The following is a 57671-nucleotide window of genomic DNA, read 5'->3' on the forward strand; positions in this document are numbered from 1 at the left end:
TAAATTTAATGAATTGTAAACTTAAGCCGTGTATAATTAATTGCTTTTTAGAGCTTACTTGCGAAAATTCCTGCGGAATTTTCACGGGTTCGTAAATGTTTGCTAACTTAGTTGCTTAACCACGCAACTAACCATACACAATCACGTTGTGCTTCATTATAACCAACCGCTAACCAATGATAAAATTCTTTAGAAAAATTAGACAAAAACTACTCTCTGAAAACAACTTCAGAAAATATCTGATTTATGCTGTGGGAGAAATTATTTTAGTTGTTATTGGAATTTTGATTGCTTTACAGATTAATAATTGGAATGAAAAGGAAAAATTAAAAGCGGAAGAAATCAAGTTTCTTAAAAACTTTAAAGAAAGTCTAAATACAGATATAGAGTTTAACAAATTCCGATTTGACAAATACGCTCTGACTAAAGAATCTGTTTCGATTTTGATAAATCATATGGAACAAGATTTACCATATCAAGATTCCTTGAAATACCATTTTGGAAGAATTACACAAAGTTGGAAACCTAAAATAAATACAGAAGTCTTTGAAGCCTTAAAATCAAAAGATGTAAACTTAATATCAAATGACAACTTGAGAGATAAACTAATCGGTTATTATTCTTGGTCTAGCAGCGTATTGGACGCACAAATTAATACATACGTTCAAAGGATAGAAGATGCAAGTTCAACTATTTTCAATTCACGATTTAACGCTTTGTGGAATGGTAACTACCAAAAATATCAAGTTACTGAAAACTTTGACGATTTGAAACTTGAAATGATACCGAACAACTATAATGAACTTAAAAAGGATAAAGTGTTTATGTATTTCCTTGGAAGTCTTAAGAACCAATTTTATTGGGATATAGAAGTAGTTCAAAAAGAAATTAATCCGAAGATTAATGATTTGATAAGTTCAATCGACTCTGAATTAAAGACTTTAGAAAAATAACGAAAGCACAACAATGGCTATAAGTACTTGCTTGTTCTCGCCTACTTCTGAAAATCCTTGCGGATTTTCTATTAGGTTTTTATTTGCTAAATTAGGTGCTAAAACACGCCACTAATCATACACAAACACGTTGTACTTCATTATGGCAAATCACTAACTAATGATAAAATTCTTTAGAAAAATTAGACAAAAATTACTCTCTGAAAATAAATTCAGTAAGTATATGATTTATGCATTTGGAGAAATAATCTTAGTTGTTATAGGAATTTTAATTGCATTACAGATAAATAATTGGAATGAAAATCGAAAAACTGATAGCATAAAACAAAGTTATTACTCTCAAATTATCTTTGATCTTGATAAAGAAACAAAAAATATTGAGGAAAGAGTTATGTATTTAGATAGTGGTATAACTTCGGTAGACCATTATTTTGAACTAATGAAGACACCCAATTTAGAAACAACTCAAATTTTAGATGAGCTACTCAAAGTTGAATTTACTTTTGATTATATAGCCTTTAATACTAATACCATTGAATCCTTAGAATCTACTGGAGATATAAAGTTATTACCCGAAAAAATACGAAACTCGCTAATAGAACTTAAGCGTAAACAGGACCTAATTAGTAGTAGGGCAAAAGGTAATTATGGCAATTATTTAAATGGATATGAAAAAGCTGATGAATTAGGTTTTCGCAGAATACAATATTCGAATCCATCAGTTAAAGATTTGGATATTGAAAAGAATATCCCAGAAATAATTTTAACTCTTGAAGCTGCTATTAGTCTTAAAAATTATACAGATAAAAGTATTCGAAATAATTTTAACGAAATGCTAAAAGACATTAGTGATATAAAAGAATTGATTTATATTGAACTGAATTAAAAATAACGAAATCACAATAATGATAAAATTCTTTCGAAAATTTCGTGAAAACTTGGTTATGGAAAATAAAACTGGAAAGTATTTAAAATATGCCATTGGCGAAATTGCACTTGTAGTGATTGGAATTTTAATTGCTCTTTCAATTAATAATTGGAATGACAATAGAAAAAACCGTATTAGTGAGCGTGAACTTTTAGACAATATCCATAGAGATTTTGTCCAAAATAAAATTCAGTTTGACACTGTTAAAGCCATAAACTATCAAAACCTTGCCACTTTAAACAGCAAAATTGCTTTGTTTCCTATAGAGAGAGACTCTGCAAAAATAGTGGCTTTCCAATCCTACCCACCAATACAAGGAATTAGCTACAACCCATATTCCAGTTCTATAAAGTCGGTAATCTATTCTAATTCGCTTGAATTAATTCAGGATGAAGAATTACGAAAGTACCTAGTCTCTTGGGAAGACGTTTTATTGGACTACCAAGAAGAAGAAATTGCTTTGTTTAAATTTAATAATGAACAACTAGAGCCTTATTGGTTAGAAAACGCTGATCTTTTGGATAGAGACCAAGAAATGATTAAAGACTTATTGTCTTCAATAAAAACTCAAAATATGGTGGTGGCCCGAAGAAATAGAATAAATAGTATTATCAAAGCCATAGAGGAAGAGCCCATAGAAGATCACATCAATGAGATTATTCGATTAACGCAACCTAAAGACCAATGATAAAATTCTTTAGAAAAATCAGAAAAAAATTGCTAACTGAAAACAAATTCAGTAAATATCTTTTGTATGCAATTGGAGAAATTATTCTTGTGGTAATTGGGATTTTAATCGCTTTGCAGATTAATAATTGGAATGAAGTTCAAAAAGGCAAAATCAAAGCTACCACTATTTTGAAAGAAATTCGTTCAGATATGTTTAAAGACTTAGAGTTAATCGAAGAATTAAAACCTTATTGGGGAAGAGAGATTATGTATTTTAAAAAGGTTTTACCTTCATTTAATCCTCGAAAAGAAATAACTTCCTATGAAGGCTTTGATACTATTAGCAAATTATCTTATTCGGAGTTATTTGGATATGATATGCCCTTTCGGTCAAGTACAAGTGCCTACGATGCAATGATTGCTGATGGCAATTCTGACCTTATAATAAATGACACCTTATATTCAAATATTCAAAGGTTTTATACTTTTAATGCACCTACCAATGAAAATTTATTTGAAATCTTGAGGCAGGAATCATCTGATTTAAATTATAAATATGCTCATATAATAGCTTATAAGCCATATAAAAACATTAGTGATTTAACAGATGAGTATTTAATTGCGGATCTTAATATTTATTTTCAATCAAAGAATTTTTATTATTGGAGAACATTTGTCATAAACCAGGAAAGCCTTAAGGATATTATTTCTCAAATTGACAAAGAATTAGAACATTAGCTGAACAAAAAATTACGAAACCACAACACCGTAAATAACCCATTGCTTGTTCTCGCCTACTTACTACAAAAGCGCAAAAAACAGGCGAAGCAAAAACACACCCAACCCCCTCAAAACCGAACCTTTACACCAAAAAAAAAAAAAAAAAAAAAAAATCAACCTTTTTTATATAATAGCTACCTAATTTAATATAATAGCAACTTAACTTTATATTCTCGCAACTTAGTTTTATTTTCTTGTAACTTAAAATTTTAAAAAAAGACCTCTTCTCCTAGAACAATTCCGTCTTAACCATAAAACTTCACACTAATAAGCCACACATAAAAAAAACCTCTTAATAACAAACAATCAAACTATCTGCTTACTTCATAAAACCCATTAAAAACCTCATAAGTCTTTAACAAATATTTATTCCTTTAAAAAGTCAGTATTAGTTATCTTTGCACACTAATTTCCATTAATGAAACAGTATTTTATAATTCTTTGTGTTTTTGTTTCTTCCTTGACGTATTCGCAAAACGTGATTACAGATAGCAATACCTATTCTGCTCAAGAACTTATTGAAGATATCTTAATAGACAGCAATTGTATTACAGATGTGGTTGTAACCAATGTATTAGGTGGAAATTTTAATGGCACTGATGAAAGTTATGGCTATTTTGATGCCAATGGTTCTACTTTCCCTTTTCAAAATGGTGTGGTTTTAAGTACAGGAACATTAGCAAATGTTCAAGGCCCAAACACCTCTTTAAGTGATGATAATGCTCCTGGTTGGGTTGGAGATACAGATTTAGAAAATATTTTAAATGAATCAAACACCATAAACGCTACCATCTTAGAATTCAATTTTAAAGCAGTAGCAGACCAAATTAGTTTCAGATATATTTTTGCTTCAGAAGAATACCAAGAAAACAACAGCAATACCTGTCAATATTCAGATTTGTTCGGCTTCTTAATCAGAAAAGAAACAGATAATAATTATCAAAACATTGCTTTAGTTCCTGGCACTCAAACACCAGTTAAAGTTACAACGGTTCACTCTGGAATTCCTGGAGCATGTCAACCTATAAACGAAGCCTATTTCGGAAGTTGGAACAATGCAACTGCTCCAATAAATTTCAATGGACAAACAGCTATATTAACTGCTACAGCAAACGTCATTCCTAACGAAACCTATCATGTAAAACTAGTCATTGCAGACGAGCAAAATTACAGATACGATTCGGCAGTTTTTCTTGAAGCAGGTAGTTTTCAATTAAGCACCAACTTAGGTCCCAATTTACTAATTGCAAATGGAAATGCCTTATGCACAAACCAAACCATCTTGTTAGATGCCACCCAACCCGGAACCAACACCTATAGATGGTTCGAAAATGGTGTCGAAATTCCAATGGCAAACAACCCAACATATCTCGTAACAAATGCAGGCACATATAGTGTAGAAGTTACAATAGATGGAACCTGTTTATCTTATGGTGAAGTTATAATTGAAGTTGCGCCAGACCCTATAGTCTTTAACACAACCCTTATCAGTTGTGATTACAATTTAGATGGATTTACAACCTATAATTTGTTTGATGCCGAAGAAGCAGTTACAAATACAGATAATTCTATTTTCATAACAGATTTTTATTTCTCTCAAGCCGAAGCTATTTCAGGTACAAACCCAATTCCTTCACCAACAAGTTTTGATAACACGTCATTAAATCAAATAGTTTATGCTAGAGTTACTAATTATAATGGTTGTATATCTGTAGCAGAGGTAACTTTAAATTTTGCAAACAACCCAGTAGTATTCCCATCATATCCAGCTTGCGATGAAGACATAAATGATGGTGTAACAACTTATAACTTGAACAACATGACAGCTTTTGTCCTTTCTCATAACAACGTACCAAATACAGCTAATGTTTCATTCTATAGTTCTCAAGCAGATTTAGAAAACCAAGTAAATGAACTTACAGGAACATATGAAAATACAAACAGTCCGTATTTTGACAACTTATATGTTCAAATCACAGATAATGGCATTTGCTTTGCGTATGCCTCAATCTATTTAACTGTCAATCCTTCTCCCGAATTACTTCCAGACGAAGAAACTCTTTATTGTTTAAATCTCTTCCCTCAAACAATCCATTTAGAAACTGGAATATTAAACGGAAACCCATCAGACTATACGTATCAATGGCAATTAGATGGTGTTGACTTAATGCAAAATTCTGAACAAATTCTTATAAACCAAGCTGGCATTTATACTGTAACTGTTACTAATAATGATGGCTGTTTTAAAACAAGAACTATAACTGTTAATGCTTCTAATACAGCTACTATCGAAGATATCTATGTAACTGAAGCTTCTAACAATAACTCGATAACTATTACTGTTTCTGGTGAAGGAGATTATGAATACGCTTTAGACAACGGTTATTTTCAAGACAGTAATACCTTTACCAATGTATCTGCTGGATACCATACTGTTTATATACAAGATAAAAACGGATGTGGCATAATTCCAGTTGATGTTTCTGTATTAGGTTTTCCAAAGTTTTTTACACCAAATGGAGATGGTTATAATGACCATTGGAATCCAGTAGGTTTAGACGCTATGGAAACTTCTGTAAAAGTAAATATCTTTAACAGGTACGGAAAACTCATTAAAGAATTAAGTGCTTTCGGCTCAGGTTGGGATGGTACTTTTAAAGGAGAATTACTCCCAACAGACGATTATTGGTTTGTAATTACCTTCAGCAATGGCATGGAATATAGAGGCCATTTTACTTTAAAACGATAGATGAAAGTTTCATGCAAAATTTCAACATCTTTAAGTAATTTAGCTTCGATATCATGCTGAGCTTGTCGAAGCGTCTTAAATAAGTTTTATAACATAAAAAATACGCATTATGCGTTTCAAAATAAAATCAGAATTCAGTCCAACAGGAGATCAACCTCAAGCCATTAAACAATTGGCAGAAGGACTTGATGCTCAAGAAAAATACCAAACCTTGCTTGGTGTTACTGGTTCTGGTAAAACATTTACAGTTGCAAATGTTATAGAACAAGTACAGAAACCAACTTTAGTTTTAGCGCATAACAAAACCTTAGCAGCTCAATTATATTCCGAATTCAAACAGTTTTTTCCAGAAAATGCCGTTGAGTATTTTGTATCTTATTACGATTATTATCAACCTGAAGCCTACATTCCTGTTTCTGGAGTTTATATTGAAAAAGATTTATCCATAAACGAAGAAATCGAAAAGATGCGATTAAGTACAACCTCTTCCCTACTTTCCGGAAGACGAGATGTCTTAGTAGTCGCTTCAGTATCTTGTTTATATGGTATTGGTAATCCTGTAGAATTTCAAAAAAACGTGATCTCTCTTGAAAAAGATCAGGTAATTTCAAGAACCAAATTACTTCATAGGTTAGTTCAAAGTTTATATTCCAGAACAGAAGCCGAATTTAATCATGGAAATTTCAGAATAAAAGGAGATACAGTGGATGTCTTTCCAAGTTATGATGATCATGCCTTTAGAATTCATTTTTTTGGAGATGAAATTGAAGAGATTGAAGCCTTCAACATACAAACCAATGAAGTCATTGAAAAATACGACAGACTTAATATTTATCCTGCAAATATGTTTGTCACATCTCCTGATGTATTACAAGGAGCCATAAAAAACATTCAAGACGATTTAGTAAAACAATACGATTACTTTAAAGAAATAGGCAAACATCTGGAAGCAAAAAGACTTAAAGAACGAACCGAATTCGATTTAGAAATGATTCGCGAATTGGGTTATTGCTCAGGAATTGAAAACTATTCTAGGTATTTAGATGGCAGACAACCTGGAACCAGACCTTTCTGTTTACTGGATTATTTCCCAGACGATTATCTAATGGTTGTAGATGAAAGTCATGTAACCATTTCGCAGGTACATGCCATGTATGGAGGAGATAGAAGCAGAAAAGAAAATCTGGTAGAATATGGTTTTAGACTTCCAGCAGCTATGGATAACAGACCTTTAAAATTCGAAGAGTTTGAAGCCTTACAAAATCAGGTAATTTATGTAAGTGCCACACCTGCAGATTACGAACTTCAAAAAACAGATGGCGTTTATGTAGAGCAAGTAATTAGACCAACTGGTCTTTTAGATCCTGTTATTGAAGTACGACCTAGTTTAAATCAAATAGACGATTTAATTGAAGAAATTCAACAACGTGTAGAAAAAGACGAACGTACTCTGGTAACAACTTTAACCAAAAGAATGGCAGAAGAGTTGACCAAGTATTTAAGTCGTATTCAAATTCGTGTGCGTTACATACATAGTGATGTGGATACTCTAGAGCGAGTTGAAATCATGCAAGATTTGCGTAAAGGCTTATTTGATGTTTTGGTTGGTGTAAACTTGCTTCGTGAAGGTTTAGATTTACCAGAAGTTTCTTTAGTAGCCATTCTAGATGCAGATAAAGAAGGCTTTTTACGTTCGGCCAGATCGTTAACACAAACCGTTGGTAGAGCAGCCAGAAACCTCAACGGAAAAGCTATCATGTATGCAGATAAAATAACCAACAGCATGCAAAAAACAATAGATGAAACCAATTACAGACGCGAAAAACAAATAGCTTATAATACTGAAAACAACATAACACCTAAAGCCTTAAATAAAAGCCTTGACAATGCTTTATCTAAAAATTCTGTAAGTACCTATAGTTATGAATTGGAAGCTTTAAAAGCAGCCGAACCAGAAAGCAAATATCTTACAAAAGGTGAATTGGAAAAGAAAATACGTGAGAAACGAAAATTCATGGAAGAGGCTGCAAAAGCTCTAGATTTTTTACAAGCAGCAAAGTTTAGAGATGAAATTAAAGCTTATCAGGATAAATTAGAAAAGCTAAAAATATAGTATTAGTTATATTGAACTTTAAAAATATCTATTAAAACGTCTGGTGGAACAATTTTATTTGGGAAGCTTTCCATTAAATACAATACCTTATTAATAGATTCATGGCTTAAACCCATTCTAATTCCATAATTAAATAGTTTTATTTTATCTTTTGGTGAATTCTCTTCATCAATATTCATTAATAATACTAATCTATGAAACTGAACTATGCGTTCGCTGTGAGATTCTAAATGAATATAATTAATTGGATGTTCAATTAAATAATCAAAATCTTCTCTTGAAATTTCTAGCTGTTTTGCTATAGCCAATAAAAAATTATATTCAATTGGCTTTAAATTATTTTCGCTTTTTGCAAATGAAATCATTTCAGACAAAAGGCTTAATTTTTCAACCTTGTTTATCATGGGAGGAATGGATTAATGTTTACATTATAAAGATACTTATAAACAATAATTAATAATCCCTTATAATTTGTAACTTGTCGAAAATTTTAATGCACTTCATCGTTATTTTCCTACATTTTATAAAAAAATATTTGCAAATAACTGTTTTTCAACATTTTAATTAAGACGTGCATTTCGTCGATTTTTTTAATTTTGAGTTTAAATTCAAACAAATGACAAATAACGATATTTTTAAAAAACTTAGAGTAGCATTAAAATTACGTGATGATGAAATTGTAAAAATTTTAGAGCTAGTAGATTTTAGAATTACAAAAAGTGAGCTTGGTTCTTTTTTTAGAAAGGAAGACCATCCTAAATATATGGAATGTGGAGATCAGATTCTAAGGAACTTCTTAAATGGATTAGTAATTCATCTTCGTGGACCAATGCCAAAAATAGTATCTAATACAAAGCCTACAAATAAACCATTAAAAAAATAGCAAACTCAAATACTAGATTAGTAATTATTCTTAAATTGCACAATTAAGATAATTTAGTCCTAAATAACATGCTCAATAATCCTACCCTTTTTTGTACTTCTGAAATTTCAGAAGACAACATAAAATTTCTAAATAATAAATATAAGCCGTTATCAGCAACCAATCGAATTAAAGAATTATATAATGACTTTAGTGTTCAAGATATTATGTTAACTAGTTCTTTTGCTGCAACGTCTGCTTTTTTATTAAAACTATTTTCTGACATTAATAAAGAACAAGAAGTTTTTTTTATTGATACAGGTTATCATTTTGATGACACCATTAAATATAAAGAAAAACTACAACAGTTGTATGGTTTAAATGTAACTTCTATAAGTGCCACAAAAGAAGAACATGAATTTACAACCAAAGATGAAACCTGGAAAAAAAATCCAGATTTCTGTTGTTCAATTAATAAGGTAAGTCCATTAGAAACTTTAAAAAAACAATATAAGGTTTGGGTTTCTGGATTAATGGAATGGCAAAGTGACCATAGAGCTACTTTAGACATTTTCGAAATGAGAGGAGATATTTTAAAATTTTATCCTTTATTAGATATTACTAAAGAACAACGAGATGCTTATATAGAAACACATCAATTACCTTTTCATCCGCTAGTCGCAAAAGGTTATCATTCTATTGGTTGTAGCCATTGTACAGTACCTGGAGAAGACAGAAATGGACGATGGAACAACAATCCCAAAACAGAATGTGGATTGCATCTATAAAATTAGATTTCCAAATAAAAAAAGAGCAACTATAAATTATAGTTGCTCTTTTTTTATTTGGACTCTTCGATTACCAAAGAGTGACTTTGAAAATAATTAAGCTAATACTTTATGTACTTTATCTGCAGCTTCTTGGAATTCTGTAGCACTTAATACATCTAAGCCAGAATTATCTATTAAATCTTTAGCAATGTCTGCATTGGTACCTTGTAAACGTACAATAATTGGCACGTTAATATTACCCATATTCTTATAAGCATCGATAACTCCTTGCGCAACTCTGTCGCATCGAACAATTCCACCAAAAATATTAATTAAAATAGCTTTTACATTTGGGTCTTTTAAAATAATTTTAAAAGCAGCCTCTACTCTAGCAGCATCAGCAGTTCCACCAACATCTAAAAAGTTTGCTGGCTCTCCACCTGCTTGTTTAATTAAGTCCATAGTAGCCATTGCAAGTCCAGCTCCATTTACCATACAACCAACGTTTCCATCTAAGTCCACATAGTTAAGTCCTAAAGCTCCAGCTTCTACTTCTATTGGATTTTCTTCACGTAAATCACGTAAATCTTTATAATCTTTATGTCTGTAAAGTGCATTGTCATCAATGGTTACTTTAGCATCGACAGCCATTATCTTATTATCGCTAGTTTTTAATACTGGATTAATTTCAAATAAAGAAGCATCAGATTGCACATATGCAGTATATAATGCAGATACAAATTTTGTCATTTCTTTAAAAGCTAATCCTTCTAATCCTAAATTAAATGAAACACGTCTCGCTTGAAATGGCATTAAACCAACTGAAGGATCTACTTCTTCTGTAAAGATTAAGTGTGGTGTTTGTTCAGCAACAGTTTCGATATCCATTCCACCTTCAGTAGAATACATAATCATGTTACGTCCAGTAGCACGATTCAATAGAACTGACATATAAAATTCACTCGTTTCACTTTCGCCAGGATAATAAACATCTTCAGCAATTAATACTTGATGTACTTTTTTACCTTCAGCAGAAGTTTGTGGTGTAATTAAATTCATACCAATAATCTGTCCAGAAATTTGTTCAACTTCCTGTAGATTTTTAGCCAATTTAACACCTCCACCTTTACCACGTCCACCAGCGTGAACCTGAGCTTTAATAACGTGCCAGCTTGTACCAGTTTCAGCAGTTAATTGTTTTGCTGCAGCAACAGCTTCTTGAGCATTTTTTGCCACAATCCCACGTTGAATACGTACGCCAAAACTTGCTAATATGTCTTTTCCTTGATATTCGTGTAAATTCATCTTTATATTCTTATTCTTCATTTCCTTATTTAAAGGAAATATCTAAAATTTATAGTGGCACAAAAGTAAACAACCTGTTGCTTTTAACCAATAATTTTTAAAGGAAGTATTACTATCCTTTTAAAATGACTGAAATATGCAATAATTATTCCTTAATTAAGAAAGCTTATAAAAAAATACTTTATAGTTTTACACTTCAAAAAATTTAAATATTAAAAATGAACACAAAAACCTTATTACAGATAGCCGAGGACTTTGGAAGTCCTGTTTATGTTTACGAATCAGATAAAATAATATCTCAATATAAACGCTTAACAGCTGCATTTAATAAGGTCAAACAGGTTAAAATTAATTATGCAGTAAAAGCCTTATCTAATATTTCAGTATTAAAATTAATGCATACACTTGGTGCTGGTTTAGATACTGTGTCTATTCAAGAAGTAAAATTAGGATTATCTGCTGGTTTTTCGGCAGATAAAATTATTTACACTCCAAATGGCGTTTCTTTAGAAGAAATAGAAATTGCAGCAAAACTTGGTGTGCAAATAAACATAGATAATTTATCTATCCTTGAACAGTTTGGCACTAAATATCCAAAAATTCCTGTTTGTATTCGAATAAATCCTCATGTTATGGCTGGTGGAAACACTAATATCTCTGTTGGGCATATTGATAGTAAATTTGGGATATCTATTCATCAAATACCTCATATTCTTCGTATTGTAGAAAATACGAACATGAATATTAATGGAATACATATGCATACTGGAAGTGACATTTTAGATATTGATGTCTTTTTGTATGCAAGCGAAATTCTTTTTGAAACAGCTAAACATTTCAAGAATTTAGAATTTATAGACTTTGGTTCCGGATTTAAAGTACCTTATAAAAAAGGAGATATTGAAACCAATATTGAGGAGTTTGGCGAAAAACTAACCAATAGATTTAATGAATTCTGTAAAGAATATGGTAAAGAATTAACATTAGCCTTCGAACCTGGAAAATTTTTAGTAAGCGAAGCAGGTTACTTTTTAACCAAAGTAAATGTTGTTAAGCAAACAACTTCTACCGTTTTTGCTCAAGTAGATTCTGGGTTTAATCATTTAATTAGACCTATGCTCTATGGATCTCAACATGAAATTGAAAATATATCAAATCCTAAAGGAAGAGAGCGTTTTTATTCTGTTGTTGGTTATATATGCGAAACAGATACTTTTGCAAACAACAGACGCATTTCTGAAATTACTGAAGGAGATATTCTGGCCTTTAAAAATGCTGGAGCTTATTGTTTTACTATGGCTAGTAATTATAATTCACGTTATAGACCTGCTGAAGTATTATGGCACAATAACAAAGCACATTTAATAAGAAAAAGAGAAACTTTTGATGATATAATGCGAAATCAAATAGAAATTGATATGTCTACAAAAGAAAAATCTAATTCCAAATAACATGAAGCGCTTCAAAACTGAAGCGCTTTTTTTTGTATTTTTATTAAACTAAAACATTTGTTATGAAAAAACTCTCCTGGGAAGCATTTACAAAACGCATTCATATTAAAACATCTGTTGAAAAACTCTATTGGTGTTGGGCAACCAAAGAAGGTATAACATCTTGGTTTTTAAAAGACGCTGAGTTTTTAAGAAATGGAGCTCCAATAAATAAATCAGAATTTATTCAACCAGAAGACACGTATACTTGGTTTTGGCACAATTGGGATGGCCAAGAAGAAGGCGTCATTCTTGAAGCAAATGGAAAAGATTTTATTAAGTTCTCCTTTGCTGGTAGTTGTGATGTTACAATTACAATAGAACAAAAAGAACAAGCTGTTTTACTATCCTTAACACAAGCTAAAATACCTCAAGACGAAAAAAGTAAACTAGAAATTTTTTATGGCTGTAGTAATGGTTGGACTTTTTGGTTAGCTAATTTAAAATCATATATAGAACATGGTATTTTACTAAACGAAACCGAAATAGACCTAAGACCCTTTGGTCTAGCTGGTTATGAATTTGTTAATATGTAGATTTTTTTAGTATCTTTAAACTCTCCTCAAGTCTTTTTTAATAGCGTTTAAAAGACTTATGAAAACTAACAAACTAAAGCCATTTGAGCTTTTTTGTGCAACACTAATTTGTTGTGCCAAGAATGCAACACCATATTTTGAAAGACATTTAAATTCAAAAATAATAAGATATCTTTTTTTAGTTCTTCTTCTATCAAGCTATCAGTTTTCTTTTACGCAAAACCAAAATATAGACAGTCTTTTTAACCTACTTCAAAATGAAAAAGACAATAATGTTAAGCTCCAATTACTTAACGAGTTAGTCACTTTACAATCTCAAACAGATTTTAAAAAAGCACTTGCTTATTCAAGTCAAGGAATTTTTCTTTCAAAAAAAACGAATAACAAAAAATGGTTGCCTCAATTTCATGAAATGCAAGGAAGAATGTATGCTAACTTACTAGAGTTAGATTCTGCCTCAAATTATTTCAATAAAGCCCTAGAAGGATATAAATCTATAAATAACAAAAAAGGTCAAGCTACTACTTTGTTTAAAATTGGTTGGGTTCATAAAAGAAAAGGGGAAATAGAAGAGGCTTTAAAAGTAGATCTTGATGCCTTAACACTCATGGAATCTATTAACGATAAAATAGGAATTGCTGGAGCTTATAGTCGAATTTCGGAAGATTTAAATAGACAAGAAAGACATCAAGAAGCACTTGATTATGCTTTAAAAACTATTGAATTATGCCAAAAAAATAAACTGGAAAACGAATTGGTATATGCCTATACATCTGCTGGAGATACTTATATTGCTATGGGTAAAAATCAAGAATCTTTTAATTATTATGATTTAGCCCTAAACCTAGCTAGAGCACTAAATTTTTCAACATTCGACTTGCTAAACTTTACAAACAATAGAGCAAATGCACTAAAACGTATGGAAAATTATCAAGAAGCTAAAACAGAATATGAAAGTGCACTAAAAAAAGCTAAAGAGGTAAATTATGAAAATGCTATATATGTTATCACTGCTAATTTAGGCGAAGTAAATCTGCTTTTAGGAAATTATGAAGAAGCATTAATATACCAACTTTTAACAGTTAATCTTCAAGAAGCTAATGGAGATGTTTCAAATCTCACTGAAAATTACGACCATGTTAGTTCTATTTATGAAAAATTAAACAACTATCCGAAAGCTTTAGAATATCAAAAAAAAGCTAGAAGTATGAGAGACAGCATAGTTTCTCTTGAAAGTGACAAAGCTATGTCTAATCTCTTAACACAATATGAAACAAGAAAAAAAGAAGAAACTATAAAAACCCAAGAAGCCAAAATATCACAACAAGAAAAAACGCAACTTTTATATATTGTTATAGCTGCTTTATTAACCCTTAGTTTAATAGGTATGTTTACTAGTATGAGAAATATTAGAAAAAAACGTAAAAAATTACAAACTTTAAATTTAGAATTAGAAACAAAAAACAAACAAAACGAATTATTACTCAAAGAAATACATCATCGTGTAAAAAATAATCTGGAACTAGTAAAAAGTTTAATTGCCTTACAATCTGCTCAATTAGAAGATTCTGCCACGAAAGATGCTATGATTGCTAGTCAAAATAGAGTTCAATCTATGGGAATAATACATCAAAAACTGTATCAAGGGGAGAATTTAGGAAGTATTGAAATGAAAGATTATTTCTTAAATTTAAGTGAAGGTATTTTAGACACATTCAATTCAGAAGATCAGATAAAAATTGAATGTGCAATGGATAATTTAGAATTAGATGTGGACACAGCAGTTCCAATAGGCTTAATAGTTAACGAGCTTTTAACCAATGCTTTAAAATATGCGTTTCCAGACAACAAAAAAGGGAATATTCAAATTAGTTTAATGCAAGATAAACCAGATGTTTTAACACTTAAAGTTGTGGATGATGGAATAGGAAAAATTGATGGTTTATCTCCAAAAGGGACTGGTTTTGGATCGCAACTCATCAAATTATTGACCCAACAATTAAATGGAGAAATGCAAGAAGAAAACAATAATGGCACTTCTGTTCTGTTCCATTTCAAATTACATCATGCAGCTTAGATGAAAAGACCTTTAAAAATATTAATTGTTGAAGATGAAATGATTATTGCTGCAAATATTTCATTACAACTTACCATGCTTGGATACGAAGTAACTGGTATAATACCTCGTGGCGAAGAAGCTCTTCTTCACATTAAAGAACAACAACCAGATATGGTGTTATTGGATATTAATTTAAAAGGGAAAATTGATGGTATTGAGACGGCATTAATGATGCAAGAAGACTTTAATATTCCTATTATCTATTTAACAGCCAATGCAGACGATAATAATTTTAATAGAGCTAAAGCCACAAACCCTTATGCTTTTATATCTAAACCTTTTAAAAAATTAGATTTACAACGTGCCATAGAGCTTACAGCAAATCATTTACAATTAGAAAATGAATCTGAAAAAGAAAGTTCTAATAACACTGACAAACCTTTGGTTTTAAACGATTGTATTTTTGTTCGTCATCATGAAAAAATGGTGAAAATTCACATTAAAGACATCTTTTATATTGAAGCCGAAAGAAATTATTGTCGCATTTATACAAAAGATAAAGAATATTTAATTGTAACTACCCTAAAAGACATAGACGAAAAATTACCACAAAATCATTTTTTAAGAATACATAGATCTTTTATCGTCAACATTTCACAAATAGATGAGATAGCAAAAAGTCATGTTGTTGTTTCAAGAAAAGCCATCCCTATTAGTAAACAACTTAAATCTGAACTTTTAAAACGCTTACATACAATTTAATAGCACTAAAATTAAAATAAGTTATCGATTGAAAATAATACAAAAACACGCGTTTCCTTCGATAAATAAAAAAGTGTTTTCGGACATAAAAAACTCTATTTCGTCCTAAGTCACTTTTTAATAATTTTAATAATAACTTACTTAGAGTACTTAAGAATAAATACGATGAGTAGTATGAAACAATTAAATATAATATTACTTTTTTGGTTTTTGATTATGCCTAAAATGGTACTTTCTCAAAATAAAGAGAATACTATAATTTCTATTGAAGAAATTTATACTAGTTTAATATCTCAAGGTATAACATGCATAAATACAAATCAAATTTCAATTAAATCATTAACAAATTCAGACAATGATAATTCATTTTCTGTACTTAATTCATCTGTTATAGAAGATGTTATTAATGATTTTAAAAGCAATTGGGAATATATCATTTTCAACGAAGTTCGTATAACTGAAGTAGAAGAAGACAATATTTTAGTTACAGGCACACTTTCAGGAAAAAGTTATGAGCAAGGCATTATTAATTATAAATCGTTTCAACATACATGGTTAATTCAAAATGGCATTGTCATTAAATTTTTGAATTAAAATAAATAATAAAATACAAGTAGATATGTCTTAAAAACAATAGCTATATATTTCATAGGGGAAATTTTTAGTGCTTTTAATGCTAATTCATATAGCTATTCTACTTGTTAAAGAATCTTACATTTTAAATAAGATACTTGAACTATGAAAAAGGCAGGTATTATTGGTGGATCTGGTTTTATAGGAAGCTATATTACCAAACAGTTTTTAGATAATAATTTCGAAGTAAGAGTATCTGCTACAGATATTTCTAAAGAAGAAAAATATCAACATTTAATGGATTTTAATAATTCAGATTTATTACACATATGCGAACTTGATGTTACAGATAAATTATCTCTTAAAGAATTTGTTAAAGATTGTGATATAGTAGTTCATGGTGGAACACCTTTCCAACTTGATGTTACAGACCCTCAAAAAGAATTATTTGATCCAACTATTAAAGGAACTGAAAATTTTCTTGAAGTTATTAATGAAACTCCATCCATTAAAAAAGTGGTTCTAATAGCCTCTGTTGGTGCATGGAATACAGATTTTCCACTACCAGCTGCTGGTAAATCTACCAGTGATATTTTTAGTGAAAATGATACACCTTTTATGAGTAAAGAAAGTCATCCTTATGCTCAAGCAAAATTTATAGCCAATCAAACGGTTGAAAAATTTATTAAAGACAATCCTAATCTGCATTTCGAAATTACAAGTGTATCACCAACAATGGTAATGGGAAAATCTTTGTCAAATCGAGAGGATTCCACTTCAACTGGTATACAGTTTTTGTTTAAAAATAAGATAGCTCCAAATTCTTTTATCCAAATGTTTTATGACACAGATTTACCTTTAGCACTTGTAGATGTTAAAGATGTAGCTTTAGGAATATACAAGGCAGCAACTATTTCTAACTTGCATGGCAAAAACTATTTACTTTCAAGTGAGACTTATCCTGTTTCAGACGTAACTTTAATGCTAAACAATCTTGAACCTAAAAACACTCCAAAAATAATTTATCAAAATCAAATGGCAGAACAAGAATTAGGATTTCCTTTTCGCTCTGTAAAATCAACATTACAGGAATATAATTCTTAATTTAAAACATATGAAAACTGAGAACTCAAATACACAACCAAATCCCGCAACAATTCTACAGACTGGAACTGGTTTTTGGGCCTCAAAAGTATTATTAACAGCCGTAAATTTTGGACTATTTACACTTTTAGCAAAACATAGTACAATGCAGGCAACAGATATCAAAACTGCTTTAAAATTAAATTGCAGTGACCGAAATATTTATGATTTTTTAGACACTCTTACTGGTTTGGGGTTTTTAAATCGAGAAGGTCTCTTGGCTTCTGCACATTATTCTAACACTATAGACACTGATGTTTTTTTGGATAAAGCCAAACCATCTTATATTGGTGGAATCCTTGAAATGATGAACAATAGACTTTGGAATTTTTGGGGAAACCTTGAAGATGGTTTAAGAACAGGCATGATCCAAAATGAAGCAAAAAATGGTGGGCAAAATCTTTTCGAGGTTATTTATAGCAATCCGGAATTGTTAAAAACTTTTGTCAATGGCATGACAGGAGTTCAAAAAGGTAATTTTATAACCTTTTCTGAATCTTTCGATTTTTCAAAATATAAAACATTAGTTGATGCTGGTGGTTCAGCAGCTGTATTATCAGCAATGGTAGCAAAAAATCAACCACATATGACTTGTTGTTCTTTCGATTTACCAGAACTTGAAAACTTGGCTACTAACACTATTAAAAGTTATCAAGTATCAGATCGTGTTAAAGTAATCTCTGGCGATTTTTTCAAAGACAACTTACCACAAGCCGATGTCATAACAATGGGCAATATACTTCACGATTGGGACGAAGAAACCAAACTTAAATTAATGCAAATTGCTTATGATGCTTTACCAGCTGGAGGCGCTTTTGTAGCTATAGAAAACGTGATTGACAACGATAGACGAGAAAACGTTTTTGGAATGTTGATGAGCCTGAATATGCTTATTGAAACAGGTGATGGCTTTGACTACACCTTTAACGATTTTAATAGATGGGCTAAACAAATTGGCTTTAAATCCACTTCTCTTTTACCATTAGTAGGACCTTCAAGTGCTGCAATTGCTTATAAATAACATAATTAACCATCAAATATCTATCACAATGAAAAAAGTAAACATTTTAAAACTAGGAATCTTATCTCTACTAATGACAGTCTCTTTATTAAACTGTCAAGAAGAATCAAAAAAAGAAACTATTCAACAACCACAACCACAACCTATTGAGGTTGTTGTAGATGAAACACCAGACTATTTTCAATTACGTCCAGAAGTTGAAAAAGCTTATGGTTATTCGCATGCTGTAAAAATTGGAAACAGCATTAAAGTATCTGGAGCAGTAAGTATGGATGATGAAGGAAACCCAACTGCTGTTGGAGATTTAGAACAACAAATGAAAAATTGTTATTCAGATTTGGAAAAAGTGCTAAAACATTATGGATGCACATTTGACGATGTTGTTGTAGAAAATGTCTTTACTACAAACATGCCAAAATTTCTAGAAGTGGCTGGTTATAGAGCAGAAATCTATAAAAAACAATTCCCTACAGGTTCTTGGGTTGGAGTTAAAGAATTGGCTATCCCAGAATTCCTTATAGAAATAGAATTAGAAGTACATAAATCAAAATAAAAATCCAATCCAATTATTTAATTATTGAAATCCATTTTATGAAAATATTATTTAAAATTCTTTTTATAACATTACTATTTGTAGGACTTTCTGCAACAAGTCAATCAACATCTCAAGGACTTTCTAAAATTAATACGGAAGGTTTTCAAAAATCTCAAGTTATGAGTCTTATTTCTGACTTATCAGATGTCTATGCTCCGAGATTAACCGGAACAAATCAATATTATACTGCTGCAGAATGGGCAAAACTAACCATGGAAAATTGGGGTATTGATAAAGTCTATTTTGAAAACTATTGTGATGATTGTATGGGTTGGGAAGTTAAATCTTTTAATGTAGAAATGATAGAACCTGCTTATATGAAAATACAAGCTTATCCATATGCTTGGACAGAAAGTTCAAATGGCACACAAATAGGAGATTTAATTTGGATTCAAAATTGGTCTGATTTAGAACAAATAAAAAAACAATGGCGTGGAAAACTGCAAGGAAAGACTATTTTAATTGGAGCTGCTCCAGAAAAAAACATGCTTTTCGATCCACTTTCTACACGCTTTACAGAAGACCAAATAGAAGAAGCTGAAAAATCTATTGTGCCTACACCAAATAATCCTTTAAGCCATAATGCTGGAGATTTGGATTTAATAGGAAATTTAGATCTTATTTTCGAGAGTATGGTAAAAAAAGATGATACCTTTTTTGCTTTTTTAAAAACCGAAGGCGCTTTAAGCATCTTAGGCACAACTCCTTTTTTTCCAGGTGTTATTCATCCAAGTGGTACGTATAATTATAAAGAAAGTGATGAAAAACCAATCCCATATTTTGCAATTTCACCCGAAAATTTTGGAAAATTATCACGCTTAACACAAAGAAATAAAAACCCAAAAATTAAATTCCATTTAGATTCAGAATTGTATCTAAACCCTAAAAACAATGTGAATATTATAGCAGAAATCACAGGTTCGGACCCGAAATTAAAAGATGAAGTGGTTATGATTGGTGCCCATTTCGATACTTGGCATCCGGCTTCTGGAGCAACTGATAATGGTGCAGGTTCTGCAGTCATGATGGAAGTGATGCGCATTATTAAAGCTTCTGGCTTAAAACCAAAACGAACCATCAGAATAGCACTTTGGGGAGGAGAAGAACAAGCGTTTTTAGGATCTTTAGCTTATGCAGAAAAACATTATGGAAAAGTAAAAGAAACAACCAGAAAAAAAGAGGTTGAAAATATTTCGGCTTATATAAACATGGATAATGGTGCTGGACAGATGAGAGGCATTTATTTGCAAGGAAACGAAGCAGTAAGACCCATTTTTGAGAATATGTTAGAACCTTATGCCTATTTAGATGTAAATAATCTAACCATTCAAAATACGGATTTTACAGACCATGATGTGTTCGATTATTATAAAATTCCTGGATTTCAAATCATTCAAGACCCATTGAACTATAGTACTGTAACGCATCACACAAATTTAGATCATTTAGAGTATGTTCCTGAACGCGACATGATGATTAATGCTACAGTCATTGCTGCACTTGTCTATCAAATAGCTCAAAGAGATTCTAGATTACCTAGAGAAGATTAAACTAATTATCAAAATAAAACCATGAATACCTTTAAAATATTTTCCACGCTTGTTCTAGTGATTTCTATGACCCTAAATTGTTTAGGTCAAGAAAAAAATAACGAACAAAAAATAAATTATAAAACAGGAAATCCTGCAGATTGGCCAAAAGAACTTGATGCAGTTATAGCTGCTCCAAAAAATCATAAAATCTTATTAGAAAATGATGAAGTGAGAGTTTTAGAAGTCACTTTGGCTCCTGGTGAAGTTGAAGCATTACATCATCATCAATGGCCAAGCGTCCTTTATATTCAAGAAGCTGAAGATTTTATAGATTATGATGGAGATGGAAACGTTATTTTCGATTCTAGAAACTTACCTGATCCTTTAATGCTTCCACTAACTATGTACAAAAATCCCGAAGCACCACATAGTGTTGTTAATTTAAGTGAAACAGAATCCATTCGATTAATTCGGGTAGAAATGAAACAATAAAAAACACTATTATGAAACATTTAGTAAAACTATTAATTCTAAGCCTTATTTTTAACATAACTTCCTGTGATAACCCAAATTCAAATAATAAAAACATCATTATAGAAAAATCAATTGAACAACTACCCTATTTTACCTATCAAAAAGAAAGTTTATTTCCTGGTGATGGTAGTTTACTTCGTGCAGAAGATGGCGTTTACTTAGAAGACGGACGCATTATTGTTGTGGACCAAGCCAAAGGACTTCGACTAATAGAATCAGATGGTAGTAATAGACCTTTTGGCGATTTTGCTTCTGCAGGTTTTGTTCATAATCCTCCCAATCAAGTAGCAGGTCCAAATGGTGTGGTATTAGATCAAGATGGTAAACATGTACTAATGTCTGATGTCGCAGATGGAAAAATTTATCGTGTAAATGTAGCCACAGAAGATGTAGAAATGATTTATGATCATCCCTTTGGTGTGAATACTATTTATAGTGATAAAACGGGAGCGATTTGGTTTTCTCAATCTGCAGAGAGCCTTAATTTGAGTGAAATGTTTCAAGCTGCCAATTTACCTGTCCCAACAGGTGCTGTTTTTAGAATGGCTAATTTAGAAAGCCCTCCTGTTAAAATTATGGATAGCCTTTATTTTGCCAACGGAATCACTATGGATAAAGACGAAAAACACCTGTATGTTGCAGAAACCATGATGAATCGCGTACATGCTTTTGAAGTTGACACCAAAAGTGGATCAACAAATTATTTAGGCATAGCAACTAACGTTGGAAGTCCTGACAATATCTTAATAGATCAAAAAGGCAGGTTAATTGTAGCTTCCCCTCTTTATAATCAAGTAGTTGCAGTCGATTTTGAAAACCATTCGCAACATATCATTTTTGATGGTTCTTCATCTGAAAATCTAAAGATCTCCAACGAATGGAATAGAAGAAGTAATTTGGGTATGGAGCGACTTGAATTGCTTTCTCCAAATCTGTTTAGTCCCTTACCAGGATTACTCACAGGTATGTTCTTTTCAACCGACGGTCAAACCCTTTATATATCAAATTTAGGAAACGACCTTTTAAAATATAAATTCTAATCAAAGATTAAAACAATTAATTATGAAAACCATACTCATTACAGGAACAAGTAAAGGCATAGGCCTTGAAACAGCATTAGCTTTCGGTCGTGCAGGACATAAAGTATTTGCAACCATGAGAAATCCAGAAATGGCTTCCGAATTTAAACAAAAAATAGCTTCCGAATCTTTAGACATTACAATCCATAAAATGGATGTCGATTCTGATGCATCCGTTAATTCATGTATAGATTCTATTTACGACAACCATGAAACCATTGATGTTTTGGTAAACAATGCTGGTATTGAACGTCATGGCTCTATTGAAGAAATGTCTATGAACGATTTCCAGTCTGTTATGAACACGAATTATTTTGGAGTACTTAGGTGTACTAAAGCTGTGCTACCACAAATGCGAAAAAACAAAAAAGGTTCCATTATAAATGTCGCTTCAGTAGCAGGTAAAATTTCCAATAGTCCTTTGGGTGCTTATGCTGCAAGTAAATTTGCTCTGGAAGCTATTAGTGAAGCTTTAGCACAGGAAGTAAAAGCCTTTAATATTAAAGTAGCTATTGTAGAACCAGGGATAATTAATACTCAAATGGCTAAAGACATAGCAGTAGATGAGACCTCACTATATCCACATTCGAAACGTTTTGCAGGAATGTTTTCAGCATCACTTAAAACACCTACGCCACCTTCTCTCGTAGCTGACAAAATTTTGGAGATTTCTGAAAGCGAAACCTGGAAACTAAGACATCCTGTTGGTCCAGATGCAGAACCTTTTATTCAATGGCGAGCCTCTAAAACTGATGAAGAATGGGTAGATTGGAATGCTGTTAATGATGAAGATTGGTACAATTCAGTTGAAAATGATTTTGGATTAAATGCACGTTAATCATAAAGCAATTTTAAAAGATATTGATTTTGTAAATTGAAAGAACCTCAATATTCTTTGTTATTTCAGATGTATTTAATTTTTTCGTTTTAGATTTCTTCAAAAAAATAAAATAAATACGTGTAAGAAAATATTCGCTTAATTTTTGTATTTTTACTTGAGTGCTAACTTTTTAAATACACTAGCACTCAAGTATTTTTTAATAGCAATAAGCCCATCTTCTGCTATTACACAACGATGTAGTATTAATAACAAATTGTATCTCACAATTTTGAATTCATTATTAAATACATCAAAAAAAGAATTTTTCTTACATATAATTAATAATTTAAAACCATGTCTCATGAAAAAATTAATCTTATTAAGTTGTTTATTAGCCATATTTACTTCTTGTAATAACAACCCAAGATACACACAAGATTCAGAAGAAATTGAAATTGTTAAAACTGCTATTAACGATTACGACTACCAAGAATGGGAAAAATTAATATCTCATTATGCAGATACAGCGCAAATTTTTTACAATACTAGATCTAAAATTTTTTCACCACAAGAACTTATTGTCTTTCATAAAAATAATGACGCCAGTTTCTCTACACGTGCATTCGAAGACGAAAATAGAGAGTACGAAATGGTTGAAGATAACAATGGCAAAACATGGGTAAATTTTTGGGGTTTATGGAAAGGAAATTTAGCTGCTAATAACAAACAAATTATTATTCCTGTTCACATTACATATCAATTTATTGACAACAAAATTGTAAAGGAATATGGTTATTGGAATTCTGCAGAATTACAATTAGAACTTCAAAAAATTGAAGCTGAAAAAATAGAATCGGAACCTGAAGATGACACAGAAGATATTGTAGAAATTGAAGATATAGAAGACATTGAAGAAGTTGAATAGTCTTTAGTTTACATATTTCGATAAGAATATTGACACATTCGGACAATATAATCAATCATTCGTCCTTAGGTATTTTTATTTTAAATATAATAGTTTTTTCTTAGTGTTTATATGCTATTAATCTTTAATAATCAATTATAATAACACTCATTAATCATGAAATTAAACATACTTTTTTTCAGTTTTATGATATGTCTTTGTTTTAACTGCCAAGAAAAACAAGATACTAAAATAGAAACAGATTGCGAATCTACTTATATGGATTATTCAAACAGCAATGACCAGTTTACTGGTGGCATTAACATGATTCCAATTGAAACAAAAATTGGTACTTTTAATGTTTATACAAAACGAGTTGGAAACAATCCTAAAATGAAAGTATTATTACTTCATGGAGGTCCTGGAGGAACCCATGAATTTTTTGATTGTTTTGATGGTTACTTCCCAAAAGAAGAGATAGAATATATTTATTACGACCAACTAGATTCTTATTATAGTGATAAGCCAAACGACTCTACACTTTGGACAACTGAGCATTTTGTAGAAGAAGTAGAGCAAGTTAGAAAAGCTTTAAATATGGATAGCAGTAATTTCTATTTATATGGCCAATCTTGGGGAGGGATTTTAGCCATGGAATACGCTTTAAAATATCAAGATAATCTTAAAGGCTTGATAATTTCTAATATGATGTCTAGTGCACCAGAGTATGGTAAATATGCCGAAGAAGTTCTCGGACCTCAAATGCCTCCTGAAGTATTAAAAGAAATAAAAGAACTTGAGACAAATGAAGATTATGGCAATCCAAGATATACAGAACTCTTAATGAATCATTATTATATCGAACATGCCCTGCGTATGTCTTTAGAAGAATGGCCAAAATCTGTTCATTTAGCATTTGAACACTTAAATCCAAATATTTACCTGTATATGCAAGGACCAAGCGAATTTGGAATGGCAGGAAATGCCACCTTAAAAACATGGGATGTGTCTAACAGACTAAAAACCATTAACACACCTACTCTAGTTATTGGAGCTACCTATGACACGATGGACCCAAAACATATGGAATGGATGGCTAACGAATTTCCAAAAGGTCGGTTTTTATTATGTCCAAACGGAAGTCATTTAGCTCAATACGATGACCAAAAAATCTATTTCGAAGGCTTGATTTCGTTTATTAAAGACGTGAATTCTGGATCGTTTAATTAAACTTATTCATATGAAAAATGCATTCTTAACCTTTTCATTTTTTTTATTTGTAACACTTTGCTTTTCACAAACTTACATCACTAATGTAACAGTTGTAGATGTAGAAAATCAAAAATTAATATCTAATCAAACGGTTGAGATAAGCAACGATATTATTTCAAACATTCAACCAAGTAAGAAAACAAAAATTCCTGAAAATGCAACAGTAATCGATGGAAGCAACAAATATTTAGCTCCAGGATTAACAGATGCTCATATCCACTTTTTTCAGAATGGTGGGCTTTATTCACGTCCTGATGTAATTGATTTAAGAAAAATAAAATCATTTGAAGAAGTTATAGAATTTTCTCATGAGAACATGGAAGATCAATTACGCAGATATTTGCAAAACGGCATTACAAATGTTGTTGATGTTGGCGCAACTTATAATTTATTAAAACTTAGAGAGAATTTTAAAAATGATGAATTTGCTCCATCGGTTTATATGACTGGTCCATTGTTAACCACTTATGAGCCTGAAGCCTATAAAGGTTTAGAAAATAATTCTCCTTTCAGCTTAGTTAAAACTGCTGAGGAAGGCAGAAAAATGGTTCAAGAGCAATTAGCTTACAAGCCAGATTTTGTAAAAATATGGTACATAGTTCAAAGCAGAACATCAGAATTTGAAGCAACTGCTATAGAATATGCTCCAATAGTTAAGGCCATTATTGATGAAGCACATAAAAATAATTTAAAAGTAGCTGTCCATGCTACCGAAAGAATTACGGCTCAATTAGCAGTAGAAAATGGTGCAGACTTTTTGGTACATAGTGTTGATGATGAGATTATTCAAGATGAATTTGTTCAGCTTTTAAAGAAAAATAAGGTGGTTCTCTGTCCTACTCTAACCGTTCATAATAATTACTATAACACCTTTGGTCAAAAACATAGTTTTACCAAGATAGAATTTGAAACTGCCAATCCGTATCAACTTGGTAGTTTATTAGACTTAAAGCATATAAAAGATACTGTGTTAGTTGAAAATTATAAAAACATGTCCAATTCTGAAATTAGTATGGCTGGACTTAAAAAATCAGATTCCATCAGCATGGTTAATCTAAAAATTTTAGCTGATGCTGGGGTATTGATAGCTACAGGAACTGATGCTGGAAATATTGGAACCCTTCATGCATCTTCCTATTTAAAAGAATTACAAGTCATGCAAAAAAGTGGTTTAAGTAATTGGCAAATTATTCAGGCTTCAACCATTAATGGTGCAAAAATTTTAAATAAAGAAAATGAATTTGGCACAGTAAGTATTGGTAAGAAAGCCAATTTAATTCTTTTAGATAATAACCCTATAAATGATCTGGAGAACTTAACTAAAATAGACAAAGTAATAAATAATGGTGTTATTTTTAACCCAAACACTTTAGTGGAAGAAACTCCTGAAGCTTTAGTACAACGTCAATTAAACGCATATAATTATAGAAACATTGATGCCTTTTTAGAACCTTATGCAGAAGATGTTGAAATTTACAATTATCCAGATCAATTAATCACGAAAGGAAAAGACAATATGCGAATAGGCTATTCTCAAATGTTTCAATCAGTCCCTAATTTACATTGCGAACTTAAAGGCAGACTGATTCGTGGAAATATAGTTATGGATCAAGAATACGTGAAATATGGTGATAAAATTATAGATGCCATTGCAATATATCATATAGAAAACAATAAAATTAAAAAAGTGTATTTCATTAACTAAAAAACAAAACAACCCTAAGTCTTTTTATTAATAGCATTAAAATTAAGACAAATGAAAACCAACCAACCTTTACAACCAGTAACAAAAGCAGAAAGAATAGACTTTTTAGATATACTAAGAGGCATTGCTATCTTTTTTATATTCGCTGCTAATATTGTTTATTTTTCTGGATATTTCTTTTTTCCACCAGAATCCCATATTCCATCAACAAATTTAATTACAGATGAGTATGTTGACTTTATCTGTTTTACGCTTATAGATGGTAAGTTTTATTCCATTTTTTCTTTACTCTTTGGAATAGGCTGTGCCATGCAATTTAATAAACTCCAAGCACATGAAAAGCCATTTACTACCTTTTTTAGACAAAGAATGTTTTGGCTTTTAATAATTGGTATAATCCATTTAGCACTTATCTGGTTAGGAGATATTTTAACGCTATATGCATTACTTGGTTTTGTACTTATTTGGTTTGTTAATTGTACAAACAAACACCTTTTAAGTTGGGCAATTATTTTAATACTATTCCCACTTGTAAACTGGGCAATTATAAATGTTGCAAATTTAAATTACCCTGCATTCTTCTTTAATTTAAATACACAACTTGCCGAAACTTCAGGTTTTCCAATAACAGAATGGCAGGGCATAAAGAGATTCAACATGCAAGCATACTTATTAAATGAGGATATCTTAGAATTCTTTAAAATGAATATTGGGAACACCTTAATTAGATATGGAAACATTCTAGAAGAAGGTAGAATCTTTAAAGTATTAGGCATCTTTTTAATCGGTCTTTGGGCTGGAAGAAAAATTCTAAACGAAAATTTACTTAATAACACCAATTTTTTAAAGAGAGTAGCTATTTGGGGAATTTGTATCGGTCTACCAATTAGCACTTTTAGAACCTACATCGAATTCTTTTCAAATCACGAATCTTTATGGAGTTTCTTAAACACACTTTCTTATGCTTTTGGAACCGTTCCTCTTGCCATGGGTTATGCTGCTTTACTAGCTTTATTATATAGAATGGAATTTAAATTTTTATATTGGTTTGCTCCAGTTGGAAAAACAGCTTTATCAAATTATATCTTTCAAACATTCATTTCTATAACCATCTTTTATGGCATTGGTTTCGGACTTACAGGTAAATTAGGTATCACTATAATCATGGGAATCACTATTGTTATTTTTGTCTTTCAAATAGTTATGAGTACATGGTGGTTAAAGCATTTTAGATTTGGGCCACTTGAATGGATATGGAGACAATTAACCTATAATAAAAGAATCAATCTTAAAAAATAAATTATAAAATCTACAAAATCAATTCAAAAGCATAATACCATGAATTCAAAAAATACAACTTGGACTAAAAAAGAACTTCAAATTTATATTTTACTGCTTTGTGCCAATGCAGATTCTGAAGAAACAGAAGAAGAGCTTCAATTAATTAAATCTAAAACAGATGCTGAAACTTTCGAAAGAATGCATAAAGAATTTCATGAAGATTCCGAAGATGAAAGATTTGATAAAATTGATACTAACGTGCAGTTACATGACTATTCTAATATGGAACTATCAGAATTTAGAAAAGAAATGTATGAAATATTCTTAACCGACAAAAAATACTTGCTTATGGAACGAAACCTAGATCGTATTTTAGATAACATACTTTATTAAATCGTCTAACCTTTATTAATAACATATTTATAGATGATTAAGTTTTTTCGCAACATTCGTAAAAACATGATAAAAGAAAACAGAATAAGCAAATATTTGTTATATGCCATTGGCGAAATCGTTCTGGTAGTAATTGGAATTTTAATTGCACTCTCTATAAATAATAACAATGAGGACAAAAAAGCCAGAAAACAAGAAGTAAAATATCTTAAAAATCTCCAAACAGATATTCTGTTAGAACTAAAAAATAATGATAGTCTCATAAATTATAGAGCAATAACAGCTAAAGCAGCTGCTCAAATGCTTAGTTTTAAAACACTCCAAACTGCAACTGATGTTTTAGAATTAGAACAAATTATTCAACAAGTTTTTCAAAGAGGAAATTTTATTCCAACAAACAATACCTTTAAAGAGCTACTTAGCTCAGGAAATCTAAACGACATTACCAACGATTCTATTAAAGATTACTTGCTGGAACTAGATAAAATGTATGTAGCTATAGATAATATGGAACATCATATGTATAGAGAATATGAGGAATACCTTTATAATGTGTCTGTAGTAAATGGCGAGATGCTCAATTTATTAGATATTCAAAAAACAGCTGCAATCGGATTATTAACTTATAGCGATTCTACACAAATTCTAGTAGCTACGGTAGTTCCTGAATACAATAGATTGCTTGAGAAAAAAGAATTTATCAATGGACTTAAGCTTTCTGTAATGAACAATGTAGCACTTAAATATTCTCATTATGCCATGACAGATCATCTTCAAAAATTGAATCAATTAATTCAAGAAGATTTAAATAAAGAATTAACCAACGATTAAATTCTTTAGATTATCGAAACAAAATTTTGTGGCACATTGAGTAAAGTCGAAATGCAGCAAAATCAAATGTCCAGTGGACATTTGGTGAAGATAGCCGTTTACTAACTATATCTATACATAATTTTAAACTATGATAAAATTCTTCAGACATATTAGAAAAAACTTACTCATGGAAAATAAAACTTCTAAATACTTCAAATACGCCATTGGAGAAATCATTCTTGTGGTTATTGGTATTTTAATTGCCTTACAGATTAATAATTGGAACGAGAAACGTCTCAATGAAAACAAGATAGTGTCCATTTTAAAAGAAGTTCAAAACGACTTAAAAGAAGATATACTTAAATCTAAAGAGTTGTTTAGCTATTATGAAACTAGAGATTCCATCATACAATTAGCACTTAACAACAAGCTAACAAGAGAAAATTATTTAGGGGATAAAAAGTGGATGTATTTCAACGTAGCAACAAATGCCTTTCATCTTAAAATACATAGTAATGGCTATAAAAATTTCTCTGATAATTTGGATAATGTTCCAAAAAAATATCAAGAAATCATCGCTCCTCTCAACGAAATTTACACCTATAACAAATACGAAATAGACAAATTTGACACCAGAATAGATAAAATTACAGATCGTTTAATGGACCATCTAGGCGCTACAAAACCTTGGTATTATGCAATGCGACAAGAGGAAATAAGTGATGAGGCTGTCCATTATTTTTTAAATGATTCCCTTTATAAAAATGCCCTTTATTTATATAGTAATGCTGCTGGCAACTTAACAAGAAATGTAACTGATTTTGACCAAAATGCCATAAAAGCTTATCATAAAATTGCAAAACTTACAGAACATCCAAAAGAACTTCCAGATTTTATTCCACAGCATTTAATAGAGCCAACACCACAACAAGTTCAAGAACTTTTAGGAAATTATACACTAGTTAAAGTGACAATAGAAACTGGAGAAATTATAGAATTAAATGCGCCATTTGTTATGAAAGTAGAAGAACAAACTTTAAAACTTATTAGTTTAGATCGAAATAGAACTCATGATTTATATTTTAAAAATAATACATCACTTTATGGCGTGAATAAAGAAGCATCTATTTTAAAAGATGAAAACAATCGCATTATAGGTCTAAAATTGGTTGTCTTAAATGCTGAACTTGAATTGATAAAGAACAAAGATTAATACTCTATGATTAAACTTTTCCGAAATATTCGTCAGAACCTTCTCAACCAAGGAAAAACCACAAAGTACTTCAAATACGCTATTGGCGAAATCATTCTTGTGGTTATTGGTATTTTGATAGCGCTTCAAATTAACAATTGGAACGAAAACCAGAAATCTAAAAAAGACGAACGCTATATACTAACAGAAGTTTTAAAAAATCTCGAAGAAGATGCTGGCTTAGTAGATGATATTCTTCATCAGCGTCAAAAAACAAAAAAAGCAATTTTCCCGTTGCTAAAATATGTAAACTCCAAAACAATGGATCCCGATTCGTTGCAATTTCATCTGGTTAATTTGTTAACCTTTGAGCGCTATTACCCAATTAATAATGCTTACGAAATATTAAAATCCAAAGGATTACAGCTCTCTGATAATGAACTAACAACTAAAATTTCGAGATATTACGATTACGAACAACCAAAGATGAGTAGCAGTATTCTGGATATAGAAACCTCCATAATAAACATTTACAATGATCCAAATGGTATCATGCGGTTCTTTTCGCTTATGAAAAAAGATGAGCACATTGTAGTAAAAAACCCTAATGATCCTATTTTTAAGGATGAATTATCATTTTTCCTTATAGCGTTTCAGGATAATAATGGAGGTACACTTGAGAAGTTATTGCTCTTTAAGGACATTAATAAAAGTTTAAAAGAGCAGCTAACTACTGAGCTAAAAAAACTGAATTAAAAAGTATTTGAAATGATAAAATTCTTCAGAAAAATTAGATACGACCTAATGAACCAGAATAAGACGACCAAGTACTTTAAATACGCCATTGGAGAAATCATTCTCGTGGTTATTGGAATTTTAATGGCACTTCAAATTAACAATTGGAACATAAACCGTCAAAACCGAAATAACGAACAAGAGATTTTAAAAGATTTAAAAGTAGAATTTCAAGAGAATTTCTATGATGCTGAAAGGATTTTTGTTGGAAATGAAGATATATATAAAGCCATGTCCAAAATTCAGGAAATTACACAATCAGGTCAATACAATTCTCGCCAACTAGACAGCTTATTATATTTTGCCTTCGATTGGTTCGATTATACACCAAAACCTGGAGCATCAAACAACTTAATTAATTCTGGAAATCTTAATCTTATTCAAAATAGAGACCTTAGAAAACTTCTAACAATCTGGTCTGGAGTTGACGATGAACTTGATGACGACGAGAAATTAGCCATACAATTTTCTCAGGACATATTAATTCCATTCTTAGCTGAAAAATATCCTATAAGCAATCTAGAAATGTTTGATAACCAAGCAGCTTTTTATTCTTCTAAAAATGGTTTGAACCTAATAAAAAATGAAGTTCCAAGAATTCCATTTGATGAAAAGTCCTTGTTGAATAATCTAAATTTTCAAAGCTTAATTTCAGCAAAAAAAATGCATGCTAGGCATAATGCTATGGAATGTATAGATGTAATAAATACCTCCAGCTCCATATTAGAATTAATAGAAAAAGAACTAATCTATGATTAAATTTTTTAGACATGTCAGAAAAAACCTTCTTAATGAAGGTAAAACTTCAAAGTATTTTAAATACGCCATTGGCGAAATTATTCTTGTGGTTATTGGAATTTTAATTGCGCTTCAAATAAACACTCTTAATGAAGAACGAAAAGATAGAATTAAAGAACAAGATATTTTAAAACAACTGAAAGAAGAATTTCAGTCTAATCTGTTGCAATTAGAAAATAAAATTGAACAACGAAATTCAATTATAAATGCAGCATCAAATACCTTAGCAATTATGGATTTTCCTAACAATGCAAACAGAGATTCCATAATGGCAAACATAAGCACTCTAACAAACACACCAACTTTCGACCCAATAACAAACGACCTTATTAGCTCTGGAAATATTCGTTTAATAAAAAATAAAGACCTGAATAAGAGTTTGACACAATGGACAACTTATATCTTACAACTTGGCGAAATTGAACAAGAATATGTAGACAATTACAGAACTATTTATTTGCCCTTTCTCATGAAACTTGGCATTGGAAGAGATGTTGATAATGCCTATTGGGAAATTAAAGACAATTTCAAATTTCTAATGGACCACAAAGAAATTGAAGATAAGCCTGTTTTAAGTAAATCGCCAACTCCAATTCCATTAACAGACCTTTTAAACAACAAAGAGTTTGAAAGTTTACTATCTAATGCCATTTACATTAATTACATAGCAAATTTAGAAGCTAAAAGTCTTCATAAGCGAATTCTTGAAATTTTAGATTTATTAAATAAAGAAATAAAAGATTAAACCAATAATGATAAAATTCTTCCGAAATATCCGAAAAAACCTCTTGAGCAAGAACAAAACAACTAAATACTTCAAATACGCCATTGGCGAAATTATCCTCGTGGTTATTGGTATTTTGATTGCACTTCAATTAAATGCCTGGAAATCAGATGTAAATCAAAGAAGATTAGAACAATTACATCTTAAAAATATTAAAGAAGATTTGCAGTTTCAACTTGAAATAATAGAACAGCAAATGGAACACGATAGTATTTATTCTCAACGTACAGAAACGGCATTTTCATATTTTAGAGGCGATATAACATTTACCCAACTAGAAGAATTATTATATGGAGCTAATAATCTAGGATATCGTAAAACATTTGTAGAAAGTGAAGCTTCCTTCAACGAACTACTAAGCACAGGTGGAATGTCATTAATAAAAGACCACAATTTGCGTAAATTAATGATGCATTATTACCAACAATTAAAATATACTTCTAAAGTAATCAACGCGAACAACGGTTTAATTGATCAAATGTTTAATCTTCATTCAACAAACAGTTCTCCAATGTTTTCATTAGACAAAAACGGTCAACTAGATACCACCAAAACCTTTACTGGACAAGAGTTATATCGACTTAAACAAACTCTATTGGAACGTAGTGATTTATGTGAAATAGCACTTAAACATTGTGAAAAACAACGAATTGCCACTATTGCATTAATCTCAGAAGTGAATAAAAATATCAAACCATGATAAAACTCTTTCGAAACATTCGTCAAAACCTTTTGAATGAAGGCAAAACCACCAAGTATTTCAAATACGCCATTGGCGAAATCATCCTCGTCATGATAGGCATCCTTTTGGCATTACAAGTAAATAATTGGAATCAAGAACGCAACGAAAACAAATTAGGTAGAAGCTATCTAGAACGTATCCATAGAGATTTGATTTTAGACACTTTGAATTTTCGCAAAAAAATAGAATCCAACAATGCCATAAGAGTAGAAATTAAAGATGCGCTTGAAGACCTCAACAATCAAGTAGATTCTTTTGAAGAAGTCACACATATCTGTGCCGTTTTTGGACGTGCTTTAGACCAAGTATTCATTCCAAAAGACAACACCTATAAAGGCATGGTTAGTTCTGGGAATCTCACTTTAATTAAAAATACAGCCTTAATAGAAGCCATTACAAATCTGTATAGCGATTACGACACAAAAAGTAAACTATTTTATGCCAACAAAGAATGGATGGATGCCATATCAATTCATCTGGATTCTTATACAGATTTGGTAAAATTTTCAGAATACACCATGGACATTTACCCAGTTCCAGGCATGTTAAACAAATCTGATTACGAATTCTTAAACCATCCTGAAGACGAAAAATTTAAAATAGTTATCAGAGCCATGTCTGCTTGTGCTTGGAACCAAAAAGCAGCTAACGATTACTATTCAGAACTACTTATTCATTGTAAAGAAACTTTAAAACTTATAGATCAAGAACTAAAAAACCAATCTCATTAATGTATGCTAAAATTCTTCAGACATATTCGTCAAAACCTTTTAAATGAAGGTAAAATTACTAAGTATCTTAAATACGCCATTGGCGAAATCATCCTCGTGGTTATTGGGATTCTTATTGCATTAAGCATTAATAATTGGAATGAAACAAAAGCGGAACGGAAAATAGAAAAAGACTACATTATTTCATTAATTGAAGATTTAGAAGCAGATACTACAAAACTTTCATACGTAATTAAAAGATATGAAACCTCTGAATTAAAAATAGATACCGTTCTAAAAATGTATCACAAATTAGCGATGGGTTATAACGATACCTTGCGTAGAAATTTGCCTGCTGTTACAAGTTTTCCAGATTTTATTTATACAGATAGAACCATGCAACAATTAAAAAATTCTGGCGGCATGCGTTATATCGTGAATAAAAAGGCTTCTAATGGTATTATAGATTATGATTTATCAGTGAAACATTTACTTGAATCTTATATTCCAGATTTAAATTTTTATTATGAAAACACCAATCTCTTATGGTTTGAAATTGTAGATGTGGATGCTCTTGAAAGGGATAGCAAAACACTTTCAATCTCAGATATGGAGAAAGGCTCTAAAAATTATTTGTTGAAAAATGACCAAGCAACACTAGGCAAATTTAACAATGCTATTAGAAACTTTAAAGGCGACTTGACCCTAATTAAAAACACAGAAATAGACCTTGTGCAAAAGGCATCAAATTTAATAACGCTTTTAAAAATTGAATATCAATTAGAATAAATAACCCATTTAAAAAACAACTAAAAATTCACTAACTTTAGCAATAACGAACACTGATTAAACTACCAATGAAATCAAAATCAATAAAAGGGCACTCAACTTCTGAAATTAAAGCAGCTTTAACCCAAAGCATGTCAGATGGTTTTAAACCAACCTTGGCTATTGTGTTCAGTTCAATATGTCAAGATTTAAAAGCCATATCAAAACTGCTTGATGATTTTGACATTGCTATTTTTGGTTGTACAACTAATGGCGAATTTATCGACGAAGAAACAGAAAAAGGTTCTATAGCTATGCTTTTGCTTGATATGAAAAAAGAAAATTTTCATATCTATATAAATGAATATCCAAATAAAGACTACAAAGAGGTTGCCACAGAAATTGCAAAAAAAGCAAAAGAAAAATTTGAAAAACCCGCCTTTTTAATTGGCACTAGTGGTGCTTCTGCTGATGGAGAAGAAATTTTACGTGGTTTCGAAGATATTATTGGTAAAGACGTAAATGCCTTTGGTGGCGCTGCTGGAGATGATTATTCTTTTACTGAAACATTTGTTTTTACCAATCAAGAAATAAGCAATAATGGTTTGGTTTGCTTAGTGGTCAATGAAGAAAAAATAGACATAAAAGGTATCGCAACCTGTGGTTGGAAAGCCGTAGGCACTGAAAAAACAGTTACTAAAAGTAACGGAAATCATGTATATACTATAGATACCATTCCCGCATTAGACATTACTGTAAAATATGGTGGTCTGGAAAATATCACTCCAGACAATAAAGAAGTGCTTTTGGAATTGGCAGCTAATTTTCCGTTGCAATTACAAAGAGATAAAGGAGATCCTGTGATGCGTCCACCATTAGTGGTGGATTGGACAGACCATTCTTTTTACACAAGTGGCACAGTACCACAAGGCTCCAAAGTTCGCTTTTCTTTACCTCCAGATTGGGATGTGATGGAAAAAGTTATCAAAGAAGTTCAAAATTTAAAAGACACCAAAATGCCAGAAGCAGATGCTTTAATCATTTTTAGTTGTGCTGGAAGAATCCTTGCTTTTGGCCCAATGATGACAGATGAACTTGAAGGCATAAAAAACGTATGGAATGTTCCCATGGCTGGCATGTTTTCTAATGCTGAACTAGCAAGAGCCACAGGTGGAAACCTTGAAATGCATAATTTAACGACTTGCTGTGTAGCAATAAAAGAAAAATAAATTAAATAATATGTTAAAATTAACTGTTTTATATAAACATCCATTAGATGCAGAAGCATTTGAAACCTATTACAAAGAGAAACATATGCCAATTTTTGAATCCGTAGAAGGTATTTCTAAATTTGAGTTAACTAAATTTTTAGGAACACCAGATGGTCAAAAAGCCGATTATTATCGCATGGCAGAATTGTACTTTACAAGTGTAGAGCAAATGCAAGAAACCATGGGTTCTCCTGAAGGTCAAGCAACTGTTAACGATTTGTCCAACTTTGCTACAGGTGGTGTAAATGTTATTGTTGGAATGACTGAAACTGATTCATAACCTATAAATAAATGATTTCAAAAACAATAAAAGCAAATTCAACCGAAGCCATTATCAAAGAAATTGATAAGGTAACTTCTAACAAATTTGAACCAACATTGGCAATCGTTTTCCTTTCTATTAAACAAGATTGGAATGCAATAAGAAATGTATTGGACAAAAAAGGAATTGCTATTTTTGGCGCCACAACTTCTGGTGAATTTATTGATGGAGAGATAGAGGAAGGTAGTATTGTTATCATGCTACTCGACATGAATCTAGAGTACTTTAAATTAGTTTTTTTAGAAACTGGAGAACGTTCTACTTTCGAAAATGCCAAACAAATGGGTTTTGAAGGAAAAAACACGTTTAAAAACCCAGCATTCATTGTTGTTTCAGGTTGGCTATCTCAAGATGGTGAAAATATTATCAATGGTATAACCGAAGGCTTTGGTACCGATGCCACCATTTTTGGAGGCATGGCTGGGGACGACCTTAAACTAGAAGGTCCTATTGTGTTCTCTAATAACACAAAAAGCGACCAAGGTCTACTAGCACTTATAATAGATCAGGATAAAATTGAAGTTAATGGTATCGCTACCTGTGGCTGGAAGCCAATTGGTACTACAAAAACCATCACAAAAAGTGAAGGGAATGTCGTTTATACCATAGACGACAAACCTGCTCTGGATATGATTGTAAAATATCTTGGAGCAGAGCTTGATTTCGATTCAGGAAAGGAAATAGTAACCCAAATTGGTGCATATTATCCACTACAAATGGAACGTGAAAACATGCCTCCTGTGATGCGTACAGCCATGTTTACCAACACTGAAGATCGGTCCTTAATTTGTGCTGGCAATGTACCTCAAGGATCTAAGGTAAAGTTTTCTCTTCCTCCAGATTTTGACGTCATAGAAAAAGTAATTGAGGAATGCAATGAATTAAAAAATGAAAAACAACAAGAAGCTGATGCCTTGATTATGTTTTCTTGCATAAGTAGGCTTTTGTCTTTTGGCATCTTAATGAGCGAAGAATTAGAACAGGTACAACAAGTTTGGGGTGCGCCAATGATAGGTTTATTTACCTATGGCGAATATGGAAAATCAAAAACTGGAAAACATGAGTTTCATAACAATACCTGTTGTGTTGTAACATTAAAGGAAAAAATATGATTTCAAAAACAATAAAAGCAAATTCAACTGAAGTCATTTCCAAAGAAATTGATAAGGCAACTTCCGACGGATTCAAGCCAACTTTAGCTATTGTATTCCTATCGATTAAGCAAGACAGAGAAGCCATTTCTAGATTACTTGATGAAAAAGGCATTCAGATATTTGGCGCTACAACTGCAGGTGAATTTATCGATGGAAATATTGAAACAGGTAGTATGGTTATCATGTTGTTAGACATGAATCCAGCTTATTTTAAACTAGAATTTCTTGAAATAACTGAACAGACCACTTTAGAAGACGCAAAAAAACTAGGCCTTATTGGAAAGGAAACCTTTACCAATCCAGCATTCATAATAGCAACTGGTGGAATAAATATAGATGGCGATCAAATTATAGAAGGCATCATGCAAGGTTTTGAAAAATCTGATTCTTCGACTGAAAGAGAAGTAACCATATTTGGAGGTATGGCAGGAGATGATTTGATTGCTGAAAAACCACTTGTTTTTACCAACGGAAAAAGTAAAGACACCGCACTTATAGCACTCATCATTGATGAAGACAAAATAGATGTAAGAGGTATCGCTAGCTGTGGTTGGGAAGCTATTGGAACCGCAAAAACAGTAACTAAAAGCGAAGGCAATATTGTGTATACTATAGACGATAAACCAGCATTGGACATGTTTATGAAATACCTTGGCGTAGAACTAAAGTTAGATGACAGTAAGGACATCGTGCCATTTCTTAACTCTTGGTATTATCCATTGCAATTGGAACGGAAAAATGGAGATACTGTCATACGTACATCTAGGTTTGCCAATCAAGAAGACCGTTCACTTATTTGTACAGGATCTGTGCCTCAAGGTTCAAAAATAAAGTTTTCGTTGCCACCAGATTTTGATTCCATCGAAACAGTCGTTTCAGAATGTGAGAGCATTAAGGACAACGCACAGCAACAAACCGATGCCTTAATTATGTTTTCATGCGTGAGCAGACATATATCATTTGGAGCTTTAATGAGTGAAGAAATAGAACAAGTACAAAACGTTTGGAATGCACCCATGGTTGGCTTTTTTACTTATGGTGAATATGGAAAATCCAAAATTGGCACTAATGAATTTCATAATAATGCTTGTTGCATTGTAGCCTTAAAAGAAAAATAATGAATCAAAACCTACAACATATTTTAGATTTTATAGAGAATGCAAAGCATCTTTCTGAAGATGAAAAAGTAGCATTGCTTAAATCCTTAAAAAGTGCTGATAAAGATTTGCTCATTTCAGAATTTAAATTGGAGCGTACCGAAAAAGTAAAACGAACCACAGCGATTCTTTTAGAAGAAACAATTGAAGAACTAGAACAAAAAAGAAAAGCTATCGAAGACTCCAATGATGCTTTACAAAAATCGTTACAAGAGCTAAAGGAGACACAATCACAATTAATTCAATCAGAAAAAATGGCAAGTTTAGGTGAATTAACAGCTGGAATTGCTCATGAAATTCAAAACCCTTTAAACTTTGTCAATAATTTTTCTGAAGTCAGCAAGGAACTTTTAGAAGAGATGCTGGAGGAGATTAAAAATGGTGACATGGAAGAAGTTGATGCCATTGCTCAAGATGTCATTCAAAATTTAGAAAAAATAAACCATCATGGGAAACGCGCAGATGGTATTGTAAAGGGCATGCTCCAACATAGTAGAAGCAGTTCTGGAGCCAAAGAGTTAACAGACATAAATGTTTTAGTTGACGAGTATTTACGATTGGCATATCATGGATTACGTGCTAAGGACAAATCATTTAATGCAATCTTAGAATCCAATTTCGACGATTCAATAAAATCCATCAACATCACACCTCAAGATATTGGTCGTGTGGTTTTAAACCTTATAACCAATGCATTTTATGCAGTAAATGAAAAGAAAAAAATGCAAATCCAAGGTTACGACCCGAAAATAACTGTTGAAACAAAGAAAACTAAAGAACAAATTGAAATCTATGTTAAAGATAACGGAAATGGAATTCCAAAAACAGCTTTAGATAAAATATTTCAGCCCTTCTTCACCACAAAACCTACAGGGCAAGGGACAGGGTTAGGCTTATCATTAAGTTACGACATCATTAAAGCGCATGGTGGAACCATTAATGTAAACACTAAAGAAAACAAAGGCACAGAATTTATCATTTCACTTCCAACCAACAACAAAGAATGAAACTGACCAAAAAAATAGAAACCGAAATCTGGAAGATTTATGATACTTGGATGCACAGTTATCTCAATGGTGATATTGAAATATATGATTCTTTTTTGGATAACGATTACCACTTCATTGGTTCTGCTAAAAATGAGGAATTTTTAAACCGAAAGGATACCACACAATTTTTTGCAGATACAGGCGATCAATTTGCTGGTAAAACCGAAATAAGAAATGAAACCAAGACCATAGAACAATTTGGAGAACTTATTTTTATTACACACATTTTTGATGGTTGGTTTCTCAATGAAAATGATTGGAATTATTATGCAAGATTTAGATTTTCATCTACACTCCGAAAAACTGAAGCTGGCTGGCGATTTATCTATCAGCATTTCTCGATTCCAGATTCAAAAACAGCAGAAGGAGAAACCATTGGTTATGATAAAATAAACGAAGAAAACCAAGAACTCAGAGAAGCTATACAACGTCGCACGATTGAACTCGAACAAAAAAATCGTGAGCTAGAGATTGAATCTTCCCTTGAAAGAGTGAGAGCTATTGCTATGGGAATGCAGAAATCTGAAGACTTAATGAGTATTTGCAAAATTGTTTTTGATGAATTACAAGCATTAGGATTTACTGAACTTCGCAATACCCTGATTCATGTATTTGTTGATGAGGAAAGTTATTTCACCAACTATGATTATTCATTAGCTACTGGAGGAAATATCAATAAAATGCCATTTAAGGGTAACACAACTCTGGAAAAATTTATTAAAGTTATTCGAAAATCGGACGAAGCTTTCAGTCAACTTACCATAAAAGGTAAAGAGCTTAAAGATTGGAAAGCTTTCAGAAAAACAAACAGAGAATATGAAGATAAAAGATTGGATGATGTCAAATCACTTCACTATTACAACTACTCTGTAGGCTCAAGTGGCATAGGTATTTCAACATACAGTCCAATCTCAAAAGAAAAACAAGATCTTTTACAAAGATTCAGAAACGTTTTCCAATTGTCCTATAAGCGCTATAAAGACATTTCTAATGCTGAAGCACAAGCAAAAGAAACAAGAATTGATTTGGCGCTAGAAAGAGTCCGTTCACAAGCATTGGCAATGAAACAATCATCAGACCTGCTTGATATAGTTGTTACCATGCGAAATGAATTCACCAATCTTGGCTATGAAGCACATTATTTCTGGCACATGATGTGGCTTCCAGAAACTTATGAAAAAGCCATGACCTCTGGCGATGGAACAAAAATAGGTTTTGTAATGAAACTCCCAAGGCATATCCATGGAGACATTCCACTATTGGCTAATTGGGAAAAAAGCAATAAGCCAACCGTTGTGTATGCAATGAATGTGGACGAAGCTCTAGACTATGTCAATAAAATGGTCACGCTTGGCGATTTTCAGAATATAGACCCTCAAGCACCAACTGATGACGACATCAAACATATTGGTGGCTTGACCTTTATCATGGCAAGAACTTCCCATGGAGAAATTGGTTATAGCTTACCTGGAATTGTTGAAAATCCACCAAAAGAAGACATAAACATTTTGGTGAAATTTGCTGGCGCATTTGATTTGGCACATCGACGTTTTTTAGATCTTCAAAAATCTGAAAAGCAAGCACGAGAAACCCAAATAGAACTCGCTCTAGAAAAAGTAAGAAGTCGTACTATGGCTATGCACAAAAGTACAGATTTAGCAGCTGTCATAGAAAATCTTTTTTATCAACTAAAAGAACTAGACCTCAAAGTTATTTCCAGTTGGGTATCCCTTGTCAATGTTGAAAAAAACAACATAGAAATATGGGTAAGTCATGGTGAAACTAAAATAACTCCAGTAGCAGTCAAAGGTGCAGACTTTGAGAATTTCCAACAAGAAATTGAAGCTTGGAAAAACAAACAGGAATTCATTCTGATCAAAATGCCGAAAGAAGTAGCCAAAAAAACACTCAAGGATTTTTTCCATATAAAACTATCGTTACCAAAAGAAGATAGCCAGTTTCACTTACACCAACTATGGCATGAGCATGGTTTTTTAGGATTGGGTATGTGGAAAGAAGCATCTAATGAAGAATTTAAAATTTTACAACGCTTTACAAAAGTATTTCAGCAAACATACACGCGTTTTCTAGACTTGCAAAAAGCTGAAGCACAAGCAAGAGAATCCGAAATTGAACTCGCCTTAGAACGTGTTCGAGCAAGAACTATGGCCATGCAACATAGTGACGAATTACAAGAAGCGTCCTTCTTATTAGATGAACAAGTAAGAGCCTTAGGCATTAAAACATGGGGTTGTGCTTTTAATATTTATGGAGACAAAGAGTCCACAGAATGGTTTGGAAACGAAGCTGGTATGTTACCTACATATACAGTTCCACATAAAGGAATATTTAAGGAATATTACCAAAAAGGCCAAAAAGGTGAATCATTCTTCATTAAGGAATTTTCTGGTAAAGCTTGTGAAGATCATTACGAATACATGAGCTCGCTTCCTGTAATAGGTGATGTCTTAAAAAATTTAAAGAAAACAAATAAAGGTTTTCCAACCTATCAATTGGATCATGTGGTCTATTTTAAATATGGTTATTTATTATTTATCACAAAAGAACATGTTCCAGAATCACATGATATTTTCAAACGTTTCGCTAAAGTTTTCGAGCAAACCTACACACGTTTTCTCGATCTTCAAAAAGCAGAAGCACAAGCCAAAGAAGCAAAAATTGAAACCTCCTTAGAAAAAGTTCGTTCGCGCTCTTTGGCAATGCAAAATTCAGACGAATTAAAAGAATTGATAGGCACAGTTTATAAAGAATTGAATAATCTGGATATGGATTTGGACAGATGTCTCATCTGGATTATGAACGATGACGATTATTCAACACGCTTATGGATGGCAAATCGAGAAGCTGAACCTGTTAGTTTTTATATACAAAATCATAAAAATCCTCCCTATAAAGCTGTTCTTAAAGGTTGGAAAGAACGAAATACAAATTGGGAATATCATTTAAAAGGTAAAGTAAAAAAAGATTGGGACAAGTTTGTTTTCGAAGAAACAGAAATGAAGCAATTTCCAGCGACTTTAAAAACGATGATGCAAGCAACAGAACAATCAGTTATGTCTGGCTCCTTCCATAGTTTTGGCTGTTTGCAAACTGCTGGTCACAAAGGGTTGAGCGAAGAACAGAGGAGTATATTAATACGTTTTGCTAAAGTTTTCAATCAAGCCTATACTCGTTTCTCAGACCTTCAAAAAGCCGAAGCACAAGCTAGAGAAGCACAAATAGAAGTAGCCTTAGAAAAAGTAAGAAGCAGAACCATGGCCATGCAAAAAGGAGAAGAACTCCAAGATGTTGTTGTCCTTCTTTACAAAGAACTTATTAAGCTTGGTGTGACCAACTTTGTTTCTTGTGGTTATGTAGAAATAAATGAAAAAACCAAAAGACAATTAACTTGGGTTACCAATCCAGGAGGAGACTCTTTAGGATTGTTTTTTCTACCCTTAACTGGAGATACCCATTTTGATTCGCGTTACGATGCATGGAAACAACAGCAAACCGTTTTCCACCAAACAGTAGCTGGAAAAGAGCGAAGAAAACATTTGGAGTATGCCATTACTACGTTTAATTCTAAAGAGGCAGAAGAAATGGTTCTTAATCAGTTCCCAGACCCAACCGTATTTTATTGCTTTAATTTTTCTCATGGTTATCTACACCTGGTTTGTGGCTCAGAACTTAATAAAGAAGAAGAATCTTTATTATCAAGGTTCACAAAGATTTTTGAACAAACTTATGCACGTTTTCTAGACCTCAAAAAAGCCGAAGCACAAGCCAGAGAAGCTCAGATTGAAGCAGCATTAGAACGTGTGCGTTCACGTAGTATGGCCATGCATAATACTGAAGAACTTAAAGAAGTTATTCAGGTTCTGTATAATCAATTTGTACAGTTGAACATCAATATTGAACATGCTGGCTTTATATTAGATTATAAGGAAAATGAAAAAATGCATATTTGGCTTGCTGATGAACATGCTGTGTTTCCTGAGATAACAATTCCTTATTTTGATTGTGCACATTGGAACAGTTTTAATGAAGCCAAGAAAAAAGGTCAAAATTTCTTCGCTAACCAATTAGGCTTTGAGGAAAAAAACAAGTTCTATAAAGACATGTTTGAGTTTCTTCCAGATTTGCCTGAAGAAACTAAAGCAACCTATTTTAAATTTGATGCTTTAGCCATTTCTACTGTTTTATTAGAAAATATTGGCTTATATATCGAAAATTATTCTGGCACTCCTTTTTCTGATGAAGAAAATAAAATCCTCATGCGAATTGGAAAGGTATTCCAGCAAACTTATACGCGTTTTCTCGACCTCCAAAAAGCAGAAGCACAAGCAAGAGAATCAGAAATTGAATTAGTCTTAGAACGCGTTCGTAGTAGAAGTATGGCAATGCATAACAGTGATGAACTGAGAGAAGCTGGAGCATTATTGTTTAATGAGATTACAAAACTGGGTATTGAAAGCATCACAAGCGGTTACGTGATTTTGGAAGAGGATGAAAAAATAGGCTGGAACTATATGGCAGATCCTTCAACTGGAAAGATAATGCCTTTTGCTACAGGAGTTTTTCACGACAAAACGGACAACATGCGATCTGTTATTAAAAACTGGAAAAAGCAAGAACCCGTTTTTGTAATTGAGATGGATGAACAACAAACCATCGACCACCAAACCTTCATAGCCGAACAAAGTATCAATTTTCCTATTTCAGCTGAAGAATTAATTGCCGTGTCGCCTGCCCAATTAAAACTTCACGCCTTTAATTTTAAGCAAGGCTATTTATTAAATATAGGTGGCGAATTGCTAACAGATGACCAATCTGATATTATGTTGCGCTTTACAAAAGTGTTCCAACAAACCTATACACGTTTTCTAGATTTACAAAAAGCAGAAGCACAAGCCAGAGAAGCGAAGATTGAAATGGCTTTGGAAAAAGTACGTTCTCGTACTATGGCCATGCAACATAGTGACGAATTGCCGGAAGCTGCCAACGTGTTGTTTATGGAAGTACAAGGGTTGGGCATTCCTGCTTGGTCTGCTGGCTACAACATTCTTTCCAATGACAAAAAATCAGCAAAGTGCATAATGAGTAGTGAAGGCGAAATACAAGCACCTTTCACTTTACCATTAACGGAACATTCAAGTCTATTGCCCTGGTACAAAGCCATAAAGCGCAAGGATGCCTTTTTTGAATATGAACAAGGTGGAAAAGAATTGGTAGAACATTACAAGTATATGGCCACTTTACCTGAACTAAAGCAGTTATTAAGACAATATGATGATGCTGGAATTTCACTACCAACCCATCAGATCAATCATCTTGTTAAATTTACAAATGGCTTTTTATTATTTATTACTTATGAAAATGTCCCAGAGGCACACGATATTTTCAAACGTTTCGGAAAAGTTTTCGAACAAACCTATACACGTTTCTTAGATCTTCAAAATGCAGAAGCTCAAGCTAGAGAAGCACAAATTGAAGCAGCTTTGGAACGTGTCCGTTCTAGAAGTATGGCAATGCATAAAAGTGAAGAAATGCTTGAAGTTATAGAAGTTGTTGCAAAGCAACTATTGCAATTGAATTTAAAATTTGAGACTGTTAGTTTTGGAAAGAATAACCAAGAAGGAGATTTTAAATTTTGGCTAGCTTCACCTGGACAACCCAAACCAGTATTACTTCAAGTTCCATTTCTGAATATTCGTGTACTAAATTCTGTTAAAGAAGCTCAAAAAAAAGGAGTCAATTTTATTGAAGATGTTTTTACAGCTGAAGAAAACAAGGAATGGAGCCAGCATATGATTACCTTTTCAGATTTAAAACATTTTCCACAAATAATAAAAGATTTTATATTAAATGCTCCAGGTTTTGCTCGATCAAGCTTTTTGCTTAAAAATATTGATTTATATGTTGGTAATTATAGAGCTATTCCTTTCACAAAGGAAGAAAATGCCATTTTTAGTAGGTTTGCTCATGTCTTCGAGCAATCATACACTCGTTTTCTCGACCTTCAAAAAGCAGAAGCACAAGCTAGAGAATCATTAATTGAAGCAAGTTTAGAACGTGTAAGAAGCAGAACACTTGCTATGCAGAACTCTGAAGAATTAGCTCAAACATCTGTGGTTGTTTTTCAACAGTTATTAGAATTAGGTATTGCTCCAAACCGTTTATTTATTGGCATTGTAAATAATAATGGCACAAATATAGAAGCTTGGGCAACCAATGAAGATGGCAGTAAACTTGGAAGTCATTTTACACTTCAAGCTTCAAAAAACAAGTCGATCAAAAAAATGCTGACAGGATGGAAACAGCAGAAAAAATCTCTAGTTATAGATATGACAGGAAAAGAATTACAAGACTATTTTCAATATCTAAATAAAGAAATGGATATTCCATTTATACATGGTTTAGAACAAAAAAGGCGTGTACAAACCATAGCTTATTTTTCAGGAGGCTTAATAGGTATGGCTGCTGCAGAAGAACAACCAGAAGAAACTATAAAATTACTGGAACGCTTTGCAGCTGTTTTTAATTTAACTTATACACGTTTCAACGATTTAAAGATTTCTGAAGCCCAAACAAAAAAAGCAGAAGAAGATTTGATAAAATTACAAGCTGCTAAAAAAAGTGCTGAAGATGCTTTATCTGAATTACAGCTCACACAAACCCAATTAATACAATCTGAAAAAATGGCTAGCTTGGGAGAATTGACAGCTGGAATTGCTCATGAAATTCAGAATCCGTTAAATTTTGTCAATAATTTTTCTGAAGTGAGCCAGGAACTCATCGATGAGCTAAAGGAAGAACTTGAAAACGGAGATATGGAAGAAGTACATGCCATTTTAAATGACGTCATACAAAACCTTGAAAAAATTAATCATCATGGTAAACGCGCAGATGGTATTGTAAAAGGTATGTTACAACATTCTAGATCTAGCTCTGGCACAAAAGAACCAACAAATGTTAATGCTTTAGCTGATGAATATTTAAGATTGGCATATCATGGTTTACGTGCCAAAGACAAAAGTTTTAATGCTACGTTAGTCACAGATTTTGATGAATCCATTGGTAAAATAAATATCATTCCTCAAGATATTGGTCGTGTGGTCTTAAATTTATTGACTAATGCTTTTTATATTGTAAATGAGAAAAAACAATTAAACTTAAATGGTTATCAGCCAACTGTTAATTTAACCACAAAAAAGAATAACAACATGGTTACTATTTCAGTAAAAGACAATGGCAACGGAATACCTAAACACGTATTAGAAAAGATTTTTCAACCCTTCTTCACGACCAAACCAACGGGACAAGGTACAGGATTAGGACTGAGTATGAGTTACGATATTATTACAAAAGGCCATGGAGGTGAATTGAAAGTAGAGACTAAACAAGGAGTTGGAACAGAATTTATTATAAAACTACCAATTTAATCGAGTTTTAAATACATTAACAATGAAAAATAAAGGCGATTTTTTAAGAAGGACATTAAATATGTTACTAGTATGCATATTTATAACATCCAGCGTTGTAGCACAAACAGAAAAAATAGCCTTCGAAAAATATGGCGTAGCTGAAGGTCTTCCTGAAGAAGTAGGAATAAACTTTATCCAAGATCAGCAAGGTTATATTTGGATTGGCACACAAAACGGACTTGCCAAATTTAATGGTTATAAAATGGAGGTTACTAGAGCAAATCTGGATAATCCAGATGGACTGCACCTTCGGAATCTTAGTGGCGGAATACTATTAGCAAACGACGGTAAACTATGGCTTGGAGGCGTTAGTAATAGTGGAGGCTTAGCTACATATGATCCTAAAACCGAAAAGTTCACAAATTATCCAATAGTTGTTGAAGATTCCACAAAAATACCTTATCGCAATTGTACACTCCTATTTGAAGATATTGCTAAAAACATCTGGTTTTCAAGCAGATTAAATAGCCAAGAGGGATTTCTCTGTAAAATGGATCCCGAAACACAAATTGTTACAAGATATTCTTATAATGTTGGACGAAAATATAATGATATAGTCTTAAACTTTGAAATAGCAGAATCTAAAAAAGACAGTTCGGTTTGGCTTCGAGCACAAGATTATAACATACTTCGTTATGATAGAGCAAAAGATGTTTTTGAAATTCAATTTAAAACAGGCGATATAATTCCTGGCACTACGTTAACAGACTCTATAGTAGACATAAACACAGCAAGTAAAAGTGGTTTAATTTTAATGACAAATAATAAGCACCTATTTTTATGGGATCCTATATTACGGAAAGTTGTGGATACTTATACGTTTACAAATCGTGATGACATAGTTTGGGGGGCTAATTTTGAAGATACACATGGTAATTTTTGGGTATCGTCCCACGATAACCTGACACGAATTAATCGAGACTCAAAACAAAGAGAAGATTTTAAATTTGGTAAAGGTGCTTTAGATTTTAAAGTAACTGGCAAGGTGTTGGAAATAATACCACAAAGCCATAATGATGCTTTTATATTTTTTGAGGTTAACAGTACCGATACTAATAATGGAAGTTTTAATTATACTCTTAGGTATGAATTTGAATCTAAATCTTTTGAGTTTTTTGATTATCAATTTAATGATGAGAATAATCCATTTGAAAATAATGGTTTCCGAAGAAAATTTGCTCTCGACCATTCAGGACTTCTATGGGTTGGCACGCGCCCAAATATTTATAAGCAGTCTCCTAAATCGAGACAAATAACACTACTTAATCATGATCCTAAAGATAAATCTAGTCTGCCTTCAGATGATATTACGGCACTTTTTGAAGATAGTAAACAACAATTATGGGTTGGTACAGATAACGGAATAGCCTTAAAAAATAGCGATAAATCGTTCAATACCTTTGGCTGGTTTTCTGGAAATAAAACAGGAACAACTATTGGCAGAGTATACGCCATCATTGAAGATTCAAATGGGGTGATTTGGATTGGTAGTAGTGATGGTTTATATCGTTGGTCAGCTTCAAAGAAAATGTTTGAAAAATTACTAACAAACTTAGGAGATAAAGTTAACGTGCGCACACTTTCAAAGGATAGCAAAGATCATATTTGGGTTTCAGTTTTTAATAATGGCACCTATGTTTTAGATGAAATATCAGGAAATGTTATTTCAAAATTTGAGCCTAAAAACAATTCAGATCATGGATTAACAAGCACTACAATAACTAAAATCTTTCTAGACTCAAAACAACAGATTTGGCTTGGAGACCCTCGTGGCAATGGAGTGGGATTATTCCGCTATTTAGAAAACGAAAACAAATTTGCACACTATAATTATAACCCAAACGATTCAACTTCTATTAAAAATAATGAAATACGCATTTTAGCTGAAGATGATAGACATAGATTATGGATAGGTACTGATGCTGGTATAAATTTGTACAACCCTGAAAAAGATAACTTTTTTCAAAATAAAGATGAAGTAAACTTGCCGAGTATTAGTTATTCCGTCAAAGCTACTAATGGAAAACTATGGGTTTTAGCCTATAGTGGAGGTGGATTGGCATTAATTGGCCCTAGAATAAATGATGTTACCATGTATGGCGAAGACAAAGGCCTTCTGCATAATGATGCGAATAGTTTTGCTTTTGATGATCATGGAAAGTTATGGATACCAACAGAAAGGGGCTTATCAGTTTTTGATACGCTTACAAAAAAATATACTAGTTATTTTGAAAAAGACGGATTTCAAAAGTATGGAAGATATAACTTAACCCTAAAGACTCAAAATGGCGATATCTGGATTGGCGGTTTAAATGGACTAAATCTTATTGTGCCTGATAAGTTATCTAAAAAGGACTTGACCAAACCTGCTGTGTATATAACTGCAATGGGTATTATGGATTCTTTATATACAAAACCAGATGGTGATATATTTAAAAAAGCAGTATCCTTTACAAATCAAGTAAAATTAAAATATTGGCAAAAAAATTTAAGTTTTGAATTTATTGGACTCCATTATTTAAGACCTGAGGACAATTTATATTCTTGGAAACTGGAAAATTATAATGAAAAGTGGTCAACACCTTCTAAAGCAAGAACAACTGCATATACTAATCTATCTCCAGGCATATATACTTTTCGTGTAAAGGCATCAAATGCAGATGGAACCTGGAATGAAGAAGGTGCTTCCATAGAAATTGTAATTACACCTCCTTGGTGGTTAACCTGGTGGGCTTATATAATTTATGGATTAATTGTGTTACTTATTGGTTTTAGAATTCATAAATATCAAAAGGAACACACACTTAGGCTGGCTCGCGAAGAGTCTCAGAAAAAAGAACTGGAACAAGCCAAAGAAATAGAAAAAGCCTATTTGAAACTAAAAAGTACCCAAGCCCAATTAATCCAATCAGAAAAAATGGCAAGTTTAGGAGAACTGACAGCAGGAATTGCTCATGAAATCCAAAATCCTTTAAACTTTGTCAATAATTTTTCGGAGGTGAACATAGAGCTAATCGATGAGATGCAAGAGGAATTGAAAGTTGGCAACCCAGAAGAAGCTATCGAGATTTCTAAAGATATTAAAGAAAACCAGTTAAAAATAAACCATCATGGAAGGCGCGCAGATGCCATTGTAAAAGGGATGTTAAAACATAGTAGGAATACTAGTGGAGAAAAGGAACCCACCAATATCAACGCGATAGCTGACGAGTACTTGCGATTGGCTTATCATGGTCTTCGTGCTAAAGACAAATCCTTCAATGCAACATTAAACACAGATTTTGATGAGTCAATCGGGTTGATAAATGTGGCTGGACAAGATATGGGTAGAGTAATATTGAATTTAATAACCAATGCACTTCATGCCATATCTCCAAACTCTAAAGCAACAAAAGAAGAAACCATTAAAAGCCCAACAATATGGATAAGTACCAAACAATTAAATGATAAAGTATTTATAGAAGTAAAAGATAATGGTTCGGGTATTCCTAAGAGAATTTTGGATAAAATTTTTCAACCATTTTTCACAACAAAACCCTCTGGCCAAGGTACAGGTCTGGGATTATCTATGAGTTATGATATTGTTAAATCGCATGGTGGCGAATTAAAGGTAAAAAGTAAAGAAGGTGAAGGCACAACCTTTACCATTATTATTCCAAAATAATTAAACAAATATAAAAAAATTTAAGTTATGAAAATCTTAGTAGTAGACGACGAACACGATGTAAAAACACTATTTCAACAACGATTTAGAAAAGAAATAAAAACTGGTAATATGGACTTTGTTTTTGCTTTTTCTGGTGAGGAAGCAATAACTTATTTAAATGAGAATAATCAAGAAGCAGTTCTTATCTTGTCTGATATTAATATGCCAGGAATGAGTGGTTTAGAATTATTGGATCATATCAAACGAAAATTCCATGCACCTCCTCCAGTGGTCATGATGATTACTGCTTATGGTGATGATGAGAATTTTAATACAGCTAAAAGACTTGGCGCTGACGATTTTTTAACCAAACCTTTGGATTTTAATCTTTTAAAAGACAAATTAAAAACAATAATATAATGGCTAAAATACTAGTAGTAGATGACGAGGCAGATTTAGAAGTCCTTATAAAACAGAAATTTAGAAAACAAATTCGAGAAAAAGAGTTTGAATTCTTCTTTGCTATTAATGGAGTTGATGCGCTTGAAAAAGTGTTAGCTGAGCCCAATTTAGATGTTGTTTTAAGCGACATCAACATGCCTGAAATGGATGGTCTTACTTTATTAAGTAGATTAAGTGAAACGAAGCCACTATTAAAAACGGTTATCGTTTCTGCATATGGAGATATGGAAAATATTAGAACTGCCATGAATCGTGGTGCTTTCGACTTTATTACCAAACCCATCAATTTTGAAGATTTAAATATTACGGTTGAAAAAACCATAAAGCATAGCAATCAAATTAAAGAAACACTTCAAGCCATTAAAGAAAATAACATTCTTAAAATGTATGTAGATGAAAATGTGCTTAATTTTATGGGAAGTCGTGAATATGAATCTACCATCATGGCTAATGAAACCATTGAAGCAACTGTGATGTTTATTGACATATGTGGTTTCACAAAAATTAGTGAAACAGCTCCAGCAGATACAGTAGTGAGTATGATTAACTCGTATTTTGATGAAATGGTAAAAGAAATTATGGCACAACAAGGCTTTGTAGATAAGTTTATTGGAGATGCAATCTTGGCTGTTTTTAGAGGAGATTACCATTTAGATCGTGCCATCGATGCCGCTTTAGCAGTTAGAAACAAAATAATGAATCTTCCGAAATCTGAAACTATACAAGGATATATTCCTAAAGTTTCTATTGGAATTAAAAGTGGCGAAATGATTTCTGGAAATATTGGTTCGGTTAGTTTAAAACGATTGGATTATACAGTTATTGGAGATACGGTCAACACAGCAGCACGTTTTCAAGATGCAGCAAAAGAAAATCAGATAATTATTAGTGAAGCATGTTACAAGCAAGTAAAGGAAGCTTTTAAATGCAAAAAAATTGGAGATATTCAATTAAAAAATAAAGCTGAAGCTATAACCGTTTATGAAGTTATAGAGTAAATTTTAATCACTTTTATCATTAAAAACAATCATTATGGAACCTGAAGAATCTAAAATCCCTAAACACAAAACAAACAAACATACCGATGATTTAATTGATCATTATTGGGGAAGTATTGATTATGTCTCTTCTTTAATAAAAGCTTCTGAAATTAAAGCAGGTTTGATACTTTCGTTTTATGGAATCCTATTAAACTTTTCATATAAATATATTGAAATGATATTGGTTTCTGCTTCTACTAAACCACTTTTATATGTGTTATTAGGAGCTTGGTTTTTATGCACTATGACATCTATTTATTTTAGTGTTCGTTGTTTTATGCCTAGAATTGAAGCAGATTACGAAAAGAATATTTTCTTTTTTGGAGATGTTATTTCCAAATTTGGAACCATTAAAGAATTTTCTAAAGCATTTTACAGAATTAGTATGGATGAAAATCAGGTTTTCGATCAGTTAGGACAACAAATCTATATTATTTCTAAAATTGCAGCTATAAAATTTAAGTATGTTAACAAATCATTACGTTTTTTAGCAGTTGGACTTTTCTTATTATTAGTTGTTGTTGGTTATAATATGATTGTTACTACTCTTTAAATGTAAATGTTAAATGCATTATAATACTATTAACTACGTCAATAATTAACCTTAAATTTGTTTTATATTGGTTGATTTATGGATGGATTTAATATAATCATGGTTATTGCCATTATCTTGTTTGCAAGATTAGGCATACGCTTAGTGACTGGTTATTTTAAAATGAAAAAGGAAGATGATCCATCTGAAGAAAAAACGGATTAAGGCTTCACTTTCCCATTAAATTGATCCACTTTTGGATTAATAGGATTTCCAGAACTTCTTCTAAATGAAGCAATCTGTCCACAATGCCAAATAGCGTCTGCAATAGGACCATTAATTTCGTTCCAGAAAGGAATTTCATTCGTTCCAAAGATGATTTTGTACTGAGAAATATCATCACTAGCATTTAGAATATTTGCAGCTTCTTGTAAATTCAATAAGGTTTGAATGCGTTGCTCTTCAAAAGTCATCTCTACATCATTTTTACTATTTGGTTTATTTAAAGTGGCATTTACTACAACTAAAGACAAATTATAAATATGATCTATAGTTTCAGATGTAGAACGCACATCATTATTGGGTTTATATACTAAATCTACTTCTGTTAATCCTTCCGTTGCCCAATAATATCTAAAACCCAAACTTTCTACCATTCTGCCAGCAACTGTTCCTGCTGTATATGATTCTGGATATTCAGGTAATTCGTAAAATGGTAGTTTTACATTGTTCTGAGCCTTAGCAAACATAGATACTAATAGCATTACTACAAGTGTAAGTTTTCTTGTTATCATTATTTATTTGTAATTTAGATTCACAGATTACAAATTAGTTTTTAATTTGTTTATCATTTGAAATAGGATTAATTCCATACTTATCAAATAAGTATACCAAACTTGTCATGGTAGCTGCACCAAGTTCTAATTCTCTTTTATTAACAGCATCGAAGGTATCGTTAGCTGCATGATGATAATCGAAATAGCGTTGCGAATCTGGACGTAAACCAGCTAAAACATTAGAATCTGTTTTTAAAGGACCAACATCTGCACCACTTCTACCTTTTTCAAAATAATGAATTAAATAAGGCTTAAAGAGTTCTTTCCAACTTAATACTTGATTGAAATTAGCATCGCTACAATCGAAACTAAATCCACGTGGTGTAAACCCTCCTAAATCGCTTTCTAAAGAAAAAATATGATTTTCACCTTTTTGCTTGGCAACCTCAGCATATTTAGTAGCTCCACGAAGTCCGTTTTCTTCATTCATAAACAAAACCACTCGAATACTTCTCTTAGGTTTAATACCACTTTCTTTTAACAAACGTAATACATCCATAGATTGTACTACTCCTGCTCCATCGTCATGAGAACCGTCTCCTAAATCCCATGAATCTAAATGACCTCCAACTATTATATATTCGTTTGGAAACTCACTTCCTGTAATTTGGCCTATAACATTGTATGATTGTACATCTTTTAACTGCTGACAGGTTTGGCTAAAATAGAATTTTAAGTCTTTGTTTAATGCTAACATACTACTTAACTCATTGGCATGATTAGTACTTATAGCTGCAGAAGGAATTCTATCAGATAAAGGCAAATCGCCATAAGTCATACTTCCTGTATGAGGAAAATTGTCTTGGCGTAGGTTCATAGATCTAACTATTACACCAACTGCTCCAAATTTTGCAGCTTCCATAGCTCCTGCATACCTTTGATCTACACAGCCTCCATAAGCTTCAAAGGTTTGAATTAAATCGGCTTGCATTGGTCTATTAAAAAACACTATTTTTCCTTCAATTTGATCTTTTCCTAATGTTTCAAGTTCTTCAATACTTTTAACCTCAATTACATTGGCTTTTAAGCCTCCAAATTTTGTAGCTATAGAACCTCCAAGTGCACAAATATTCACATTAGTAGTTACTCCTGGAGCAGTTTCAATAAAGGCAAATTCTGGAGTTCCTCGAACCCATTTTGGAACCATAACTGGCTGTAACCAAACTTTATCTAATCCTAATTTTTCAAGCTCTTCCTTTGTGTATTCTACTGCTTTTTCAGCATTTAATGAACCTGATAAACGGCCTCCAATTTGATTTGATAAATAATCTAACCACTGATAACTATTTCCATTTGTAAGAGAGGTTGTGTAAATGTTTTTTAAAACCTCAGCATCTGTTTGTGCAGTAGTACTTAAAATAAAAGAAAAGCTAATAAGGAAAATTATGAATTTCATAGAAATAGTTTTTGAAAAATTAAAGATACTATTATTATAAAAGGAGACTGTGAAAGAAACTATAAAAGAATTCTAAGAGTTACTCTTTTTCAAGCTGTTCCTTATATCGTTCTAAATTAGCTTTAATATCATCGTCTAATTCAGGTTCTTTAATATCATCGTATTGTTTTAAAGTAGAGTAAATAATGTTTGCCACAAGTAGTCTTGCTGTTGGTTTTTGATCTGCAGGAATGGTGTACCAAGGCGCATGAGGTCTCGAAGTTCTATTGATGGCATCTTCATAACAGGCTTGATATTCGTCCCAACGCAAACGCTCTTTTAAATCGTCTGGAGAAAATTTCCAGTTTTTGTTTTTCTTTTCTAATCGACGAAGTAATCTGTTTTTTTGTTCTTCTTTAGAAAGATGCAAATAGAATTTAAAAATGATGGTTCCGTTTTCGGCAATATGTTTTTCAAAATTATTTATTTGCTCAAAACGTTTGTCCCAAAAAGCCTCATTGACATGATGCAGAGAATGAACATCTGGTAGATTCTCACCTAAAATATATTCTGGATGTACGCGAGTGACCAACACATTTTCATAATGCGTTCTATTAAAAATACCAAATTTGCCACGAGCTGGAAGAGCTATATAATGTCGCCATAAATAATCGTGTTTCAATTCTAAAGAAGTAGGCACTTTAAAACTATGTACAACAACGCCTCTGGCATTTAAATCTTTAAAAACTTCACGAATCAAACTGTCTTTCCCTGCTGTATCCATGCCTTGTAAACACACTAAAACAGCATATTTTCCATGTGCATACATGGTATCTTGCAATTTTGCCAGTTTTATTCTTGTTTTTTCAAGTTCTAGCTCTATTTCTTTTCTTTTGGCATCTAAATTATAAGTGGTACTTATATCTTTAAGTTCAACTTTTTGAGTTACCTTAAAGGTATTTGGATCTATAGTCTTCAATTTTATTAGATTTTATATTCTATTTTTAAAGATATCAAAATTTTCTGTATTACCATTGAATGAATTATTAAGTAAACTGATTATGACAAGTAATCCAGACAATTGGTTTTTGAAGAAATAAAACTGTGATAGAAGATTTCTTTAATCTTCTATTTTAGAAGAAATAAGCTCTTGTAGCTCAGCATTATCTTTAAGTATATTGTGTAGGTTTTCAAGTGTTATAACTTCTGAAGCATTTTTCCATTCATGCACAGCTTCCATTATTATGAAAAGCTTTGGATAATTGAATTCATCTTTAAGATATTCCGTAAGATTTGGCTGATTAACAAGTCGTTCAGTAAGCGTAATACTACCTATTAATAAAGACGCTTCTTGCAAAATATTACTTTTATTGTCATCATTTCCCGACGATACTTTTACCGCTAATTCTTGTGAGCGTTTATAATCTGCTAACTTATTTCTTAAGTTTGGAGCCAACAATTTAATATCTCCTGTATTTTCTAAGGTTTCTATAGTACTTGAATTAAATTCTATCATTTTAGATGTAAATTCTAAGCTAAACAGGTTTGCTAATGCCTTATTTGGATCTAAATTGGGTTCTTTAAAGGTTTCGTAATATTTTGTAAAATCTAATCGAAAAGAGTTTAAAGTATCAATTACTCTTTCAATATATACTTTGTCCTTATTTAGATCTTCTAGAAGTTGATGATAGTAATTTTGTCTTACAACGTCAAATTTTCTATTTTCACTCCATAAATTAAGTTGCAATGCTAAAAAAATTCCAATAACTACAAGTACAATTTCACCAACAGCGTACAATAAATATTTACTGAATTTATTTTCAGAAATTAATCCTTGCCTTATTTTTCTGAAGAATTTTATCATTTACTAGCAAATAGTTTCACATCTTTTTCACTCACTTCTTTTTCGC

The 57671-nt window shown here is 31.9% G+C and carries 50 protein-coding genes (1 of these 50 running past the window's edge); 43 read left to right on the forward strand and 7 right to left on the reverse strand.

All coding sequences use genetic code 11. From position 1 onward, the window contains the following. Window positions 1-176 precede the first annotated feature (176 nt). From FVF61_RS04420 to uvrB, 6 genes are all read left to right on the forward strand, one after another. Window positions 177-953, forward strand: coding sequence for a DUF6090 family protein (locus FVF61_RS04420; protein ID WP_148453781.1), 777 nt, complete (start codon window positions 177-179; stop codon window positions 951-953). A gap of 160 nt (window positions 954-1113) precedes the next feature. Next, complete coding sequence (locus tag FVF61_RS04425; RefSeq protein ID WP_148453783.1) at window positions 1114-1839, forward strand: DUF6090 family protein; 726 nt, start codon at window positions 1114-1116, stop codon at window positions 1837-1839. 19 nt (window positions 1840-1858) lie between these two features. Next, complete coding sequence (locus FVF61_RS04430) at window positions 1859-2569, forward strand: DUF6090 family protein (RefSeq protein WP_148453784.1); 711 nt, start codon at window positions 1859-1861, stop codon at window positions 2567-2569. Further along, on the forward strand, window positions 2566-3288 hold the full coding sequence (locus FVF61_RS04435) for a DUF6090 family protein (RefSeq protein WP_148453786.1): 723 nt from the start codon (window positions 2566-2568) through the stop codon (window positions 3286-3288). The genes FVF61_RS04430 and FVF61_RS04435 overlap by 4 nt, the downstream gene beginning before the upstream one ends. Before the next feature lie 460 nt (window positions 3289-3748). Next, a complete protein-coding gene (locus FVF61_RS04440; protein ID WP_148453788.1) occupies window positions 3749-6079 on the forward strand; it encodes a T9SS type B sorting domain-containing protein in 2331 nt (776 codons plus the stop codon). A gap of 109 nt (window positions 6080-6188) precedes the next feature. Next, entirely contained in the window at window positions 6189-8192 is a 2004-nt protein-coding gene (gene uvrB / locus FVF61_RS04445) for an excinuclease ABC subunit UvrB (RefSeq protein ID WP_148453790.1), read from the forward strand. 2 nt (window positions 8193-8194) lie between these two features. On the opposite strand, the gene FVF61_RS04450 is transcribed toward uvrB, so the two are convergent. After that, a complete protein-coding gene (locus tag FVF61_RS04450) occupies window positions 8195-8596 on the reverse strand; it encodes a TerB family tellurite resistance protein (protein ID WP_148453792.1) in 402 nt (133 codons plus the stop codon). 212 nt (window positions 8597-8808) lie between these two features. On the opposite strand from FVF61_RS04450, the gene FVF61_RS04455 reads away from it, so the two are divergent. Both FVF61_RS04455 and FVF61_RS04460 read left to right on the forward strand, forming a co-directional pair. Next, window positions 8809-9075, forward strand: coding sequence for a DUF1456 family protein (locus FVF61_RS04455; protein WP_148453794.1), 267 nt, complete (start codon window positions 8809-8811; stop codon window positions 9073-9075). 68 nt (window positions 9076-9143) lie between these two features. Next, entirely contained in the window at window positions 9144-9842 is a 699-nt protein-coding gene (locus FVF61_RS04460; RefSeq protein WP_148453796.1) for a phosphoadenylyl-sulfate reductase, read from the forward strand. Between the two features lie 96 nt (window positions 9843-9938). On the opposite strand, the gene sucC is transcribed toward FVF61_RS04460, so the two are convergent. Beyond that, a complete protein-coding gene (sucC, locus tag FVF61_RS04465; protein WP_148453798.1) occupies window positions 9939-11129 on the reverse strand; it encodes an ADP-forming succinate--CoA ligase subunit beta in 1191 nt (396 codons plus the stop codon). Between the two features lie 218 nt (window positions 11130-11347). On the opposite strand from sucC, the gene lysA reads away from it, so the two are divergent. From lysA to FVF61_RS04640, 35 genes are all read left to right on the forward strand, one after another. After that, window positions 11348-12580 (forward strand): diaminopimelate decarboxylase, encoded by a 1233-nt coding sequence (gene lysA / locus FVF61_RS04470; protein WP_148453800.1) that lies wholly within the window; start codon window positions 11348-11350, stop codon window positions 12578-12580. Between the two features lie 62 nt (window positions 12581-12642). Further along, on the forward strand, window positions 12643-13155 hold the full coding sequence (locus FVF61_RS04475; protein WP_148453801.1) for an SRPBCC family protein: 513 nt from the start codon (window positions 12643-12645) through the stop codon (window positions 13153-13155). 58 nt (window positions 13156-13213) lie between these two features. Beyond that, window positions 13214-15232, forward strand: coding sequence for a tetratricopeptide repeat protein (locus FVF61_RS04480; RefSeq protein WP_148453803.1), 2019 nt, complete (start codon window positions 13214-13216; stop codon window positions 15230-15232). Then, window positions 15233-15976, forward strand: coding sequence for a LytR/AlgR family response regulator transcription factor (locus FVF61_RS04485; protein ID WP_148453805.1), 744 nt, complete (start codon window positions 15233-15235; stop codon window positions 15974-15976). It begins immediately after the preceding gene. A gap of 174 nt (window positions 15977-16150) precedes the next feature. Further along, window positions 16151-16570 (forward strand): hypothetical protein, encoded by a 420-nt coding sequence (locus tag FVF61_RS04490; RefSeq protein ID WP_148453807.1) that lies wholly within the window; start codon window positions 16151-16153, stop codon window positions 16568-16570. Between the two features lie 144 nt (window positions 16571-16714). Continuing rightward, window positions 16715-17653, forward strand: coding sequence for an NAD-dependent epimerase/dehydratase family protein (locus tag FVF61_RS04495; protein WP_148453809.1), 939 nt, complete (start codon window positions 16715-16717; stop codon window positions 17651-17653). A 10-nt stretch (window positions 17654-17663) separates the two neighbouring features. Continuing rightward, the gene (locus tag FVF61_RS04500) at window positions 17664-18713 is read left to right on the forward strand and encodes a methyltransferase (RefSeq protein ID WP_148453811.1); all 1050 of its coding nucleotides are present in this window, start codon (window positions 17664-17666) and stop codon (window positions 18711-18713) included. Between the two features lie 28 nt (window positions 18714-18741). Beyond that, window positions 18742-19266 carry a RidA family protein gene (locus tag FVF61_RS04505; protein WP_148453813.1) on the forward strand — a complete coding sequence of 175 codons (525 nt, stop codon included), beginning with the start codon at window positions 18742-18744 and terminating at the stop codon, window positions 19264-19266. A 38-nt stretch (window positions 19267-19304) separates the two neighbouring features. Beyond that, complete coding sequence (locus FVF61_RS04510; RefSeq protein WP_148453815.1) at window positions 19305-20858, forward strand: M20/M25/M40 family metallo-hydrolase; 1554 nt, start codon at window positions 19305-19307, stop codon at window positions 20856-20858. A gap of 21 nt (window positions 20859-20879) precedes the next feature. After that, window positions 20880-21332 carry a cupin domain-containing protein gene (locus FVF61_RS04515; protein ID WP_148453817.1) on the forward strand — a complete coding sequence of 151 codons (453 nt, stop codon included), beginning with the start codon at window positions 20880-20882 and terminating at the stop codon, window positions 21330-21332. 11 nt (window positions 21333-21343) lie between these two features. Next, window positions 21344-22414, forward strand: coding sequence for an SMP-30/gluconolactonase/LRE family protein (locus tag FVF61_RS04520; protein WP_148453819.1), 1071 nt, complete (start codon window positions 21344-21346; stop codon window positions 22412-22414). Between the two features lie 22 nt (window positions 22415-22436). Continuing rightward, window positions 22437-23291, forward strand: coding sequence for an SDR family oxidoreductase (locus FVF61_RS04525; RefSeq protein ID WP_148453820.1), 855 nt, complete (start codon window positions 22437-22439; stop codon window positions 23289-23291). A gap of 343 nt (window positions 23292-23634) precedes the next feature. Further along, a complete protein-coding gene (locus tag FVF61_RS04530; RefSeq protein WP_148453822.1) occupies window positions 23635-24198 on the forward strand; it encodes a nuclear transport factor 2 family protein in 564 nt (187 codons plus the stop codon). Between the two features lie 156 nt (window positions 24199-24354). Beyond that, window positions 24355-25407: a proline iminopeptidase-family hydrolase gene (locus FVF61_RS04535; protein WP_148453824.1), complete on the forward strand. Its 1053-nt coding sequence runs from the start codon at window positions 24355-24357 to the stop codon at window positions 25405-25407. Window positions 25408-25417: 10 nt separating this feature from the next. Then, window positions 25418-27154, forward strand: coding sequence for an amidohydrolase family protein (locus FVF61_RS04540; protein WP_148453826.1), 1737 nt, complete (start codon window positions 25418-25420; stop codon window positions 27152-27154). Window positions 27155-27205: 51 nt separating this feature from the next. Next, complete coding sequence (locus tag FVF61_RS04545; protein WP_148453828.1) at window positions 27206-28453, forward strand: DUF418 domain-containing protein; 1248 nt, start codon at window positions 27206-27208, stop codon at window positions 28451-28453. 39 nt (window positions 28454-28492) lie between these two features. Further along, entirely contained in the window at window positions 28493-28828 is a 336-nt protein-coding gene (locus FVF61_RS04550) for a hypothetical protein (protein ID WP_148453829.1), read from the forward strand. A 66-nt stretch (window positions 28829-28894) separates the two neighbouring features. Beyond that, on the forward strand, window positions 28895-29659 hold the full coding sequence (locus FVF61_RS04555; protein WP_233586694.1) for a DUF6090 family protein: 765 nt from the start codon (window positions 28895-28897) through the stop codon (window positions 29657-29659). Between the two features lie 130 nt (window positions 29660-29789). Then, the gene (locus tag FVF61_RS04560; protein ID WP_148453833.1) at window positions 29790-30854 is read left to right on the forward strand and encodes a DUF6090 family protein; all 1065 of its coding nucleotides are present in this window, start codon (window positions 29790-29792) and stop codon (window positions 30852-30854) included. A 6-nt stretch (window positions 30855-30860) separates the two neighbouring features. Then, window positions 30861-31589 carry a DUF6090 family protein gene (locus FVF61_RS04565; RefSeq protein WP_148453835.1) on the forward strand — a complete coding sequence of 243 codons (729 nt, stop codon included), beginning with the start codon at window positions 30861-30863 and terminating at the stop codon, window positions 31587-31589. A 12-nt stretch (window positions 31590-31601) separates the two neighbouring features. Then, window positions 31602-32387 carry a DUF6090 family protein gene (locus FVF61_RS04570; RefSeq protein ID WP_148453837.1) on the forward strand — a complete coding sequence of 262 codons (786 nt, stop codon included), beginning with the start codon at window positions 31602-31604 and terminating at the stop codon, window positions 32385-32387. Then, entirely contained in the window at window positions 32380-33171 is a 792-nt protein-coding gene (locus tag FVF61_RS04575; RefSeq protein WP_148453839.1) for a DUF6090 family protein, read from the forward strand. The genes FVF61_RS04570 and FVF61_RS04575 overlap by 8 nt, the downstream gene beginning before the upstream one ends. Window positions 33172-33214: 43 nt before the next feature. Next, the gene (locus FVF61_RS04580) at window positions 33215-33910 is read left to right on the forward strand and encodes a DUF6090 family protein (RefSeq protein WP_148453841.1); all 696 of its coding nucleotides are present in this window, start codon (window positions 33215-33217) and stop codon (window positions 33908-33910) included. Then, window positions 33907-34683 (forward strand): DUF6090 family protein, encoded by a 777-nt coding sequence (locus tag FVF61_RS04585; protein WP_148453843.1) that lies wholly within the window; start codon window positions 33907-33909, stop codon window positions 34681-34683. The genes FVF61_RS04580 and FVF61_RS04585 overlap by 4 nt, the downstream gene beginning before the upstream one ends. 3 nt (window positions 34684-34686) lie before the next feature. Beyond that, a complete protein-coding gene (locus FVF61_RS04590; protein WP_148453844.1) occupies window positions 34687-35451 on the forward strand; it encodes a DUF6090 family protein in 765 nt (254 codons plus the stop codon). Between the two features lie 68 nt (window positions 35452-35519). After that, a complete protein-coding gene (locus FVF61_RS04595; protein ID WP_148453846.1) occupies window positions 35520-36659 on the forward strand; it encodes an FIST signal transduction protein in 1140 nt (379 codons plus the stop codon). Window positions 36660-36669: 10 nt separating this feature from the next. Further along, window positions 36670-36981, forward strand: a complete 312-nt coding sequence (locus FVF61_RS04600; protein WP_148453848.1) for an EthD family reductase — start codon at window positions 36670-36672, stop codon at window positions 36979-36981. Window positions 36982-36992: 11 nt separating this feature from the next. Next, window positions 36993-38135 (forward strand): FIST signal transduction protein, encoded by a 1143-nt coding sequence (locus FVF61_RS04605; protein WP_148453850.1) that lies wholly within the window; start codon window positions 36993-36995, stop codon window positions 38133-38135. Further along, window positions 38132-39295 (forward strand): FIST signal transduction protein, encoded by a 1164-nt coding sequence (locus FVF61_RS04610; RefSeq protein ID WP_148453851.1) that lies wholly within the window; start codon window positions 38132-38134, stop codon window positions 39293-39295. The genes FVF61_RS04605 and FVF61_RS04610 overlap by 4 nt, the downstream gene beginning before the upstream one ends. Then, window positions 39295-40341 carry a sensor histidine kinase gene (locus FVF61_RS04615; RefSeq protein ID WP_148453853.1) on the forward strand — a complete coding sequence of 349 codons (1047 nt, stop codon included), beginning with the start codon at window positions 39295-39297 and terminating at the stop codon, window positions 40339-40341. The genes FVF61_RS04610 and FVF61_RS04615 overlap by 1 nt, the downstream gene beginning before the upstream one ends. After that, window positions 40338-47828, forward strand: a complete 7491-nt coding sequence (locus FVF61_RS04620; RefSeq protein ID WP_148453855.1) for an ATP-binding protein — start codon at window positions 40338-40340, stop codon at window positions 47826-47828. The genes FVF61_RS04615 and FVF61_RS04620 overlap by 4 nt, the downstream gene beginning before the upstream one ends. A gap of 22 nt (window positions 47829-47850) precedes the next feature. Continuing rightward, window positions 47851-51534, forward strand: a complete 3684-nt coding sequence (locus FVF61_RS04625; protein ID WP_148453857.1) for a two-component regulator propeller domain-containing protein — start codon at window positions 47851-47853, stop codon at window positions 51532-51534. Between the two features lie 27 nt (window positions 51535-51561). Next, a complete protein-coding gene (locus FVF61_RS04630; protein WP_148453859.1) occupies window positions 51562-51936 on the forward strand; it encodes a response regulator in 375 nt (124 codons plus the stop codon). After that, entirely contained in the window at window positions 51936-52976 is a 1041-nt protein-coding gene (locus FVF61_RS04635; RefSeq protein WP_148453861.1) for an adenylate/guanylate cyclase domain-containing protein, read from the forward strand. Before FVF61_RS04630 ends, FVF61_RS04635 begins: the two co-directional genes overlap by 1 nt. 34 nt (window positions 52977-53010) lie before the next feature. After that, on the forward strand, window positions 53011-53571 hold the full coding sequence (locus FVF61_RS04640; protein WP_148453863.1) for a Pycsar system effector family protein: 561 nt from the start codon (window positions 53011-53013) through the stop codon (window positions 53569-53571). Window positions 53572-53771: 200 nt separating this feature from the next. Here FVF61_RS04640 and FVF61_RS04645 read toward each other — a convergent pair whose 3' ends face one another. From FVF61_RS04645 to FVF61_RS04665, 5 genes are all read right to left on the reverse strand, one after another. Then, window positions 53772-54344: a hypothetical protein gene (locus FVF61_RS04645; RefSeq protein ID WP_148453865.1), complete on the reverse strand. Its 573-nt coding sequence runs from the start codon at window positions 54342-54344 to the stop codon at window positions 53772-53774. A 34-nt stretch (window positions 54345-54378) separates the two neighbouring features. After that, window positions 54379-55782, reverse strand: coding sequence for a M20/M25/M40 family metallo-hydrolase (locus FVF61_RS04650; protein ID WP_148453867.1), 1404 nt, complete (start codon window positions 55780-55782; stop codon window positions 54379-54381). 79 nt (window positions 55783-55861) lie between these two features. After that, entirely contained in the window at window positions 55862-56740 is an 879-nt protein-coding gene (locus FVF61_RS04655; protein ID WP_148453869.1) for a PPK2 family polyphosphate kinase, read from the reverse strand. Between the two features lie 141 nt (window positions 56741-56881). After that, on the reverse strand, window positions 56882-57625 hold the full coding sequence (locus FVF61_RS04660; protein ID WP_148453871.1) for a hypothetical protein: 744 nt from the start codon (window positions 57623-57625) through the stop codon (window positions 56882-56884). Continuing rightward, window positions 57622-57671 carry the 3' portion of a sigma-54-dependent transcriptional regulator gene (locus tag FVF61_RS04665; protein ID WP_148453873.1) on the reverse strand. 1114 nt of this gene lie beyond the right edge of the window, so 50 of the gene's 1164 nt are visible here — the last part of the coding sequence; its start codon lies off the right edge, out of view; the stop codon is at window positions 57622-57624. The genes FVF61_RS04660 and FVF61_RS04665 overlap by 4 nt, the downstream gene beginning before the upstream one ends.

The organism is Xanthomarina maritima (assembly GCF_008084905.1).
Taxonomy (GTDB): domain Bacteria; phylum Bacteroidota; class Bacteroidia; order Flavobacteriales; family Flavobacteriaceae; genus Xanthomarina; species Xanthomarina maritima.

What these genes read in the sequence shown, in the direction of transcription:
- FVF61_RS04425 (WP_148453783.1), top strand. Translation starts at nt 1,114, where the DNA reads ATGATAAAATTCTTTAGAAAAATTAGACAAAAATTACTCTCTGAAAAT.
- FVF61_RS04610 (WP_148453851.1), top strand. Translation starts at nt 38,132, where the DNA reads ATGATTTCAAAAACAATAAAAGCAAATTCAACTGAAGTCATTTCCAAA.
- sucC (WP_148453798.1), bottom strand. Translation starts at nt 11,129, where the DNA reads ATGAATTTACACGAATATCAAGGAAAAGACATATTAGCAAGTTTTGGC.
- FVF61_RS04450 (WP_148453792.1), bottom strand. Translation starts at nt 8,596, where the DNA reads ATGATAAACAAGGTTGAAAAATTAAGCCTTTTGTCTGAAATGATTTCA.
- FVF61_RS04510 (WP_148453815.1), top strand. Translation starts at nt 19,305, where the DNA reads ATGAAAATATTATTTAAAATTCTTTTTATAACATTACTATTTGTAGGA.
- FVF61_RS04430 (WP_148453784.1), top strand. Translation starts at nt 1,859, where the DNA reads ATGATAAAATTCTTTCGAAAATTTCGTGAAAACTTGGTTATGGAAAAT.
- FVF61_RS04630 (WP_148453859.1), top strand. Translation starts at nt 51,562, where the DNA reads ATGAAAATCTTAGTAGTAGACGACGAACACGATGTAAAAACACTATTT.
- FVF61_RS04605 (WP_148453850.1), top strand. Translation starts at nt 36,993, where the DNA reads ATGATTTCAAAAACAATAAAAGCAAATTCAACCGAAGCCATTATCAAA.
- FVF61_RS04475 (WP_148453801.1), top strand. Translation starts at nt 12,643, where the DNA reads ATGAAAAAACTCTCCTGGGAAGCATTTACAAAACGCATTCATATTAAA.
- FVF61_RS04515 (WP_148453817.1), top strand. Translation starts at nt 20,880, where the DNA reads ATGAATACCTTTAAAATATTTTCCACGCTTGTTCTAGTGATTTCTATG.
- FVF61_RS04615 (WP_148453853.1), top strand. Translation starts at nt 39,295, where the DNA reads ATGAATCAAAACCTACAACATATTTTAGATTTTATAGAGAATGCAAAG.
- FVF61_RS04550 (WP_148453829.1), top strand. Translation starts at nt 28,493, where the DNA reads ATGAATTCAAAAAATACAACTTGGACTAAAAAAGAACTTCAAATTTAT.
- FVF61_RS04640 (WP_148453863.1), top strand. Translation starts at nt 53,011, where the DNA reads ATGGAACCTGAAGAATCTAAAATCCCTAAACACAAAACAAACAAACAT.
- FVF61_RS04420 (WP_148453781.1), top strand. Translation starts at nt 177, where the DNA reads ATGATAAAATTCTTTAGAAAAATTAGACAAAAACTACTCTCTGAAAAC.
- FVF61_RS04575 (WP_148453839.1), top strand. Translation starts at nt 32,380, where the DNA reads ATGATTAAATTTTTTAGACATGTCAGAAAAAACCTTCTTAATGAAGGT.
- FVF61_RS04545 (WP_148453828.1), top strand. Translation starts at nt 27,206, where the DNA reads ATGAAAACCAACCAACCTTTACAACCAGTAACAAAAGCAGAAAGAATA.
- FVF61_RS04485 (WP_148453805.1), top strand. Translation starts at nt 15,233, where the DNA reads ATGAAAAGACCTTTAAAAATATTAATTGTTGAAGATGAAATGATTATT.
- FVF61_RS04625 (WP_148453857.1), top strand. Translation starts at nt 47,851, where the DNA reads ATGAAAAATAAAGGCGATTTTTTAAGAAGGACATTAAATATGTTACTA.
- FVF61_RS04520 (WP_148453819.1), top strand. Translation starts at nt 21,344, where the DNA reads ATGAAACATTTAGTAAAACTATTAATTCTAAGCCTTATTTTTAACATA.
- FVF61_RS04530 (WP_148453822.1), top strand. Translation starts at nt 23,635, where the DNA reads ATGAAAAAATTAATCTTATTAAGTTGTTTATTAGCCATATTTACTTCT.
- FVF61_RS04600 (WP_148453848.1), top strand. Translation starts at nt 36,670, where the DNA reads ATGTTAAAATTAACTGTTTTATATAAACATCCATTAGATGCAGAAGCA.
- FVF61_RS04480 (WP_148453803.1), top strand. Translation starts at nt 13,214, where the DNA reads ATGAAAACTAACAAACTAAAGCCATTTGAGCTTTTTTGTGCAACACTA.
- FVF61_RS04500 (WP_148453811.1), top strand. Translation starts at nt 17,664, where the DNA reads ATGAAAACTGAGAACTCAAATACACAACCAAATCCCGCAACAATTCTA.
- FVF61_RS04595 (WP_148453846.1), top strand. Translation starts at nt 35,520, where the DNA reads ATGAAATCAAAATCAATAAAAGGGCACTCAACTTCTGAAATTAAAGCA.
- FVF61_RS04570 (WP_148453837.1), top strand. Translation starts at nt 31,602, where the DNA reads ATGATAAAATTCTTCAGAAAAATTAGATACGACCTAATGAACCAGAAT.
- FVF61_RS04490 (WP_148453807.1), top strand. Translation starts at nt 16,151, where the DNA reads ATGAAACAATTAAATATAATATTACTTTTTTGGTTTTTGATTATGCCT.
- uvrB (WP_148453790.1), top strand. Translation starts at nt 6,189, where the DNA reads ATGCGTTTCAAAATAAAATCAGAATTCAGTCCAACAGGAGATCAACCT.
- FVF61_RS04650 (WP_148453867.1), bottom strand. Translation starts at nt 55,782, where the DNA reads ATGAAATTCATAATTTTCCTTATTAGCTTTTCTTTTATTTTAAGTACT.
- FVF61_RS04645 (WP_148453865.1), bottom strand. Translation starts at nt 54,344, where the DNA reads ATGATAACAAGAAAACTTACACTTGTAGTAATGCTATTAGTATCTATG.
- FVF61_RS04505 (WP_148453813.1), top strand. Translation starts at nt 18,742, where the DNA reads ATGAAAAAAGTAAACATTTTAAAACTAGGAATCTTATCTCTACTAATG.
- FVF61_RS04440 (WP_148453788.1), top strand. Translation starts at nt 3,749, where the DNA reads ATGAAACAGTATTTTATAATTCTTTGTGTTTTTGTTTCTTCCTTGACG.
- FVF61_RS04555 (WP_233586694.1), top strand. Translation starts at nt 28,895, where the DNA reads ATGATAAAAGAAAACAGAATAAGCAAATATTTGTTATATGCCATTGGC.
- FVF61_RS04535 (WP_148453824.1), top strand. Translation starts at nt 24,355, where the DNA reads ATGAAATTAAACATACTTTTTTTCAGTTTTATGATATGTCTTTGTTTT.
- FVF61_RS04525 (WP_148453820.1), top strand. Translation starts at nt 22,437, where the DNA reads ATGAAAACCATACTCATTACAGGAACAAGTAAAGGCATAGGCCTTGAA.
- FVF61_RS04565 (WP_148453835.1), top strand. Translation starts at nt 30,861, where the DNA reads ATGATTAAACTTTTCCGAAATATTCGTCAGAACCTTCTCAACCAAGGA.
- FVF61_RS04620 (WP_148453855.1), top strand. Translation starts at nt 40,338, where the DNA reads ATGAAACTGACCAAAAAAATAGAAACCGAAATCTGGAAGATTTATGAT.
- FVF61_RS04460 (WP_148453796.1), top strand. Translation starts at nt 9,144, where the DNA reads ATGCTCAATAATCCTACCCTTTTTTGTACTTCTGAAATTTCAGAAGAC.
- FVF61_RS04660 (WP_148453871.1), bottom strand. Translation starts at nt 57,625, where the DNA reads ATGATAAAATTCTTCAGAAAAATAAGGCAAGGATTAATTTCTGAAAAT.
- lysA (WP_148453800.1), top strand. Translation starts at nt 11,348, where the DNA reads ATGAACACAAAAACCTTATTACAGATAGCCGAGGACTTTGGAAGTCCT.
- FVF61_RS04540 (WP_148453826.1), top strand. Translation starts at nt 25,418, where the DNA reads ATGAAAAATGCATTCTTAACCTTTTCATTTTTTTTATTTGTAACACTT.
- FVF61_RS04435 (WP_148453786.1), top strand. Translation starts at nt 2,566, where the DNA reads ATGATAAAATTCTTTAGAAAAATCAGAAAAAAATTGCTAACTGAAAAC.
- FVF61_RS04585 (WP_148453843.1), top strand. Translation starts at nt 33,907, where the DNA reads ATGATAAAACTCTTTCGAAACATTCGTCAAAACCTTTTGAATGAAGGC.
- FVF61_RS04635 (WP_148453861.1), top strand. Translation starts at nt 51,936, where the DNA reads ATGGCTAAAATACTAGTAGTAGATGACGAGGCAGATTTAGAAGTCCTT.
- FVF61_RS04455 (WP_148453794.1), top strand. Translation starts at nt 8,809, where the DNA reads ATGACAAATAACGATATTTTTAAAAAACTTAGAGTAGCATTAAAATTA.
- FVF61_RS04590 (WP_148453844.1), top strand. Translation starts at nt 34,687, where the DNA reads ATGCTAAAATTCTTCAGACATATTCGTCAAAACCTTTTAAATGAAGGT.
- FVF61_RS04560 (WP_148453833.1), top strand. Translation starts at nt 29,790, where the DNA reads ATGATAAAATTCTTCAGACATATTAGAAAAAACTTACTCATGGAAAAT.
- FVF61_RS04495 (WP_148453809.1), top strand. Translation starts at nt 16,715, where the DNA reads ATGAAAAAGGCAGGTATTATTGGTGGATCTGGTTTTATAGGAAGCTAT.